Genomic DNA, 55,329 nt, shown 5'->3' with positions numbered 1-55,329 from the left:
TCATTTTGCCCGCTATGCCCGGTGTAGGCGGCAGCTCAAGGGCTGTACTTGGCGAATGCTTTACCATTTCATTGCCAAGGTCCTACTCTCCCGAACCTGCCCGAGGAGTCCCTGACCGTGACCAGCCTTGCCCTGGGCCCCTCCTGGCTCGACCCCGACCACCTGATCTCGACCTTCGGTCTGATCGGCATCCTGGTGATCGTCTTCGCCGAGTCGGGCCTGCTGATCGGCTTCTTCCTCCCGGGGGACTCGCTGCTCTTCACCGCCGGCCTCCTGGTGGCCGACGGCACCTACCTCCAGCAGCCGCTCTGGCTGGTCTGCACCCTGATCGTGGTCGCGGCGGTGGTCGGCGACCAGGTCGGCTACCTCTTCGGCCGCAAGGTCGGACCGAGCCTGTTCCGGCGACCGGACTCCAAGCTGTTCAAGCAGGAGAACGTGGAGAAGGCCGCCGCCTTCTTCGAGCGGCACGGCCCCAAGGCGATCGTGCTGGCCCGCTTCGTCCCCATCGTGCGGACCTTCACCCCGATCGTGGCCGGCGTCGGGCGGATGGACTACCGCACCTTCGTGGTCTACAACGTGCTCGGCGGCGTCCTGTGGGGCGCGGGCGTCACCGTCCTCGGCTACTTCCTCGGCCAGGTCCCGTTCGTCCGCGAGAACATCGAGGCCATGCTGGTCGGCATCGTCCTGCTCTCCGTCCTCCCCATCGCGGTCGAACTCCTCCGCGCCCGCCGCAAGCCCCGGCAGCCCGTGGCCTGACCGCCCGTCACCCCCACAGCCCGGGTACGACGCACGGTGCTCACCCGTCGTACCCGCACGGCCCCCGGCCTTCTCCTGCCGGGGGCCGTTGTGCGTCCCGCGTCGCCCCCGCGTTCATCCGGACCCCTCCCCTCCGCCCCTCCGATCAGGCACGATGGCCCTCCCACCCGCCGGAGGCGCCGTGCCCCGGTCCCGCGACCGGGCGCCACCCCCTCCGCCTCCGTTCCCCGCCGGAGGCGTTGTGCATCCGCGCAGCTCATCAGGCATGGTGGGAGCGACGATCACCATGCGGGACGGGGCGAGGAGAGGCAGTGCCGAAGCGGGGCCGGGGACGACCGGGCGGGGCCAAGAAGGTCAGGGGCGGCCGCCCGCCGCGCCCCGTGCCCAAGCAGCAGCCCACTCCGAGGGACGCCCCGCCCACCGAGGGCCTGCTCGGCCCGGCCGCCCCGCCGGTCGAGCAGCCGCACGTCATCCCGCTGGCGCCCAGGCCGCAGCAGACCGAGGGCCTGCTCTCCCCGGCCGAGTCCACCGGGGAGGTCCCGCTGCCGGGGCACGGCTCCGACGACACCCTCACGCCCGAGGTCTGGCGCACCGCGGCGATGGAACAGACCGTCGAGATCAACGTCCAGACGCTCCGTCAGGGCGCCCCCGGTCAGGCCCCCTGGCCGGACCGGATGCGCACCCTGCTCAAGACCCCGATGGCCGAGCGCCCCAAGTACGAGCGGACCCAGCCCGAGCAGAAGCCCGAGGCCGCCGCCGTCCGCAAGAACGTCCCCCGCGTCCTCGACCTCACCCTCCGGATCGGCGAGCTGCTGCTCGCCAGCGGCGAGGCCGCCGAGGACGTCGAGGCGGCCATGCTCGGCATCGCGCACGCCTTCGGCCTGGACCACTGCGAGCCGCAGGTCACCTTCACCCTGATCGGCATCTCCCACCAGCCCTCGCTGGTCGAACCGCCGGTCACCGCCGACCGGGTGGTGCGCCGCCGCACCTCCGACTACACCCGGCTGGCTGCCGTCTACCGCCTGGTCTCGGACATCACCGCCGAGCGCCTCACCGTCAACGACGCCTACCGCCGCCTCGCCGAGATCCGCCGCAACCGGCACCCGTACCCGGCCTGGCTGCTCTCGCTGGCCACCGGCCTGCTGGCCGGCGCGGCCACCTTCCTGGTCGGCGGCAAGCTGGACGCCAAGGGCTGGCTGGTCTTCGCCAACGGCTTCGTGGCCGCGATCCTGGGCGACAAGCTGGCCTCGGCGATCGCCCGGCGCGGGCTGCCGGAGTTCTACCAGTTCGTCATCGCGGCGATGCCGGCCGCGGTCTCCGGCATCATCCTCTCGCTCAACCACCTGGGCCTGCGGGGTTCGGTGGTGATCACCGGCGGCCTGTTCGCGCTGCTGCCCGGCCGGGCCCTGGTGGCCGCGGTGCAGGACGGCCTGACCGGCTTCTACATCACCGCCGCGGCCCGGCTGCTGGAAGTGCTCTACCTGGTCGCGGGCATCGTGATCGGCGTGATGCTGGTGCTCTACACCGGCTCCAAGTTCGACCCCAACCTCAACCCCAGCGAGAGCCTGATCGGGATCAGCGACCCGCCGATCCAGCTGGGCGCCGCGATGGTGCTCACCCTGGCCTTCGCGATGCTGCTCCAGACCAGCCGCGGAAACCTTCTTCCGGTGGTGTTCAACAGCGGCATCGGCTGGTCCACCTACGGCGTGCTGGCCTACAACGCCGGCGCCTCCCCGATCGTCGCCACCGGCGTGGCGGCCGGGGTGGTCGGCCTGTTCGGCCAGCTGATGGCCCGTTACAACGCGACCTCCTCGCTGCCGTTCGTCACCGCCGCGATCGGCCCGCTGATGCCCGGTTCGGCGATCTACCTCGGCATGCTCGCCTTCACCCAGAACAACCCGGTCGGCGGTGTGGTCCAGGTCGGCCGGGCCGCCACCCTGGCCCTGGCGCTCGCGGTCGGGGTGAACCTCGGTGGCGAGGTCGCGCGTCTGACCATGAAGACGCCCAGCACCCTGGGCGGACCGGGCGGTGTGCTGCGCGGCCCCGGCACGGCGGGCGAGCGCCTGGCCCCGTACCTGCTGGTGCCCCGTCGGGCCGCCAAACGCACCCGGGGCTTCTGACCTACCGTCAGGGGGACCGGGGTACGGCGAAGCAGAGGACGAAGAGGTACGGCCCGTGATCGAAGACCTGTTGGACGGCTACCGGACGCACATCGTGGCCGCCCACAAACAGCCGCTGTTCCTGCTGCTGGTGGGCTTCATCTCGTCCTTCGTCTTCATCCGCTTCAGCGTCCGGATGATCCGGGCCAAGGTGCGCTGGTGGCCGGGCAACATCACGCCCGGCGGCCTGCACATCCACCACATGGTCTTCGGCCTGGGCTTCCTGCTGCTGGGCGGCATCGGGGTCTTCGCCACCAGCGGCGGGCACCCGTGGATCGACTGGTTCGGCCTCTGCTTCGGGATCGGCTGCGGGCTGGTGCTGGACGAGTTCGCGCTGATCCTGCACCTGGACGACGTCTACTGGAGCGAGCAGGGCCGCAAGTCGGTGGACGCGGTGATCATCGGCATCCTGGTCACCGGGCTGCTGCTGATCGGCTACGTCCCGCTCGGGGTCGTTCCCGGTGAGGACACCCGGTGGGGGCTGGTCGCGGTGATCTCCCTCAACTCCCTGGCCTCGATCGTCACCCTCTTCAAGGGGAAGATGTGGACCGGCCTGCTCGGCATCATGGTGCCCGGCATCTCCTGGGTGGGCGCCGTCCGGCTGGCCCGCCCCAGCAGCCCCTGGGCACGCTGGCGCTACGAGCGCCGTCCGCGCCGCAGGGCGCGCGCCCTCCGGCGTGAACGGCGGCTGCACGCCCGGGCGGACCGCGCCCGCACCTGGCTGTTCGACCTGATCGCGGGCGCCCCCGACAAGGTCCCCGCCAACCACCCGGCCGCCCACCGCGTCGCCGAACGGATGGCGGCCTCCGCCACCGCCCACCTCGACGCGCACGCCGCCCGCTCCCTGGCCCGCCGCCACGCCCGCCTCGCCGACCGCAGCCCCACCCCCCGCGCCACCGCCCCCGACCGCCGCACCCCCGCCGCCCGCCGCCGCCGCACCGTCCACGCCGGCCGCCCCCGCCCCTACGCCCGCCGCTGACCGGCCGCGTCACCCCTCCGGGGCAAAGACCTGAGCGTCCGTCAATCGCCGCTGACGCCGCCCGGCGCCCGCCCGGCGGCTGGTGACCGCCCCTCCGCCACCCGCCCCTCCACCAGGCCCGCCGCGGGCGGCCCCGCTCTGGTCGCCCGGGCGACAATCCGACATCTCACCCGGATGGCAGTGTGGGGATGGCCCTGAGTTGTCGTCAGGTCTGAGACTATGACCGACAGTGACTGATTTGTCACCTGATGGGATAGTTGGCTGATCGTCAGACGGCGTAGGAGGGCACCCCCGTGACCCGAAGAATCCTCCCCACCCTCCTCCTCACCCTCGCCGGCCTGCTCGGCCTCCTCCCCGCCGCCGTGGCCGCCCCCGACCCCTACCCGTCCACCGAGGACATCGCCGCCGCCCAGGCCGACGAGGCCTCCGCCCAGGCGGACACCACCGCCATCGAGGCCAGCCTCACCGCCGCCCAGAAGGACCTGGACCGGGCCGGCCGCGAGGCCGAACAGGCCGTCGAGGCCTACAACGGAGCCCAGGCCCACCTCAAGCGCGCCCGCGCCGAGGCCGCCACCCGCGCCGACCAGGCCGCCGCCGCCGAAGCGGCCCGCGCCGAGGCCGCCGACACCGCCGCCGCCCTGGCCGCCGAGACCTACCGCCAGGGCGGCGCCGGCCCCCAACTCTCGGCCATCGACGCCCTGCTGGGCGCCCACGGCCCGGCCGCCGCAGGCCGCCAGGCCGCCGCCGTCGGCGTGATCGGCTCCACCACCAAGGCCATCCTGGACGCCGCCACCTCCACCGCCGCCGAGGCCTCCCGCACCGCCGAGGCCGCCCGGGCCGCCGAGGAGGACGCGGCCCGCGCCGCCGAGGCCGTCCGCCTCGCCAAGGAGGTGGCCCAGACCCGGCTGGCCGCCCAGCAGACCCAGGTAACCGAGATCACCGCCCGCCGCGAACAGCTCCTCACCGCCCTGGCCGCCGCCCGCAGCACCACCCTCGAACTCGAGCGCCAGCGCCGCGAGGCCCTGGAAGCCATCGCCGCCCAACAGGCCGCGGAGGCCGCCCGCGCAGCCGAGGAGGCCGCCGCCCGCGAAGCGGCCGCCGCCGCTGCCGCCGCGGCCGCGACCACCCACTCCTCCGACGGCTACGCGGCGGCCGAAACCCCGTGGTCCGCCGGTGGCGCGGCCGCCGCCATCGCCTTCGCCCGCTCCAAGATCGGCCTGCCCTACATCTGGGGTGGCGAGGGCCCGGCCGGCTACGACTGCTCGGGCCTGACCATGATGGCCTGGCGCCGCGGCGGCAAGTCCCTCACCCACTTCGCCGCCGACCAGTACGCCGAGTCCACCCCGGTCTCGTACGCCCAACTCCGCCCCGGCGACCTGGTCTTCTGGACCGACACCGGCCGCGCCCGCGACATCCACCACGTCGCGATCTACATCGGCGACGACCAGATGATCGAGGCCCCCCGCCCCGGCACCGCCATCAAGCAGGCCAGCCTCTGGATCATGGGCCGCCCCGACTTCTACGGCCGCCCCTGACAGCCGGCCCCGGACGCGGGCTCCTGACCGGCCGTCAGCCCGCTGCCGGGCCCTCCGCGATCCAGCCCATCCCGTACACCAGGTCCTCGAAGTCCGGGAACTCCCGCCCGGCCTGCTCGACCACGATCGCCCCGGGCCGTCGCGGCCCCGGCGCGAACCGCTCCGCCACGGCCGTCAGCCCGGCGTGCGGCCGCCCCGTCCGCCGCCGGCCCGCCGCGTGCCCGGCCGCCTCCCGCGGCCCGAACCCGTCGGCCAGCAGCCAGAGGAAGTCCCCCAGGTCCCGGGCCACCACGGCCGCGTCCCCGTCCGACCCGAGGAACACCACCGGCTGGTCCTCCACCGGCCGCCCCGGCCTGGTCACCCACACCGCCCCGTACCCACCCGCCCCGTCGGCCCCGAAGACCAGGAACTCCGCGTCGCCGCACCCCTCGTTCCCGCTCCACCGCCGGAACCACGCCGCGGCCTCCGCCTCCGGCAGGAACGACGCCAGCGCCTCGAAGTCGACCCCGTCCTCCTCCGCGAACGGAACGGACAGGGCGGCGGCCAGCCCGGCCGGAAACCCCCGGCCCTCGAAGATCGTCATGATCCCGAGGCTAGCCACCGCCTAGGACAGTCGTCCGACCGTCAGATGTCGCGGAAGGTCTCGATGTTGGCGCCGATGGAGTTGAGGCGGGCGGCCAGGTCCTCGTAGCCGCGGTTGATGACGTAGACGTTGCGCAGGACCGAGGTGCCCTCGGCCGCGAGCATCGCGAGCAGGAGGACGACGGCGGGGCGCAGGGCCGGGGGGCAGACGGTCTCGGCGGCGCGCCAGCGGGTCGGGCCCTGGACGAGGACGCGGTGCGGGTCGAGGAGGGTGACGTCGGCGTTGAGGCGGGTCAGGTCGGTGAGGTAGATGGCCCGGTTGTCGTAGACCCAGTCGTTGATGTGGGTGGTGCCGTGGGCGGCGGCCGCGATCACCGCGAAGAAGGGGACGTTGTCGATGTTGATGCCGGGGAAGGGCATCGGGTGGATCTTGTCGACGGGGGCGGTGAGCTTGGACGGACGGACCGTCAGGTCGACCAGCCGGGTGCGGCCGTTGGCGGCGGGGTACTCGGGGGTGCGGTCGTAGTCGAGGCCCATCTGCTCCAGGACGGCGAGCTCGATCTCCAGGAACTCGATCGGCACCCGACGGATGGTCAGCTCGGAGGAGGTGACCACGGCCGCGGCCAGCAGGCTCATCGCCTCGACCGGGTCCTCGGCCGGCGCGTAGTCGACGTCACAGGTGATGTCGGGCTGACCGTGCACCACCAGGGTGGTGGTCCCGATGCCCTCGATCTCCACGCCGAGCTGCTCCAGGAAGAAGCAGAGGTCCTGGACCATGTAGTTGGGGCTGGCGTTGCGGATCACCGTCACGCCGTCGTGCCGGGCGGCGGCCATCAGCGCGTTCTCGGTGACGGTGTCCCCGCGCTCGGTCAGCACGATCGCCCGCCCGGGGGAGACGCCCGGCTCGACCTGGGCGTGGTAGCTGCCGTCGGTCGCGGCGACCTCCAGGCCGAACTGCCGCAGGGCGCCGAGGTGCGGCTGCACGGTGCGGGTGCCGAGGTCGCAGCCGCCGGCGTAGGGGATGCGGAACTGCTCGGCGCGGTGCATCAGCGGGCCGAGCAGCATGAGCACGCTGCGGGTGCGCACCGCGGCGGCCTCGTCCATGGAGTCCAGGGCGAGCTCGGCGGGCGGGGTGAGCTCCAGGTCGCGGCCGTCGTTGACCCAGCGGGCCTTGACGCCGATGGAGGAGAGCACCTCGAGGATGCGGTAGACCTCCTCGATCCGGGCGACCTGGCGCAGCGTGGTGCGGCCGGTGGTGAGCAGCGAGGCGCAGAGCAGGGCGACGCTGGCGTTCTTGCTGCTGCGGACGTCGATGGCGCCGCTCAACTGCCGTCCGCCGTCGACCCGCAGGTGCATCGGGCCGGCGTAGCCGAGCGAGACGATCTCGCTGTCCAGCGCCTCGCCGATCCGCGCGACCATCTCCAGCGTCAGGTTCTGCTGGCCCTTCTCCATCCGGTTGACCGCACTCTGGCTGGTGCCGAGCGCCTCCGCGAGCTGGCCCTGGGTCTTGCCCTTGTGCTCGCGGGCGGTGCGGATGAGACCGCCGATGCGCTTGAGATAGTCGTCGCTCATTCGCCAGACGATATCTCATATGTGAGATGAGGAAAGCTGTGGAGTCCCTCGGAGCTCCCTGGGAGCCGGCCGGGTGAAATACGGATGCCGAGGCCTGACGGTGCGTCGTACGGTGACGGGATGGGCAACGACGGACCTGGCGACCAGGTCGAGATCCGCTACATCACCGAGGACGAGCTCCCTGCCTGGGAGCGCGCGCTGGCCCGGGGCTTCCTGCGGCCGCACATCGGGGAGGGCGGGGAGTTCCGCCGTCTCCAGTTCGAGCCGAACCGCTTCCAGGGCGCGTTCGACCCCTTCGACCCGGCCCGCTGCGTGGCCACCTTCCGCAGCTTCGACACCGAGCTGACCGTCCCGGGCGGCGGCACCGTCGTGGCCGACGCGGTCTCCGCCGTGACGGTCAGTTCCACGCACATCAGGCGCGGTCTGCTCAGCCGGATGATGGCCGTCGACCTGGCCGACGCCAAGGCCCGGGGCAGCGCGGTCGCCATCCTGCTGGCGGCCGAGTACACCATCTACGGCCGCTTCGGCTTCGGCCCCTCCTCCCGGGTCGAGGCGCTGAAGATCGACGCCGTCGGCAGCGGCGGCCTGCGGGGGGACCTGCCGCCGGCACCCGGCCGGGTGGACTTCGCCTCGATGGAGGAACTCCGCAAGATCGGGCCGGAGTTCTACGACCGGTGGCGGCTCACCCAGCCCGGGGCGATCGAGCGCAAGTCGTACCGGTGGAAGATGTACACCGGTGAGCTGACCGCGCCCGGCTTCGACTGGAAGGAGCCGTTCGCCGCCGTCTACCGGGATGCGGACGGCGCCGTCGCGGGCATCGCCACCTACCGGGTGGACGACGTCTGGGAGAACGGCCTGCCCAACTGCACCCTCACCGTCGACGACTTCCTCGCGATCGACACCACCGCGGCCCTGGCCCTCTGGCGCCTGGTCTTCGCGGTGGACTGGGTCCGCACCGTCGTGGTCGAGAACCTCGGCGCCGACGACCCGCTGCCGCTCTGGCTCAAGGACCCGCGGCACGCCCGGCCGGGTGAGGAGTTCGGCGACGCCACCTGGCTCCGGCTGCTGGACGTCCCGGCCGCCTTCGCCGCCCGCACCTACGCCGCCCCCGGCCGCCTGGTGCTGGAGGTCACCGACCGGCACGGGTACGCCGAGGGCCGCTGGGCGCTGACCGTGGCCGCGGACGGCACCGGCCGGGTCGAGCCGACCGACGAGCCGGCCGAACTCGCGCTCGACGCGGCCGAGTTGGGCGCCCTCTACCTGGGCTCCGAGTCCGCCTCCCGGCGAGCCCTGGCCGGCCTGGTCACCGAACTGCGCCCCGGCGCGGCGGCCACCGCCGACCTGCTGCTGCGCACCCCGCTCCGGGCGTGGAACCCGGAGCCGTTCTGACGGGTCGTCACCAGGCGGGCGTGGTTCAGGACTTCTGGGTCCGGCCGATGGTCGGCAGGATGAAGTCCTGGATCAGGCCCTTGGCGTCCCGGACGATCGGGCGGAACACCCGGTACCGGGAGAGCGTCAGCAGCTTGGCCGCGAACGGGGTCGAGCGGCGGACGAACTCCCGGGTCCGCTCGGTGTCCTCGGTGCGGTCGAAGACCCAGTACAGCACCACGACCATCAGGTGCAGCCAGAGCAGGTCCGGCAGCAGCTCGGCCAGTTCGGCGTCCAGCTTGCTGTTCAGCTCCGAGCCGTCGAGCACGTCCCGGAACAGCTGCACCGCGGTGGCCCGGGCCGGGTGCGACTCGTTGGAGAACGGGCTCAGCGAGCTGTTCGGATCGGCGGCGGTCCGGAAGAACTGCGAGGCGAACTCGTGGTACGGCGCCGCCGTGTCCAGCCAGGACTCCAGGGCGATCTGGAGCCGGTCCGCGAACTCCTTGTGCCCCTCCATCCGGGCCTTGGCGTCGGCGGCGTGGTCGTAGGTCATCAGGTCGTAGAAGCCCTGGATCAGGAACTCCTTCGACTCGAAGTAGTAGTAGGCGTTCCCGACCGAGACCCCGGCCTCCGAGGCGATCGCCCGCATGGTGGTCTTGTCGTAGCCGCGCTCCTTGAACAGCCGCATCGCGGTGTCCAGGATCAGCGCCCGGGTCTGTTCGCTCTTCCCGGTCTTGGGGAGGGCGCGACCGCCCGGAAGCTCGGGGGCCTGCTCGGCGGGGCTGTTGTCGCTCTCGTGCTGGTTCGGCTGCTCCACGCTGGTTGAGCCTACCCGGACGGGGTGGCCGACACCGGACATGAGCCGTCGTCACAGACCGGACCGCTCGGCGGCCAGCCCTCCGCCCTGGGTACGGGCCCTGGCGCGCGTGCGGGCACGGGTGGGGCCCCGGCCGGGACGCCGGCCCCGGTCGCCCGGCGGTACGCGCTGACGGCGAACACCGCGGCCCGTGCCAGCGGCAGCCCCGCCGGCGTGGAGAGCGAGACGGCCAGCGGCCGGTGCTCGGTGAGCGCCCAGAGCGCGGTGACGAAGGCCGGGGCCCCGCGCCAGACCTCCCCGCTGTCGGAGACCACGGTCAGCTCCCCGAGCGAGGCGTCGTGGTCCAGCGTCGGGAACTTCTGCCGGGCGACGTACGAGCCGACCGGCACCAGCTCCAGCGGCACCAGCTTGGGCTGGCCGCGCAGCCAGGCCGCGAGGTGGCGGCAGAGCGAGCAGTCGGGATCGTGCAGCACGGTGAGCCAGCGGACCGGTGCCGCGGCGGCCGTGGCCTTGGTCGTCGTCATGGTGGTCATGCCCCCCCGTCGCCGGTCAGGCCGGGTACGGGGCGACGAAGCCCTGCGGGGCGACCGGCGGGCGCTGCTGCTGCTCCAGCGAACCCCGGCGGCGGATCCGGTTGAGCACGTACACGTTGCCCAGGTGCATCACGCCCAGCAGCAGGAGCACGGTGCCGAGCTTGTAGGAGAGCGCCTCGAAGACCCCGGCGGCGCTCTCGACCCGGCGGTCGTTGCGCATCCAGAGGGCGACGAAGCCGAGGTTGATCAGGTAGAAGCCGACCACCAGGAGGTGGTTGACGGCGTCCGCGAGCCGTTCGTCGCCGGCGAAGACGTCGGAGAGGAAGAGGCGGCCGTTGCGGCTGAGGGTGCGGGCGACCCAGAAGGTCACACCGGCGGCGACGGGCAGGTAGACGGCGTAGCTGATGACCGTGAGGTCCATGGGACCACTCCTTTTCGAACGTGTTCAAAAGCTCTGGGCATGACTGTAGAGCGATTCTTGAACATGTTCAAGATGGGGTGGCGGTGGGCTGTGGCAGGCTCTCGGCATGGACCAGTCGCTCATCCGCCCCGGCACCCCCGCCGACGCCCCCGCGGTCGCCGCCCTGCACAGCGCGAGCTGGCGCACCGCCTACGCCGGCATCGTCCCGGCCGAGGCCCTCGGCGACGGCCTGACGGAGGAACGGCGCGAACTCTGGGACCTGCGCCTGACCGCCGACTACGGCGAACCGGCCAACACCCCGCACCTGCTGGTCGCCGAGCGCGGGGGAGAGCTCGTCGGCTTCGCCTACCTGGTGCCCCAGCCGGACGGCCGCGTCCTGCTCGACAACCTCCACGTCCGCCCCGGACTCACGGGGGGCGGCATCGGCGCCCGCCTCCTCGACGCCTGCCGCGACCACTGCCGCGACGTCACCCTCTACCTGGAGGTCCTCCAGGGCAACGCCCGCGCCGTCGCCTTCTACGAACGCGAGGGGGCCACCCGCACCGACACCCGCACCGGCTGGTTCCCCGGCGGCCACCCGCTCCCGGAGTACGAGTACACCTTCCTCGACGGCTAGGTCCGGGGGCTGGCGGCGGCTTGTCGGGGCGCGCCGGGGGCGCGAGGCTCCGCTGACCTGCGGCTCCGCCGCGTGGGCGCGAGTCGAGAGGTGGCCCAGCGCTGGCGGGAGTGGCTACGCCTCTGGGGGCGCGAGGAACTGCGCGAATTCGGAAGGCGGTCTGGTGTGAGATCGGGGCACGTCAGCCAGTTGCACGTGCTGCCGTTCCCCCGCGCGCAGGTCCCCGCGCCCCCGAAGGCATGACCAGTCCCCGGTACCCCGCAGTCGTCACGGCGAGAGCCAGCAGCGCCGCCCCGGCCGTGATCAGGTAGCCCGTCCCGGGGGCCGCGTGCTGCGCGAGGGCCCCGCCGCCCGCCGCCCCGGCGGAGATCCCGACCAGGATCCCGGCCACCGCGACGCCCATGCCCTCGTTCAACTGGCCCGCCGGCAGGACCTCCTGGACCAGCGTCATCCCCGTCACCATCGTCGGCGCCACCGCCACCCCGACCACGAAGAGCGCCGGCCCGAGCAGCGCCACCCCGCCCCCGGCCTGACCGACCGCCAGTGGGAGGAGCGTCAGCCCGGCCAGCACCCCCAACCCCGCCAGTAGCCGTCCGGCCGCCCCGATCCGGGTCCGCAGCACCCCGAAGGCCAACCCCGACAGCCCGGACCCCGCCGCCACCAGCCCCAGCAGCCACCCCGCCGAGGCCCGCTGGCCGAGCGCGTCTGCGTACGCGACGGTGGCGACCTCCATCGAGCCGAAGAGCAGTCCGGTCGCCGCGAACACCGCGACCAGCAGCCACAGCCGCCCCACCCGCAGCACCCCGCCCGCCTGACCCTCCGTCACCGTCGACGAGGGCCGTACCGGAGGCTCCGTCCGCCGCTGCGCCGCGAACAGCAGCACCCCGCCCCCGCCCAGCACCGACCCCACCAGCAGCCCAGCCTCCGGGAAGAGGCCGGTGCACAGCGCGGTGCCGAGCACCGGTCCGGCCATGAAGCAGACCTCGTCGAGCGCCTGCTCCAGCGCGTTCGCGGTGTGCCGCGCCTCGGGGTCGTCGGCGTACAGGTGCGCCCAGCGCGCCCGGGCCATGCCGCCGAGGTTGGGCAGCACCGAGGCCAGGGGGTAGCAGACGAACAGCGTCCAGGCCGGCGCGCCGTACCGGGCGCAGAGCAGCAGCCCGGCCATCGGCCCGACGCCGGCCAGTACGCACGGCACCGAGACCCGCGCCTGCCCGTACCGGTCGACCAGCCGCCCGAGCAGCGGCATTCCGACCGCCACCGCGACCACCCCGGCGGCGGAGACCGCCCCGGCCAGCGCGTACGAGTCCCGCCGGGCGGCCACCATCAGCACGGCGGAGACCCCGGTCATCGAGAAGGAGAGCCGCGCCAGCAGCCCGCTCAGCGTGAAGGCGAGCGCGCCGGGCGCGGCGAACAGACGGCGGTACGAGGCGAACACGGAGCTCCTGAGCGGACGTCAGCGGAGGGGGTGGTGACACCCACCCTGACGACCGTCCCGCCACCCGGTCCAACACCTGTTCGGCGCCATTGACACAGCCGTGTTGTCAGTGCTGTTGCGGCTGGGATCGATGCCAGCTTCCCGGAGCTGAGTGAACGATGCAGGTGTCCCACGAGAATCGGCGTAGTTTGGCGCCGGCCACGTGCTGGGCGGTCTCCTGGTACTGACCGTTGAGATGGCGGCCGATGACGATCGCTGCCACCACTACAGCCCCTGAAGCCTTCAGGGCAGCCGCAGCCGACTGCACATGGTTACCGGTTGTCCAAGTGTCATCGATCAGAAGAACCGCGCGTCCTCGGACATCAGAAGCCGTGAAGCGGTCCGGCGACGCGGCCCTGCCGAGGCTCGCAGCGACCGATGTTGGGGCAAGAACCTCTTGGAACCGGGTGTTTGTCGCACCGACCAGCTGGCCAACGATACGGCTGAGTGGGTGCTGAGCCCGGCCGCTGGTGCTTGGGACTACCGAGACCAGATCGAACGGAGTACCGCATCTTCTGGACAGGCAGGCTTCATGAAAGACGAGATAGCGCCAGAGGACAGCTGCCAGGCCTGTTTCGAACTGCTGTTGCTGGAAGCCCTGGGTGTTCTTGTAGCGCCAGAGCTCATTGGCGAACTGTTCACCCTTGAGCGCCAAGCTGATGGGGGCCACGAGATCCGCAGTCCTACCACCGAGCACCAGGCGTGCTTGGTGGCATGCCCAACAGGTGGGGTAGGTGGCCTTTGCCGGACCGTGGCAAACTCGGCACACTCCAGGGCCTGGAGGAAGTGGGTGGATCAGAAGGTTGGCGTACCTGGCCGACAGATCGGCTACGGAGGCCACGTGATACCGACTATGCCCAGGTAAGGGTGCCGGTGCTGGGCACCAGGGAGTCGAGCTCCTTGAAGATCTCGTCCGGCCCTTCGACCACCGTAGTGTTTGGACGTAGTGAATACTCGAGAGCCCAGTCGTGGGCGAGCAGGTACTTCATCAGAAAGACGCGGCGCCCGTGCTCGAGTGCCAAACGCGCCTGCATCCGGGCGCCACTGCGGAAGGCCGCTTCAACTACGACTGTTGCGAGGCTGTAACCGCTCATCACCGCGTTACGCATGGGGAAGGTGGTCTTGGATGGTGCGGCGTCCGGCCAGAACTGGGAGAGCAGAAGCCCCGTCCCGCCAATCTCCTCCTGTAGACCGGCATTTGAGGCGGGATAGGACCGGAGCAGCCCAGTCCCCAGAACGGCGACCGTATGCCCACCAGCAGCGAGAGCGCCTTGATGGGCGGCGGTGTCGATACCGGCGGCCAATCCGCTGACCACCGTCACTCCTCGTTCTGCCAAGCCATGTGCGATTTGATACGCATGGTCGGCACCCTGGGGGGTCGGATTGCGGGTCCCGACCACCGCCACTCGCAGATCGTCATCGAGTGACGTGCCTCGCATGAACACGAACGGGGGGCGCTGATGAACGAGTCGCAGATACAGCGGGTAGTCATTGTCCAGGATGGTCACGAGACGGATGCCCCGTGCTTCCCAAGCCGTGATCTCTTCTAGAACGGAGTCGAGATCCGCCGCGGGGGACAAGCTGAACAGCTCGCCTTGGCCGTGAAGATCCGCTCCGGAGGTCAGTAGCTCCAGGGCGCTTCCGGTAGCTTCCAGCTGATCTGTGAGCTGAGGCCATGGGCGGTCACCACGCCGCAGCAGGGCGACGAGTGCTGCCTGCTCAAGCCTCGGATCCACGAGGTCAGTATAGGCAGTGAGATGTGGCTGGGAAACGGCTTGCGGGGTCGCTGGGGGGCGATGGCCGGGTGGAGCTAGGGTGCCCGGATGCCCCGTGATCTCCATCCCCGGCTGCTGCGCGGCTTCGTGGCCACCGCCGACACCCTGCACTTCGGCCGGGCGGCCGAGCGGCTGCACGTGGCACAGCAGGCGCTCAGCCGGGACGTCCGCGCGCTGGAGGAGACGCTCGGGCGGCGGCTCTTCGACCGGACCACCCGGAGCGTGCGGCTCACCCCGGAGGGGGAGCGGCTGCTGCCGAAGGTGCGTGAACTCCTGCTCCTGCACGACGAGTTGCTGGCAGGTCCGGACATCCGGCGGCCGCTGCTGGTGGACCTCAACAACGATGTCGGCGGGGACGACCTGACCACCGTCCGGGTGCTGACGGAGGCCCGGGAGGCCTGCCCCGGGCAGGAGCTGCTGGCCCGCTTCCACGGTGGACTGGCCGCCGCGGCGGGGGAGTTGCTGGCGTACCGGCTGGACGCCTCGTTCGGGCGCTTCGCCGGGCTGCCGCCCGGAGTCCGGGCCGGTCTGGCCCAACTGCCGGTGCGCTTCGAGGAGATGGCGGTGATGCTGCCGCTCTCGCATCCCTTGGCGGAGCTGGAGCGGGTGCCGCTGGCGGCGCTGGCCGGGCATCCGGTGGACGTCTGCGCGGGCAATCCCACCACCACCGAGTGGACCGACCTGGGGCGCCGGCTGCTCGACGCCTTCGGCCTGGTGGCCGCCGCTCCGCACGCACCGCCGGTCGGGGTGGACGAGGTGGGGCACTACCTGACGCGGCACGGGGAGGCCATGCTCACCACGACGGGCGGCCCCGGGATACCCGGGGCCGTGACCCTGCCGTTGGTCGAGCCGGTACCGCTCGCCCTGGTCAGCCTGGTGCACCGGCCGGGGGAGCGCCATCCGGGCCTGCGGGCCCTGCGCGAGGCGGCCGGACGGCTCGCCTCCCGTGAGGGCTGGCTGCGCCGTCCGGCGGGCAGTTGGCTGCCCGCCGAGGACGCCGCACTGCTCGGGGAGCCGGCCGCGGTCAGGCCTGCTTGACGGCGGAGATGTCGAAGCTGAGCTTGACCTTCTCGCCGATCAGCACACCGCCGGTCTCCAGCGCGGCGTTGTAGCTCAGGCCCCAGGCGGTGCGGTCCACCGTGGTCGAGCCCTCGAAGCCGACCCGCTGGGCGCCGTACACGTCGGTGGCGCTGCCGGTGTACTCCAGGTCGAGCACGACCGGGCGGGTGGTGTCCTTGATGGTCAGCTCGCCGGTCATCCGGTACGAGTCGCCGTCGAGGCGCTCGGCGGAGGTGGAGCGGAAGGTGATCTCCGGGAAGCTCTCGGCGGCGAAGAAGTCGCCGGTGCGCAGGTGCTCGTCGCGCTGGCCGTTGCCGGTGTCGATGCTGGCGACCTTGATGGTCAGGGCGGCGGTGGAGTTCTCCGGGGTGGTGCCGTCGAGCTTGAGCAGGCCCTCGTGCTCGGTGAACTGGCCGCGGACGTTGGTGACCATGGCGTGGCGGACGGCGAAGCCGATCTGGCTGTGCGAGGCGTCGATCGCGTAGTCGCCGGTGAGGTGGGCGAGGTCCGGACCGGCCGGGCGCTCGGCGACGGCGGTGGTGGTGGTCGCGGCGGTCTTGTTGCGGTTGAAGATGCCCATGGCTGCTGCTCCTCGGGGTGCGAAGCCAGTTGTTGAGGCTTCAACTTTGTTGATGGCTCCACCGTAGACCCATTTCGTTCAAAGTTCAACCACAAGCCGGTGGGTCGGCTTGGAACACCCCATCCGGCCCCGCTTCCGCCCGTCCTCGGGCCGGCCGCCGAAGGCGGTCAGGGGCGCGAGGAACTGCGCGAATCGGAAGGCACCGCCCCGTGCGCCGGGTGCGGACAGGCACTTGCACGTGAAGGCCCGTACCCGGCACACGGGCCGTCCCTGCCGCCGCGCGCAGTTCCCCGCGCCCCCGGGTTGGCCACCACCATTCGCGCCGCCCGCTTCCGGGTCGCCTTCGGGTCGCCGAAGGCGGCCGGGGGCGCGAGGAACTGCGCGAATCGGAAGGCATCGCCCTTGTGTCGGGTGCGGACGGCCACTTGCACGTGAAGCCCCGTACCCGGCACGCGGGCCATCCCTCCCGCTGCGCGCAGTTGCCCCCGCCACCGTCTCCCTTGTGCTCCGCTCCGGCCTGCCCCGGCGGGAGTGTCCGGCGGTCCCTCTAGGGTGGGAGGTCGAGGAGAACGTCCGTGGCCAGGAGGGGTGTGCGCCGATGTACGCGCTGCACGCGTTCTGGCGGGCCGACGGGCAGCTCGCGCTCTGGGCGGAGGATGCCCGGGCCTTCGCCGCCCCCCGTACGCCGCCCACCCGCCGGGGCCCCTCCGCCGCGCACCCCTACGCCTGCCCCGCCGCCGAGGTGGCCCGACTGCTGGCGGCGCTCGGGCCCGGGGCGGGCTGGCTGGCCGGGCAGGCGCCCGAGCGGTGGGGCACGCTGCGGCTGCCCGGCCTCGGCGGGGCGCCCACGCCCTCTCCGCAGCTGCCCGTCGGCGCCATCGGCCAAGGGGTCACGCTCGCTGACTGGCGGGTGCCTGTCCTGCTCTTCCCGTCGACCGCCGCCGCCCAACTCCTCGGCGAGCTCTACGACCCCCACGGGGGCGCAGCCACCCTCCAACTCCCGGACTCCGAAGGCCCGGTGGAGCTCGCCTACGGTGCTTCGCTCCGCTGGCTGACCGCTGTCCACGACCTCGCCTGGCGGCTGGCCGGACGGGGTCGCGTCCTTCCCGTCCTGCGGGAACGGGACGGCCGCCCGTACGCCCACTGGCAGCCCGCACCCGACCGGACCGCCCGGGCCGAGGCGGAGGGACTGGCCCGTGGCTGCCCGCCGATCGCCCTCGCCGAGGTCCCGGCCGTGGCCCCCGAAGCCCAGTCCTTCACCCCGGCGGCGGCGGACGCGCTGGTCGCCGTACTGCTCGACGCGCTGACGGACCGCGAGGTGCGGGTGGCCCTGGAGGGTGCGCCCGCCCCGGCCGGCGAGGGCGCGGTCGCCGACTGGCTGGCCGCCCTCCACGCCCCCGACGGCACCTTCGCCGCACCCGCACCCGCACCCACACCCACTCCCGCGTCCCCGTCCGCACCCGCCGGGACCGGATCGCCGACCTCGGTCGAGCCCACGCCGTCACCCACCCCCGGTCTGCCGGCCGCACCCGACCACGCCCCCCTCGGCAGCGAACTGGCCGACCTGCAGGACAAGTTGACGCGCTGGTACGCGGGCGACCCCGCCCCCGGCCGTACGCTCCGCCTCTGCTTCCGGCTCTCCGAGCCGCTCGGCCCCGGCGACGGTGACCCCGAGGGCCGCCCCGACGAGGACGACTGGCGGCTCGACTTCCTGCTCCAGGCGATCGACCGGCCCTCTCTCCTCCTCCCCGCCGCCGAGCTCTGGGCGGACGGCCCGGCAGCCGCTGCGCTCGTCCGCCAAGTCCCGGACGTACAGGAGCAGTTCGCCATCGAGCTGCACCGTGCCGCGCTGCGCCGCCCCGAGCTGCGCCCCGCCCTGGCCGGCTCGCGTCCGACCGCGCTGCGGCTCGGCCGCGAGGAGGCCCTCGGGTTCCTCCGGGACGCAGCTCCCGCCCTGGCGGAGTCCGGGTTCGGCGTCCTGCTCCCCACCTGGTGGCAGCGCCGTCCACGCCTCGGGCTCGCCCTCACCGCCGCCCGGGTCACCCCGCCCGGCTCGGTGAAGCGCGAGGCGCAGGTGGACCGGGACTCCCTGGTGGACTTCCGCTGGCAGCTGGCCCTCGGTGGAATCACCCTCACCGAACAGGAGTTGGCCGACCTCGGGGTGGCCCAGCAGGGCCTGGTGCGGCTGCGCGGCCGCTGGGTGGAGGTGGACGCCGGGCAGATCGCCTCCGCGCTGCGCTTCCTGGAGCGGCACGGCAGCGGCACCATCGACACCGCCGACCTGCTCCGCCTGGCCCTCGACCCGTCCGCCACCGCCGGCGGGCTGCCGGTCACCGCCGTCACGGCCACCGGCCCGCTCGGTGAGCTGCTCGCCGGCCGCGCCGTGGACACCACCGCCCCGCCGCTGCCGCCCGAGTTCGGCGCGACCCTCCGGCCGTACCAGGAACGGGGGTTGGCCTGGCTGCACGCCCTGTCCCGGCTCGGCCTGGGCGGGGTGCTGGCCGACGACATGGGCCTCGGCAAGACCGTGCAGACCCTCGCCCTGCTGGCGGCCGAGCACCACGCCGGGGCCACCGGCCCGCCCGGCCCGCCCGGCCCGACCCTGCTGGTCTGTCCGATGTCCTTGGTCGGCAACTGGCAGCGCGAGGCGGCCCGGTTCGCGCCGATGCTGCGGGTGCACGTCCACCACGGCGCCGAGCGCGCCTCCGCGCTGCCCGCGGCCGACCTGGTGATCACCACCTACGGCGTGCTCCAGCGCGACGCCGGCCTGCTGCGGAGGGTCCGTTGGCGCCGGGTGGTCGCCGACGAGGCGCAGCACGTCAAGAACGCCGCCACCGCCCAGTCCAGGGCGCTCCGTTCGATCCCCGCCACCGTGCACCGGATCGCCCTCACCGGCACGCCGGTGGAGAACCGGCTGTCCGAGCTGCACACCGTGCTGGACTTCGCCAACCCCGGCCTCTTCGGCAGCGCCGAGGTCTTCCGTGAGCGCTTCGGCCTGCCGGTCGAGCAGCACGGCAGCGTCGCGGCGGGAGAGCGGCTGCGGCGGCTGACCGGGCCGTTCGTGCTGCGCCGCCGCAAGACGGACCCGGCGGTGGCTGCGGAGCTGCCGGCCAAGCAGGAGATCACCGTCCGCTGTCACCTGACGGCCGAACAGGCCGGGCTGTACCAGGCCGTGGTGGCCGAGCTGCTCCACCGCCTCCAGGGCATCCGGGGCGTGGAGCGCAAGGGTGCCGTGCTGGCGGCGATCGGGCGGCTCAAGCAGGTCTGCAACCACCCCTCCCAACTCCTGCACGACCGTTCGCCGTTGGGGGACCGCTCGGGCAAGGTGGCCCGGCTGGAGGAACTGCTCACCGAGGCGCTGGCGGAGGGTGACCGGGCGCTGGTCTTCACCCAGTACGCCGAGTTCGGGCGGCGGCTCCAGCCGCACCTGGCCCAGCGGCTCGGCACCGAGGTGCTCTACCTGCACGGTGGTGTGCCCCGCCACCGCCGCGAGGAGATGGTGGCCCGCTTCCAGGCCCAGGAGTCGGACGGACCCCGGGTCTTCCTGCTCTCGCTCCGCGCGGGTGGCACCGGGCTCAACCTCACCGCCGCCAACCAGGTGATCCATCTGGACCGTTGGTGGAACCCGGCGGTCGAGGACCAGGCCACCGACCGAGTCCACCGGATCGGTCAGCACCGGGCCGTCCAGGTCCGCCGACTGGTCTGCGTCGGCACCGTCGAGGAGCGGATCGGCGAACTCATCGAGGCGAAGCGCTCGTTGGCCGACCAGGCGGTCGCCGCCGAGGAGCGCTGGCTCACCGAGCTCGACCCGGCCGCCCTGCGCGAACTGGTCACCCTCGCCACAGAGGCCTTGGAGGAGGAGACATGACGGACGCTCAGCAGGTGCCCGAGCACTTCTGGGACGGCTCCTTCACCCTCGCCGCGGGCCCCGTCGCCGATCCCGTCGCCGCGCCCGCGCCCGCGCCCGCGGCCGCCGACCCCGAGGACGGCGGGACGGCGCTCGACGCCCTCGGCCCGTCCGGCATCCGCCTCGGCGGCCGCGACCTCGCGGCCGTGCTGGCCGCCGACTACCGCCGGATGACCGGCGCGGAGCCCGGCGTCCGATAGAGTGCAACTCCCCCGTGGTCATGGTCCACGGGCCTGCTGAGGAGGTGAGACCCATTACCGCTGTGAAGGTCCGGGTGCTCTCCTCCGTCTCCCGTCCGGTCTGACCGACCGGACCCGAGAGCGCCCTTCGAAGCTTCGAAAGGCATCTCACCGTGTCGTACGCCACCACCGTCACCACCCTCCGCGCCGCCGGCTGCGTCTTCGCCGAGGACGAGGCCGAGCTGCTGCTCGCCACCGCCGAAGGGCCCGCCCAGCTGGCCGAGATGACGGCCCGTCGGGCCGCCGGTTACCCGCTGGAGCACGTGCTCGGCTGGGCCGCGTTCTGCGGCTTGCGGATCGCGGTCGGCCCCGGCGTGTTCGTGCCGCGCCGCCGTACCGAGTACCTGGCCGAACAGGCCGCCGCGCTCCTCGCGCCCGACTCCGTCGTGCTCGACCTCTGCTGCGGCGCGGGTGCCGTGGCGGCCGTCCTGGCCCGCGGTCCGCACGCCGAACTCCACGCCGCCGACCTCGACCCGGCCGCCGTCGCCTGCGCCCGCCGCAACCTGCCCGCCTCCGCGCGCCTCCACCAGGGCGACCTGTACGCCCCGCTGTCCGACGGTCTGCGCGGCCGGATCACCGTCCTGGTCGCCAACGCCCCCTACGTCCCCACCGACGAGATCCGCTTCCTCCCGCCCGAGGCCCGCGACCACGAACCCCTCGCCACCCTCGACGGCGGCCCCGACGGCCTCGCCGTCCAACGCCGCGTCATCGCCGACGCCCCCCGCTGGCTGGCCCCCGGCGGCCACCTCCTGATCGAGACCAGCGCCCGCCAGGCCCCCGCCACCGCCGCCACCATGACCGCCGCCGGCCTCCGGCCCCGCACCACCACCTCCGCTCCCCACGACGCCACCGTGGTCGTCGGCACCCTGCCCACCTGACCGCTCCGGGCGATGAGGCCGCACGGGGTGATCCTGGGACGCCAGGAACCGCGCGGTTCGTGGGATCGGGGCACGTCAGGCCGTCGCACGTGCCGCGGTCCCGGCCTCCTCGAGCAGAACCTCGACCAGCCGCGCGGCGTACGCCCGGGGGTGGCTGGTGTTCCCGTTGTGACCACCGGGGAACTCGGCCACCTCCGTCCCCACCAGCTCGGCCAGCGCGTCGGCGCAGCGCCGGTCGAAGACCTCCCCCGGAGTCGTGACCCCGGCTGCGGGGACGATCCGGACCGGCGAGGCGGCCACGGTGTCCGGCGCCAGGTCGTCCCGGAGCAGCGCCGTGAAGTCGTGCCGCAGGAAGCGGTCGAAGTTGGCCCGGCGCTGCGCGTCCATCGGCTGCGGGGTCAGACCCTCCTCCACGTCCCGCCCCGTGGTGTCGATGCCGAGCACCCGCGCGATCTCCGGCAGCACCGCCGCCAACCCGTCCCGCAGGTACAGCTCCTGGAGCTCCGCCAACTCCGCCACGTGGTGGGCCCGTTCCTCCGCCCCGAGCAGCCACGGTGCCACCGGCTCGTGCGCGATCAGGGTGGAGAGCTGCTCGGGGTGCCGGGCCGCGAGGTGCAGGCCGATGACGGCGCCGAGGCTGCAGCCGAGCATCGGCACGGGTCGGTCCGTCAGGGCGGCCAGCAGCCGGTGCACGTCGTCCACGTGGTCCGCCACGGCTGCGGCGTCGCGCCCCTCGGCGGTCAGGCTCCGCGAGAGGCCGCGCCGGTCGTAGGTGAGGACGGTGAAGCTGTCGGCCAGGGTGTCCACCAGGTCGGTGCTGCGGTCGGCGTCGCCCTCGCCGCTCTGCGAGATCAGCAACAGCGGTCCGGTGCCACGGAGTTGGTAGTGCAGGACGGCTCCGTCGACGACGAGCTCGGGCATGGTGGTTCCCCCTCGGGCCGGCCAGGCGGTCACTCCGCCCGGCGATGTTCCCACCGTATCGCATCCAATTAGATGTATCTAGATAGATGCATCCATGGAGATGTACCGTCTTCCCCATGAACGGAGTCGAGCTCTTCCTGCTGGGCCGTGCCCTGATGAAGATCGGGGAGGAGGCCCTCACCGAACCCCCCGGCGGCGCCGAGCGCCAGTCGGGCAGCGCCCGGCTGACCCTGATCGTCGCGGGGGACGTGGCCGCCCACCCCGGCACCACCGTCGGCGAGATCGCCGGCCGCACCGGCCTGCCGCAGAGTCAGGTCTCCACCGCCGTCGCCCGCCTCCGCGAGGCCGGCTCCGTCGACGCGTCTCCCGATCCGGCCGACCGCCGCCGCACCCTCCTCCACCCGGCCGCCGCGCCGAGCCCCCGGGTGGCCGAGGTCCGTGCCACCCCGATCGGCCCCGCCCTGGCCGCCGCCCTCCCGGACGCCACCCCGGCCGAACTCCGCGAACTCACCGCCGCCCTGGACCTCCTGGCCCACCACCTCCGCCCCACCGCCCGCCCCTGACCCACCCTGGTAACGTGCGGACCTTCACCGGCCCCGCCGGTCGGAGTCCCGAACGGGCCGCCCATGACCGACTCCTGGCAGGAGCTGCACGCAGCCCTCGACGCGTTCCCCGCCGCCGTCGCCCCCTTCCGCGCGGAGGCTTGCGGCCACTGCTGCACCCCGGCGGACCTGGCCGCCCTCGCCGGGCCGCCCGAGGCGGTGCCCGACCGTCTGCTCGCCACCGCGGTCATCAGGACGCCCGGCCACTGGAACGACCACCCGGCCCTGATCCGCCGCCTGGCGCCCCGTCTGATGCGTGCGGTCGCGACCGACTCGCTGGGCGTGGGTGAGGGCACCGTCGGCACCCGCTTCCGGCAGGCGCGGTGGCAGCTCTGGCCGGAGCCCGAACGCTCCGCCCTCCTCGGCATCTGGCGGACCTGGCTCGACCTGACCCTCCGTCACCACCCCACGCGCGTGCCGGTGAGCCGCGTCCTCGACCTGCTCGCCGCCGCCGCCGGCACCCTCGCCCCGTGGCTCGACCGCTGGCCCGCCCAGGGGCTCCCGGCCGCCGACCGCCAACTCTCCGAGCTGCTCGATGACTGGCTGCTGTACGACCGGCCGGACACCCTCCGGCTCGGTCACGGCGGTGAACTCCACGTCGGCCCGGAACTGTTCACCTGGCTGAACGGTCTCGACCCCACCCGCCTCACCGCCGACCAGCGCTACGTCCTCGCTCTCCTGAGCGCCAGCCGTCCCTGATTCTCCCTCGGGGTCACCCCTCGGCTCCGACCTCCGGCCAGTTCCGCAGTAGCGCCTCCAGTGCCCGTTCCCAGGCCTCCTGCGCGTGCCATCGACGTCCTCTCGCCTGAGCCTATTAAGCATTTGCCTAAAACCTTTAGGCAAAATAACCTCACCCTTATGAAGCCGCTGACCGAACCCCAGATCCGCGCCTCCTTCGTGAACTGCACCAAGGGCGAGGCCTCCCGCCTGGCCGTCCCGCGCGACCTCGCGGACCGCGCCTGGCCCGAGCTCGACTACCTCGGCTGGCGCGACCCCCAGGCCCCCGACCGCGCCTACCTGGTCGCCGAACTCGACGGCGTCCCCACCGGCCTGGTCCTGCGCAGCCCGTCCGCCGCCTCCTGGCAGGCCCGCCGCAGCATGTGCTCGGTCTGCGTCACCACCCACGTCGGCGGCGTCTCCCTGATGGTCGCCCCCAAGGCTGGCAAGGCCGGCCGCGAGGGCAACTCCGTCGGCGTCTACCTCTGCACCGACCTCGCCTGCTCCCACCACCTCCGCAACCCCCAGCAGTCCGGCACCCGCCTCCAGGAGACCCTCACCCTCGAGGAGCGCATCACCCGCACCACCACCAACCTCGCCGCCTTCATCGCCAAGGTCACTACCTGAGCGACCGCCTGAGCCACCGTCACCTGCCGCCCTCGCCGACCGGCCGGGCCGGCAAATTCCCTGGCGGACCGGTGCGTGCCGTGCGACGCTCCCGGGCGTGCGCACCGTCCTGCGGACCCTGGCGAGCAGTCGTGCCCTGGGTCCGGAACACATCGATGCCCTGATCGACCACGGCGACCCCGACGTCCTGTCGGAGCTGTGCCGGCGGTCGGACCTGACGCCCCGACAGCTGGACGCCCTGGTGGCCGACGGCGGCCGGGCGGCCTTCCTGGCCCTGGTCCGCTCCGGGGCGATGCCGGAGGAGCGGATCCCCGCGGACGACCCGGAGGCGCAGCTGGCCGCCGTCGGCCGTCCGGACCCCGCCGGAGCCGGGGCCGCCCGGCTGGCGGACCGTCCGGTCACCGAGGAGCGGAGCGCAACGCTCCGGATCCTGGCCGGCGACCCCGACTGCGCGGTGGCCGCCGCGGCCGTCCGGCTGCTGGAGGAGGTCGGCGTACCGGACACCCGCCGGCGGCCCGAGGCCTGCGTCCGGATCGCGATCGCCGGGACCACCGCCGACGGGGAGACCCTTCGCGGCCTGCTCGCGGTCGACGGGCCGCCGCCCCTGGTCCCCTGCCCGCACCGCCCCGACCCGGACGCCGCCCTGGCGGAACTGCGCAGCGCCGCCGTCCGGAACCGCCACGCACCGGCCGACGCGGTCGAGGAGCTCCTCGACGCCACCTGGCCCGCCCTGGCAGCCCAGGCCGCGGCCTGCTGGGCGGGCCTGCGGCCGGAGACCTACGAGCGCCTGCTCGGGCTGGACGACCCCCGGGTCACCGCGGCGGTGGCGGGCGGAAGGGGCACGCCCGCGCGTCTGATCCGCCACCTCTTCGACGCCGACGGGGGACGCTGGCGCGGCGACGTCCTCGGCGGCGTCGGAGCCGTCCCGCTCGACCTCCTGGTCCGTGAGGCCTTGGCGGGCCGGGGCGGCGGAGTCGCGCACCACCGGGACGTCGACGGCCTGGCGGCCCTGGCGGAGCACTCCGACCCCCGGGTCCGCATGCTCCCGCTCGACAACGTCCACCTGCGTCCCGAGGTGCTCGCCCGGCTGGTCGACGACCCCGATCCGGCCGTGGCCCTCCGCGCCGCGCTCCGCTCCCGCGACCCCGAGCGGCTCCGTGCGGCGGCGGAACGGTTCGGGCCCGGCAGTCACACCCCGATCGCCCGCGAGCTCTGGTGCCCCGCCGACCTGCTGCTCACCGTCGCGCAGGACCGTGACACCCCGTTCGAGGAGGCCCTGGTCGTCGCGGACCACCGGAACGCGACGCCCGAGGTGCTCGACGCCTGCCTGGACCACCATCCGGGGCCGGAGATGGACGAGGCGGTGGTCGAGAACCAGGCGGCCTCGCCCGAGCAGCTCGACCGGCTGGTGCGGGGAGGTGTCCTTCCCGTCCTGCGGGCGGCGGCCCGCAACCCCGAGCTGCCGCCCCGGGTGGTGGACGCGATCCTCGCGCTCGCCCTCGGCCCTCGCACCCCCGCGTGCTGGCGCTAGCACTCTGCTTGCAATTGCAAGCACGGATGGGCAGACTGCTTCCATGGCTTCGCTGAACGTGGGCTCGCTCGGGGAGTACATCCGCGAGCAGCGGCGGAACGCGCAGTACTCGCTGCGCCAACTCGCCGACGCCGCCGGGGTGTCCAACCCGTACCTGAGTCAGATCGAGCGCGGGCTGCGGAAGCCGAGCGCGGAGATCCTGCAGCAGATCGCCAAAGCACTGCGGATCTCGGCGGAGACCCTGTACGTGCAGGCCGGGATCCTCGAGGAGCGGCCGCAGGCCGAACCGGGGGAGACGCCCGGACTGCGGGCGGCGGTCCTGGCGGACCGGCAGCTTAACGAGCGGCAGAAGCAGGCCCTGCTGGCGGTGTACGAGGCGTTCCTGAAGGAGAACCAGGAGCAGCCCGCCGCGGCAGCGGAAGCAGCAGAGGGACAGGCCGGCCGCCGGACTGTCGACGGATGAGAGGACGACGGGCCATGCCGATCGGCGACGAGATCAAGAAGACCCTCAGCGACCCGACCCCGCTGTACGCCCTCGCGGGCGCGGGCGACCTGGCGTACGAGAAGCTGCGCGAGGTGCCGGGCAAGGTCGAGGCACTGGCCGCCGACCGCAAGGGCGCGCAGGAGAAGGCCGCCACCGCGCTCCAGGAGGCCGGCGCCAAGCTGGTCGAGGCGCAGGCGAAGGTGGCCGGGACGGTCAGCGGGCTGCCCTCCGACCTGAAGGGCATTCAGGAGAAGGTGCAGGGGCTGGCGCTCCAGCAGGTGGGCCTGGCGCTGGAGTTGGCGGTCAAGGCCAAGGAGGCCTACGACGAGCTGGCCGTCCGGGGCCGCACCGTGGTGGAGAAGAACCAGCCGGGCACCGCCGCCGAGCGGGCCGCGGAGCCGGATGAGGCCGTCGAGGCCGAGCTGGTGGAGGCCGAGGCCGTGGTGCTCGACCTGGAGCCGGAGCCGGAGCCGGAGCAGGCCCCGGAGTCCGCCGCGGCCCCGAAGCGCGCTCCCCGCGCCCGCAAGCCGAAGGCCGCACCGACCGACGCCGAGTGAGCTCGCGCACCGAAAGGTGCGAAGCGGGCCGGAAGCGGGCACATCCGGGCTGTACGGCTCGTTGTTCCCGGTACGGCCGCCCGGCCGTGCCACCATGGGCGGCGGCAGTGACCGGAACACACGGAGGAGGCGGCAGCGGTGGCGTACATCCTGAGCTTGCAGTTCCTGAGCCCGGAGTGGTGGCTGTCGGTCGCGATCATCGGGTTCAAGCTGTTCGCCTTCGTGGACGCGGTGACCAGACGCGAGGACGCCTACCGCGCGGCGGACAAGAAGACCAAGCCGTTCTGGCTGGCCCTGACCGGCGCGGCGCTCGCGCTCGACCTGCTGCTGGGTGCCTCGGTGGTCAGTCCGCTGACGCTGATCGGCCTGGTGGCCTCGATCGTCTACGTGGTGGACGTCCGCCCGGCGATCAAGCAGCTGACCGACGGGCGCGGCAACAGCAGCCGGAGCAACAACGGGCCGTACGGGCCCTGGTGACGACGGGTCGGACACCGGGTCACCAGTACGGAAGGGCGGGCCGCGAGGCCCGCCCTTCCGTGCGTCCGCCCACCGGGAGCGGGCTCAGCCCATGATGAGCGGCACCGGCTGACGCTCCAGCAGCAGCACCGCCACGTCGTCCGCGAGCGCCCCGCCGTTCAGCTCCTCCACCTCGGCGATGGCGCTGTCCACCAGCCGCCCCCGGGTCAGCCCGCCCGCCTGGTGGTCCGCTATCAGGCCGATCAGCCCGTCCTGGCCGAGCCGCCGCGACCCGGCGCCGACCCGGCCCTCGATCAGCCCGTCGGTGTACAGCAGCAGGCTCCAGCCCGGACGGAGCGTCAGCTCCTGGGCCGGCCAGGTGGCGCCCGGGTCGTCGCAGTGCAGCAGCCCGAGGGCCGGCCCGGCCTGCTCGGCGGGGAGCAGGCCGGGTTCGCCGTCCCGGCTCAGCAGCAGCGGGGCGGGGTGCCCGGCGAGGTACATCCGGGCCTGCTCCTCGGCGGCCGTCGGGCCCTCGGCGGAGGGCGGGGAGAGCACCAGCAGGCAGAGCGTCGCGAAGATCTCGTCGCTGCGGCGCTCGTGCTCCAGCACGTGCTGGAGGGTGGTGAGCAGGGTCTGCCCGGTCAGCCCGGCGAAGACCAGCGACCGCCAGGCGATCCGCAGCGCGACGCCGAGCGCGGCCTCGTCCGGGCCGTGCCCGCAGACGTCGCCGATCACCACGTGCACGGTGCCGTCGTCGGTGCGGACGGCGTCGTAGAAGTCGCCGCCGAGCAGCGCCCGGCTGCGGCCGGGGCGGTAGCGGCGGGTGAAGGAGAGCCCGGCGCCGTCCAGCAGCGGGGTGGGCAGCAGGTGGCGCTGGAGGCGGGCGTTCTCCTGGCCGCGCAGCTCGGCCTCGACCAGGCGGCGCTGCGACTCGTCGGCCCGGCGGCGCTCGACCGCGTACCGCAGGGCCCGGGCCAGCAGCGGCCCGTCGGTCTGGTGGCGGATCAGGAAGTCCTGCGCCCCGGCGGCCACGGCCGCCGCGCCCAGCTCGGCCCCGGCGGCGTCGGTGAGCACCACCACGGCCGTCTGCGGGGCCCGCCGGAGCAGTTCGTGCAGGCCGTCCAGGCCCTGGAGCGGGCCGGTCTGGTCGGCCGGGTCGGCCAGGTCGAGCAGCACGCAGCTGAACTCCACCTCGCGGGGACGCCCCGCCGGCCGGCGCCCCTGGCCGGCCGCCCCGGCCAGCCGCTCGGCGGCGGAGGGCACGCCCTGGGCCCAGTGCAGTTCGATCGCGGCGCCGGAGTCGGCGACCAGCTGCTCCAGGAAGGCCGCGTCGGTGTAGTCGTTCTCGATCACCAGCAGCCGGAACGGGCCGTCGCCGCCGTTGGCCCGGGGGTGCGGTATCGGCAGCACCGCGGCGGAGGGCGTGGCCGGGGCCCGGCCGGCCGGGCGCTCCGACGCGCGTCCACCCTGCGACCGCGCCGGCGGTTTCACCTCGGCGACGGCGCCCGGCCGGTGCGGGGCCGCCGGCCCCCGCCCGTCTCCCGTTGCGGGCATTGGTCGGTCCTCCCTTTCCCCGACAGCGCAACGGCTGGGCCAGCCGTGCGGTGCCCGGATGGCACCGGGAGTCGGAGAGCTCCCGCGACCATAACGCGGCCGGAGCCCTTTCCTCCGGCTGACGGGCGGCTCTGTGGCTATCGCCACGCGACCGGGAGAATGCGCTGGCCTCGGGCGGAACGATTCTGGTATGGACCGGTGAGGAACGCACGGGAGGTCGGGAACGGTGACGCGCATCACGTCGGTGGAGGGTGACATCACGGCGCAGGAGGTGGACGCGGTGGTCAACGCCGCGAACAGCTCGCTGCTCGGCGGGGGAGGCGTGGACGGGGCGATCCACCGCCGCGGCGGGCCGGAGATCCTGGCCGAGTGCCGGGCCCTGCGCGCCTCGAAGTACGGCCGCGGGCTGCCCGTCGGACAGGCCGTGGCCACCACCGCCGGCCGCCTCCCCGCCCGCTGGGTGGTGCACACCGTCGGGCCCGTCCACCTGCCCGAGGAGTACGAGGCGCGGGCCGCGCTGCTGGCCTCCTGCCACCGCGAGTCGCTCCGCGTGGCGGCCGCGCTCGGCGCCCGGACGGTGGCCTTCCCGGCCATCTCCACCGGCGTCTACCGCTGGCCCCTGGCGGACGCCGCGCGGATCGCCATCCGGGCGGTGCGGGAGGCCGTGGCGGAGCACCCGGAGCTCGTGGAGGTGCGCTTCGTGCTGTTCGGCCCGGAGGCCTACGGAGTCTTCCGCGACGCCCTGGACGAGACCGGCTGAGACTCCGTCAGCTCGGGCGGCGCCGCGGCCCGGTCAGGGGGCCAGCGCGGACCACTCCACGGTGAGCTCGCCCTGCCGCCACCGGCCCCGGGCGTCCAGCACCGGCCAACTCCCGGACACCGAGCGGCAGGTGGCGATCCAGCGCTGCCGGGCCCCGAACGCGCCGTACGGGGCGGCGGCTGACCAGGCCCGGTCGAGGTCGGTGAGGAAGGCGTGCACCGGGCGGCCCGGCACGTTGTGGTGGATCAGCGCCTTCGGCAGCCGCTCGGCCAGCTCGGAGGGCTGGGCCAGCCCGGCCAGCCGGGCCGCGAAGGTGACCGTCCGGGGCCCCTCCGGGCCCAGCGCCACCCACACGTGCCGCCGCCCGATCTCGTCGCAGGTGCCCTCCACCAGCAGCCCGCCGGGCGCCAACCGCCCGCACAGCCGCTCCCAGACCGGGCCGACGGCGGCCTCCTCGTACTGCCGCAGCACGTTCGCCGCCCGGATCAGCAGCGCGCCCTCCCGGCCGTCCAGCGGCACCTCGAAGCCGCCCCGCCGGAAGCTCAGCAGCGGTGGCTCGGCGTACGGCAGCGCGGCCGCCACCCGCTCCGGCTCGATCTCGATGCCCACCGTCCGGACGTCCGGCCGCACCGCGCGCAGCCGCGTCGACAGCTCCACCGCCGTCCACGGTGCCGCCCCGTACCCGAGGTCCACGGCGGTCGGCGGCCGCTCGGCGGAGCGCAGCGCTGGGCCCAGCGCGTGGGCGATCCACCGGTCCATCCGCCGCAGCCGGTTGGTCCCCGTCGTCCCCCGCGTCACCGTCCCCTCGGGCCGCTCCCCCCGGCCACGGGCGGGAGAACTGTGCGGAACGGACGGCGCGACCATGCGGGCAGCCTATCGAGGGACAGAGGAGCGCCCCACAGGGGCGCGAGGAACTGCGCGAGTCCGGAAGACGGCCCAGAGCCGGATCGGGGCACGTCAGCCAGTTGCACGCGCTGCCGTTCCCCCGCGCGCAGTTCCCCGCGCCCCCAGCGGATTTCGCCGAGCGGGAATGCGACGTGACATAGACGTGGTTGTCTCCTTGGACGAATGCCCACGGGCCGGAGCGCGGTGCCCAGGGGAGCGACGAGGAGGCTCAGCCAGGTGACCAAGCACCCCGCCCGCACGGCGGCGCGACGTTCCCCCCTGCTCACGCCCGGCCGCGGGCGCCTGCAGAGCCTGGTCGGCCGTCGCCGCCCGCACCGGATCGCCATGCTGAGCGTCCACACCTCCCCCCTGCACCAGCCGGGCACCGGCGACGCGGGCGGGATGAACGTCTACATCGTCGAGCTGGCCAAGCGCCTCGCCGCCCTCGACATCGAGGTCGAGGTCTTCACCCGGGCGATCAGCTCGGACGACGCCCCCACCGTGGAGCTGGCCCCCGGCGTGCTGGTCCGGCACGTCACGGCGGGCCCGTACGAGGGGCTGGTGAAGGAGGACCTGCCGGCCCAGCTCTGCGCCTTCACCCACGCGGTGCTGCGCACCGAGGCCGGCCACCGCCCCGGCCACTACGACCTGGTCCACTCGCACTACTGGCTCTCCGGCCAGGTCGGCTGGCTGGCCGCCCAGCGCTGGGGCGTTCCGCTGGTGCACACCATGCACACCATGGCCAAGGTCAAGAACGCGGCGCTGGCCGAGGGGGACACCCCGGAGCCGGCCGCCCGGGAGATCGGCGAGAGCCAGGTGGTCGAGGCCGCCGACCGGTTGATCGCCAACACGGCGGAGGAGGCCGAGGAGCTGGCCTTCCACTACGCCGCCCGCCAGGACCAGCTCGCCGTGGTCCACCCGGGCGTCAACCTCGACGTCTTCCGCCCCGGCCACGCGGGCCCGGACGCCCGCGCCGCCACCCGGGCCCGCCTCGGCCTGCCGCAGGACGCGGCGGTGCTGCTGTTCGCCGGCCGGATACAGCCGCTCAAGGCGCCGGACGTGCTGCTGCGGGCCGTCGCGGTGCTGCTGGAGCGCGAGCCCGAGCTGCGCGGCCGGCTGATCGTGCCGGTGGTCGGCGGGCCGTCCGGCACCGGGCTCGCCAAGCCGGAGAGCCTGCAGAAGCTCGCCGCCCAGCTGGGCATCTCGGACGTGGTCCGCTTCCACCCGCCGGTCGGCCAGCAGCAGCTCGCCGAGTGGTACCGGGCCGCCACCGCCCTGGTGATGCCCTCGTACAGCGAGTCCTTCGGCCTGGTCGCCCTGGAGGCCCAGGCCTGCGGCACCCCGGTGGTCGCCGCCGCGGTCGGCGGCCTCCCGGTCGCGGTCGAGGGCGGCCGCACCGGCACCCTGGTGCCCGGCCACGACCCGCAGGACTGGGCCCGCGCGCTGCGCCCGTACGTGACGGACCGCGAGCTGGTGCACCGTCAGGGCCTGGCCGCCGCCGCCCACGCCGCCGCCTTCGGCTGGGACCGCGCCGCTGCCCGCACCGCCGAGGTCTACGCGGCGGCCATGCAGCACTCCACCTCCCTGCTGGCGGGCCTGCGCCTGGCCTGATGACGGCTCCGGCATTTCGGCGTGACGGGGAGTCAGGCGCCGCCGGCGCCGTACCCCCGAGTAACGTCTGCTGCATGGCAACCCCCACCAAGGACGACGCCCTGGCCCTGCTCCGCACCGCCCTGGACGAGGCGGGCGTGGCCTGGGAGCCCGCCGCGACCGACCCGTACACGCTGGTCGCGACGCTGCCCGGGACGCGCAAGCTGGCCACCCCCTGCGCCCTGCGGGTCGGCGACCACACCCTGTCGGTGAACGCCTTCGTGATCCGCCGCCCGGACGAGAACCACGAGGCGGTCTTCCGCTGGCTGTTGGAGCGCAACACCAAGCTGTTCGGCGTCGCCTACGCGGTCGACGGGCTCGGCGACGTCTACCTGGCCGGCCGCCTGCCGCTGGAGGCGCTCACCGCGGACGTGGTGGACCGCCTGCTCGGCACCGTTCTCGGCGCCGCCGACGAGCCCTTCAACACGCTGCTCGAACTCGGCTTCGCCACCGCGATCCGGCGCGAGTGGGAGTGGCGCACCAAGCGCGGCGAGTCCACCCGGAACCTGGAGGCCTTCACCCACCTCGCCGCCCCGGCCCCCGCCCCGGCCGCCCCGGACTCCGAGGCCCCCGAGAACGGCTAGACCAGCGCCCGGGCCGGCTCCTCCACCGGCACCGGCGCGGCCGTGCGGCGGCCGAGCACCAGGAAGCCCGCGGCCGCCGCGCTGCCCAGCAGCGCGCAGACGCCCCAGGCCGCGACCCCGCCGCCGTACTGGAGCAGCAGCGCCCCGCCCGCCGGGCCGAGGAACATCGCCAGCGACCAGGAGAGCGAGTACACGCCCTGGTAGCGGCCGCGCGCCTCGGCCGGGGCCAGCTCGGCGACCAGCGCCATCATGGTCGGCGCGTTGACGATCTCGCCGATGGTCCAGATCACCACGGTGAGGGCGAAGAACCAGGCCGAGGAGCCGGCGAACATGGTGAGCCCGAAGCCCCAGCCGATCAGCAGCGCGCTGGCGACCAGCAGGCCGGTGCGGCTGCGGCCCTCCATCAGCCGGGTGATCGGGAGCTGGAGCAGCACGATCAGGACGCCGTTGAGGCTGATCACCAGGCCGTACTGGGAAGCCGGGACACCGGCCTGCCCCATGTCCACGGCCAGCGTGGTGGAGCCCTGCTGGGCGACCAGCGCGAGCAGCAGGTTGACCGCGAAGACCGCCATGAAGCGGCCGTCCCGGAAGACCCGGCCGAGACCCACCTCCGGCGCGGCCGGCCCGGCGGCCGGCGTCGACGGCCTGCTTTCCGGCACCTTCACGAAGACCACCACCGCGCAGAGCAGCGTGCTCAGCGCGTCCAGCAGGAAGAGCGCCAGGTAGCCGTGGGCGGCGATCAGCCCGGCCACCGCCGCGGAGGCGCCGAAGCCGATGTTGATCGCCCAGTAGTTCAGCGCGTACGCGCGGCCCCGGTCCGCGGCGGGCACCACGTCGGCGATGATCGCGGAGATGGCGGGGCGGGAGGCGTTGCTGGTGAGGCCGACCACGAAGACCACCGCCGCGATGGCCACCGGCCCGTCGGTGAAGCCGAGCACGGCCACCGAGACGGCGGTGCCGAGCTGGGCGGCGAGCAGGGTGGGGCGCCGTCCGACCCGGTCGGTGAGCACGCCGCCGCCGAGGGAGGCGATGGCCGAGCCCAGGCCGAACAGCGAGGCGACCAGACCCGCGTAGGCGGCCGACCAGCCTCGCTCGACGGTCAGGTAGAGCGACAGGAACGGGACCACGAACCCGCCGAGCTTGTTCACCAGGGTGGCGGTCCAGAGCCACCAGAACTGACGGGGTAGTCCACGACCCGTCTCGGAGAGCGAGACGTAGAGGCGGTGCAGGGCGGGCATGTGGGGGCTCCCGGGCGCGGTGGGGCACCGCTCAGCGGTGCCCCGGCGGGCGGGGATGACCGCTGGGCGGTGGTGTAAGTGGCTCTTCTGCATCGCGCACATTACCGGTGGACCTTGGTCCCGGCTACCCGTTATCCGGCTCGATTAAGCTGAGCCCCATGGCTGACACGACCTACCGACTGATCCTGCTCCGTCACGGCGAGAGCCAGTGGAACCAGAAGAACCTCTTCACCGGGTGGGTCGACGTCGACCTCAACGAGAAGGGCGAGAAGGAGGCCGCGCGCGGTGGCGAACTGCTCGCCGCCGAGGGCTACTTCCCCGACGTGGTGCACACCTCCCTGCTGCGCCGCGCGATCCGCACCTCGCAGATCGCCCTCGACAAGGCCGACCGCCACTGGATCCCGGTCAGCCGCAGCTGGCGGCTGAACGAGCGCCACTACGGCGCCCTCCAGGGCAAGGACAAGGCCCAGACCCTGGCCGAGTTCGGCGAGGAGCAGTTCCAGCTGTGGCGCCGCTCGTACGACACCCCGCCGCCGGTGCTGGCCGACGACGCCGAGTACTCGCAGGCCGGTGACGCCCGCTACGCCGACATCCCGAGCGAGCTGCGCCCGGCCACCGAGTGCCTCAAGGACGTCGTCGAGCGGATGCTCCCGTACTGGTACGACGCCATCGTCCCCGACCTCGCGGCCGGCAAGACCGTCCTGGTCACCGCGCACGGCAACAGCCTGCGCGCCCTGGTGAAGCACCTCGACGGCATCTCCGACGAGGACATCGCGGGCCTCAACATCCCGACCGGCATCCCGCTCGTCTACGAGCTCGACGCCGACTTCAAGCCGGTCGCCAAGGGCGGCCGCTACCTGGACGCCGACGCCGCGGCGGCCGCCATCGAGGCGGTCAAGAACCAGGGCAAGAAGTAAGCATGACGTAAAGGTCCTGCCCGGACCGCGCACGGCCCCCTCCCGCCCGGGAGGGGGCCGTTATCCTTCTGCCTTCCGGAACGACTACGGGGGGACCGATGGTCAAGAAGTCCATGGCGGGCGCGCTCGTCGTGCTGCTGGTGCTGTCGCTGGCGGCGTGCGGCTCGGGCAAGAAGAAGAACAAGGGCAAGAGCAAGGACAGGACCCACAGCACCCAGCCGGCGAGCAGCCTGAGCGTCTCGCCGTTGCTGCTCACCAACGGCGGCGCCCTGACCGTCACCTACAACGGCTGCTCCGTCGGTGACCAGCTGGAGTTCGCCTGGGCCAAGGGCGGCCAGCGCGGCTCGCTGGGCACGGCCGCCTGCTCGGGCGGCTCGGCGGTACTGCGGCTGCCGAAGTACACCGCGAGCGCGACCGGCGACCTCCAGGTGACCGGCAAGGTGGTCTCCTCCGGCCGGACCGAGAGTGCCACGCTCACCGTGAAGTAGTCCCGGGTCACCGGTGTCACAGCGGCCCCATCCGTCCCACGGGTGGGGCCGTCGGTGCGTCAACTTGCTTCTGTATCACGGTGGTTCAGACCATTGACGGCCATCTGACGCGCTCCTATGGTATGGACCAGTGGCACGAGCACGCCAAGATCCCCCCACGGATCCGGCGTGCGTCCGGCCCCGTACTCCATCCACCCCCACAGCTCGCTCCGGCCTGCCCGGAGCCGAGTCGGAAGGAGCACCATGCGCAAGCGTCATCTGGTCGGCGCCCTGGTGGCGGCCGTCGCGGTACCGGTCGCGACCGCCCTGCCGGCCTACTCGCACGGCTACGTCACCGGCCCGCCCAGCCGGGCCGCACTCTGTGCCGCGGGCACCGTCACCAACTGCGGCGACATCCAGTGGGAGCCGCAGAGCGTCGAGGGCCCGAAGGGCTTCCCGGGCTCCGGCCCGGCCGACGGCAAGCTCTGCGCGGGCGGCAACAGCCGCTTCGCCCAGCTGGACAACCCGCGCAACGGCGCCTGGCCGACCACCAAGGTCACCGCGGGCTCCCGGCAGAACTTCACCTGGAAGTTCACCGCCCGGCACGCCACCGCCTCGTACCGGTACTTCCTCACCAAGCCCGGCTACAGCGCGGCCACCGCGCTCAGCAGGAGCAACCTCAACCTCACCCCGCTGCTCACCGTGCCCGGCAACAACCAGCAGCCGCCGAGCACCCTCACCCACAGCGTCCCGCTGCCGGCCGGCCTGACCGGCCACCACGTGCTGCTCGCGGTCTGGGACATCTCCGACACGGCCAACGCCTTCTACTCCTGCGTCGACCTGCAGTTCTGACGCACGGTCAGGCCGGAACGTACGTCGGCCGGGCGCCCCGGCAGGTCAGGGGCGCCCGGCCGACGGGCCCGGTGCGACGTGCGGACGGCGCGGGTGGGTGGTCAGTGGCCGCCGCAGCAGCCGCCGCTGGCGCCGCCGCACTGGCAGGGCGCTCCGGACTGGCAGCCGCAGCCGCAGCCGGGGCTGCAACCACAGGTGGCGGAGAGCACCGGCAGCAGCTTCACGGCCGTCGGGGTGACGGAACTCGGCGGCTGGGTCTCGGGGGCAGTGGTCGCCTTCATCGCGCTGGGCCTCCTCGGCAGGGCACCGCGGGTGCACACGGCGGTGTGCCCCTCCACGAGTGAAGCCCCCCCGGTGACGAGGCGTCAACGGGCGCGCGGGGGCGGGGAGATCGGCCTCCCGTGCGCCCCCGCACCGCCCCATCGGGGTTTAGGCCTCGACGTCCGTGGCGGGCACGAACTCGCCCGCGTGCTCGCCGGTCACCAGGAAGACCACGCGCTTGGCCACCGAGACGGCGTGGTCGGCGAAGCGCTCGTAGTAGCGGCCGACCAGGGTGACGTCCACCGCGGTCTCGATGCCGTGCTGCCAGCGGTCGTCCAGCAGGTGCGAGAAGAGCTCGCGGTGCAGCGCGTCGATCGCGTCGTCGTCCTGCTCCAGCTCCAGCGCCTTGTCCACGTCCTTGGTGGCGATCACCAGGCCGGCCTTGGCCACCAGCCGCTGGGCGAGCTGCCCCATCTCCAGCACGATCGAGTGCAGGTCGTTCGGGACGGCGGACTCGGGGTAGCGCAGCCGGGCCACCTTGGCCACGTGCCGGGCCAGGTCGCCGCAGCGCTCCAGGTCGGAGCTCATCCGCAGCGAGGTGACCACGATCCGCAGGTCGGTGGCGACCGGCTGCTGCCGGGCCAGCAGGTCGATCGCCCGGTTCTCCAGGTCGTGGTGGAGGGCGTTGACCTTGTCGTCGGCCGCGATCACGCTCTCCGCCAGTGCCAGGTCGGCGTCGAGCAGCGCGGTGGTGGCCCGGCCCATGGCCGAGCCGACCAGCCGTGCCATCTCGACCAGCTGGTCGCTGATCGAGTCGAGTTCCTCGTGGTACGCGTCGCGCATTGCTGCTCTCCTCAGTAGCTCTGTCGGTGGCGGTGCCGACCGGCCGTGCCGACCGTAGGAGGATCGGACCGGCCGCTGCTGGTGGCCGCATCGTAGTGCCGCCACCGCCCGCACGGGCTGTGCGACCCACCCTGGGCCGTTCGGGCGACCACGCACGGCCGGTGTGGTGAACCGCCGGGAGCTTCGAGGTGAATTCTCGGTGACGTGCGGCCGATCCCTTGATCGCACCCGTGGGGAGCGCCGCCGGGATGCGCTTACGCTGGCCACATGGACGTGAATGTGGCCGCCGCCGCAGCCTGCGCCATAGCCGGGCTCGGGGTCGGTCTCACGGCCGCCATCGCCTTCCGCTGGAGCGAGCGGGAGCAGGCCCGCGCGGGCAACGGCGGCGGGAAGAACGGATCGGGCGGGCTCCCCGCCCAGGAAGCCCCGCTGCCCCCGGGCGTGGACACCGTGCTCTCGGTGCTCCGCTCCTGCGCGATCGTGCTCGGCGAGGGCGACGAGGTGGTCAAGGCCAGCTCCGCCGCCTACGCGATGGGCCTGGTGCGCGGTGGAGCGGTGGCGGTCGAGCAGATGCTCTCGCTGGCCCGCGCCACCCGCCGGGACGGCGAGATCCGCCAGGTCGAGCTGGAGGTGCCCAAGCCGGGCGTGGCCCGGCCGACCGAGCCGCTCGCGGTCTCGGTCCGGGTCGCCCCGCTCGGCTCCCGGCTGGTGCTGGTGCTGGTCGAGGACCGCACCGAGCGCCGCCGGATCGAGGCGGTCCGCCGCGACTTCGTCGCCAACGTCTCGCACGAGCTGAAGACCCCGGTCGGCGCGCTCTCCCTGCTCTCCGAAGCGGTCGCGGACGCCTCCGACGACCCGGAGGCGGTGCAGCGCTTCGCCGGCCGGATGCAGATCGAGGCCACCCGTCTGGCCAGCCTGGTGCAGGAGATCATCGACCTCTCCCGGGTCCAGGACGACCAGCTGCTGGTCGACCCGGAGCCGGTCGCGGTGGACACCCTGATCGCCGAGGCGATCGACCGCTGCCGCCAGCCCGCCGCCGCCAAGCAGATCCACATCGCGGCTGGCGGCATCGGCGGCCTCTACCTGCACGGCAACCGCGGCCAGCTGGCCGCCGCCCTCGGCAACCTGGTCGAGAACGCGGTGAACTACAGCCCGCCGCGCACCCGGGTGGCCATCGCCACCCGGCGCATCTCCAGCGCCGCCGCCCTCGGTGAGGCGGACGGCGAACTGATCGAGATCTCGGTGACCGACCAGGGCATCGGCATCTCCGAGACGGACCGCGAGCGGATCTTCGAGCGGTTCTACCGAGTCGACCCGGCCCGCTCCCGCGCCACCGGCGGAACCGGTCTCGGCCTCTCCATCGTCAAGCACGTGGCGGCCTCGCACGGCGGCACCGTCTCCGTGTGGAGCGTCGAGGGCCAGGGTTCCACCTTCACCGTTCGGCTCCCCGCCGGGAAACCCCCGGTCGAGGAACAGCAGCACCCCATGCCCAGCACCAACCCCCTTCCTGCCCCGGAGGCCCGCTCGTGACCCGTGTACTGGTGGTCGAGGACGAGGAGTCGTTCAGCGACGCCCTGTCGTACATGCTCCGCAAGGAGGGCTTCGAGGTGGCCATCGCCGCCACCGGCCCCGACGCGCTGGAGCAGTTCGAACGCAACGGCGCCGACCTGGTGCTGCTCGACCTGATGCTCCCCGGGCTCCCCGGCACCGAGGTCTGCCGCCAGCTGCGGGTCCGCTCCAACGTGCCGGTGATCATGGTCACCGCCAAGGACAGCGAGATCGACAAGGTCGTCGGCCTGGAGATAGGGGCCGACGACTACGTCACCAAGCCCTACTCCACCCGCGAGCTGGTGGCCCGCATCCGCGCGGTCCTGCGCCGCCGCGGCGAGGCCGACGGCACCGTCGAGAACGGCCCCGGCGCCCTGGAGGCCGGCCCGGTCCGGATGGACGTCGACCGCCACGTGGTGACGGTGGACGGCGCCAAGGTCGACCTGCCGCTCAAGGAGTTCGACCTGCTGGAGATGCTGCTGCGCAACGCGGGCCGGGTCCTCACCCGCATGCAGCTGATCGACCGGGTCTGGGGCGCCGACTACGTCGGCGACACCAAGACCCTGGACGTCCACGTGAAGCGCCTCCGGGCCAAGATCGAGCCGGACCCGGGCGCCCCGCGCTACCTGGTCACCGTCCGCGGCCTGGGCTACAAGTTCGAGCCGTAAACCGGACCGGCACCGGCCCGTACGCGCCCGAAGGCCCCCGCTCGAACCGAGCGGGGGCCTTCGGGCGTCCCCGACGGGACGTCAGTGCGAGGCGGCGGCGGTGGAGCTGCCCGAGGCGGACGGCGAGGCCGAACCGCTCGCGGAGGCACCGGCCGAAGCCGAAGCCGAGGCCGACGCGCTGGCCGACGCCGAAGCGCTGGGCGAGGCGGACGCGGAGGGCGAGGCGGAGGGCGCGGTGGCGGGCTTCGACGGGGCGGCGGCGGCCGGGCCGAAGCCGCGGTACATGCCCTCGCCCGTGTGCACCTGGGCCTCGGTCTCGACCTTCCCGGCGGTGCCGAAGCCGAAGGCGACCTTGGCGTTGCCGCCGATCTCCACCTTGGCGGAGGCGACCTTGGCGACCGGCTGGTCCTCGCCGCCGAGCAGCACGGAGCCGCCCGCCGGGATGACGATCTCGGTCAGCGGGGCACCCTTGGAGTCGGCGAAGGTCGCGGCGCCGCCCTCGGCCAGCTCCACCGACCTCAGGACCTCCGGGCCGGAGCCGGTGTTGCTGATGTTCACCGAGACGTTGGCCGGGCCGGCGTGGTCGGACTTGGCTCCCGCCGCGGTCACCACCACGATGTTGTTGAGCCTGAGGGTGGTCCCGATCGAGGTCGAGGCGTTGTCCGGCTTGACCTGCAGGGTCGCGGGGCTGGTCCCGGCGGCACAGGCGGACAGCGGGAGGATCGCGGCGAGGGCGACGGCGGCGACTGCGCCGCGACGAAGGCTGCGGCTCACGGCGGCGGCATCTCCTTGGGTATCTGATCGGTGGTCAGGACTCAGATTACCGACCGCGCATATCCGCTCATCACGGGGTGGCCCCGTGTCGCGCTCGGACCGCCCCGTCGGGTGCCGCGAGCACGTCCCGTACGCGTATACGGCAAAAACTCATGATCCAATCATGGTTTCGGGAGTGTTGCCAGAGGTTTCGTCAGGTGTGCAGACCACCTCCGACCTGCGGGAAGGCCCCGTCGAACACGGGTCGCAGCATGCCGGAGGGGTCCTTGTCAAGCCCCGAGACCCGCCCTGACCTGCGAAAACGCCCTTCGGGTGGACGGCGAACCGTGTTATTCTGGTAAGCCACGGAAGGGGTCCTGTCACATGACGTTCAAGGTTGGCGACACGGTGGTCTACCCCCATCACGGGGCCGCGCTCATCGAGGCCATCGAGATTCGCCAGATCAAAGGTGTGGACAAGACCTACCTGGTGCTGAAGGTGCAGCAGGGAGACTTGACGCTGCGCGTCCCCGCGGAGAACGCGGAGTTCGTCGGCGTGCGTGACGTCGTCGGCCAGGAGGGTCTGGACCGGGTGTTCGAGGTGCTCCGCGCCCCGTACACGGAGGAGCCCACCAACTGGTCCCGCCGGTACAAGGCGAACCTCGAGAAGCTCGCCTCCGGCGATGTGATCAAGGTTGCCGAGGTCGTCCGCGACCTGTGGCGTCGCGAGCGCGAGCGCGGTCTGTCGGCCGGCGAGAAGCGGATGCTCGCCAAGGCGCGCCAGATCCTGGTCAGCGAGCTCGCTCTCGCGGAGAACACCAACGAGGACAAGGCGGAGACGCTGCTCGACGAGGTCCTGGCCTCGTAAGCGGTCCACCGCAGTTCGAAGCGCCCGATGTCGGTGCACTCACCGCGGTCACGTAACGTGGCCCCGGTGCGGCCCGGCAGCCCGGGCGCTTCGGCGTACCCGGGGACGAGCCGCCCCGGTCACTCGGTGTGAGGCCTGGCGGGGGCGGGCCGGCTTCGGAAGGGGACCGGCGCGCCTCGTTCGGCTTCGCCAGGGCCATACCCACCGGGCCGCGGGCGTAAAACATGAATGCAGTACGGCATGGATGCAGCACAGCGCCGAAGGAGCGAACCCTGAACGGTACGGCAGCAGTCGCAGCGGCCGTGGTCCCCGCCGCAGGGCGGGGCGAGCGGCTGGGGCCCGGTGCCCCGAAGGCCCTGCGGGAACTCGGAGGGGTGCCCCTGCTGGTGCACGCCGTCCGGGCGCTGGCCCGGAGCCGGGCGGTCGGGCTGGTGGTGGTGGCCGCGCCGCCGGACGGCGTGGCCGAGGTGGTCGGACTGCTGGACAGCCACGGGCTGGACGGCAAGGACGTCCGGGTGGTGGCCGGCGGGGCGACCAGGCAGGAGTCGGTCCGGCTCGGTCTGGCCGCGATCCCGGCCGACGTGCCGGTGGTGCTGGTGCACGACGCGGCCCGGCCGCTGGTGCCGGTCGAGGTGGTGGACGCGGTGGCGGCCGCCGTGAAGGGCGGTGCCGGGGCGGTGGTGCCGGCGGTGCCGCTGGCGGACACCGTCAAGCGGGTCGAGCCGCAGCCGGGCGGGCGGCCCGAGCCGGTGCTGGAGACCCCGGACCGGTCCTCGCTGCGCGCGGTGCAGACGCCGCAGGGCTTCCGCCGGGAGCTGCTGGCCGAGGTGCACGAGCGGGCGCTGGTCGAGCCGGGGCTCACCGTCACCGACGACGCCGGGATGGTCGAGCACTTCGGCGGCACCGTGGTGGTCGTCCCGGGCCACGAAGAGGCCTTCAAGGTCACCCGTCCGCTGGACCTCGTGCTCGCCGAGGCCGTGCTCGCCCGCAGGAGGGCCTCCGATGGCTTCTGACACCCCCGTGATCCCGCTGGTCGGGATCGGCACCGACGTGCACGCCTTCGAGGCCGGGCGCCCGCTCCGGGTGGCCGGCCTGGAGTGGCCGGGCGCCGGGGACGGGCTGGCCGGTCACTCGGACGCGGACGTGGCCGCGCACGCCGCCTGCGACGCGCTGTTCTCGGCCGCCGGGGTCGGTGACCTGGGCGCGCACTTCGGCACCGACCGCCCCGAGTGGTCCGGCGCCTCGGGCGTCGCGCTGCTGACCGAGGCGGCCCGGATCGTCCGGGCCGAGGGCTTCGAGATCGGGAACGTGGCGATCCAGGTGATCGGCGTCCGCCCGAAGATCGGCAAGCGGCGCGCGGAGGCCCAGGCGGCGCTCTCGGCGGCCGTGGGCGCCCCAGTCTCGGTCTCCGGCACCACCACCGACGGGCTGGGGCTCACCGGCCGGGCCGAGGGCCTGGCCGCGATCGCCACCGCCCTGGTGTACCGGGCGGGTTGACGCCGTTGGTCCGTTCGGATGGCTGACGGGTGTTCAACTCCCGTGTGCCGCCCGCCGGTCAGTACCGTTCCCCGGGGACGCCGAGGGAAAGGGACCACGATGGCGGTAGAGCTCTCCGAGCGGGCCAGGGCGCTGTTCGACGGGAAGACCTTCGCGGTGGTGAGCACCGTGCAGCCGGACGGCAGCCCCCAGTCCTCGGTGGTCTGGGTCAGGCGGGACGGGGACGAGGTGCTGTTCTCCACCGTCGAGGGGCGCCGCAAGCACCTCAACATGCTCCGCGACCCGCGGATCACCCTGCTGGTCAACCCGCCGGACCACCCGTACACCTACCTGGAGCTGCGGGGCGAGGTGGTGATGGTCCGTGAGGGCGGGCGGGAGCTGATCGACGAGCTGTCGCGCAAGTACCGGGGCGAGGACTACGGCTACGACGGGCCGGACGACGTCCGGGTGGTGTGCCGCCTGGCGGCCCGCAAGGCGGTCGGGAACCTCTGAACCGGCCCGATCCGACGGGGCCATGACGGAAAGGTGGCGGGGCACCCCCCGGTGCCCACTACGCTTGACGCTGTGAGCCTTCGCCTGTACGACACCAGCACCCGCCAGGTACGCGACTTCGTCCCGCTTGTACCGGGCTGTGTCTCGATGTACCTGTGTGGCGCGACCGTCCAGGCGCCCCCGCACATCGGGCACATCCGGTCCGGCCTGAACTTCGACGTGATGCGCCGTTGGTTCGGCTACCGCGGCTACCAGGTCACCTTCGTCCGGAACGTCACCGACATCGACGACAAGGTGATCGCCAAGGGGCACGCCCTCGGCGTCCCGTGGTGGCAGGTCGCCTCCGTCAACGAGCGCGCGTTCAGCGAGGGTTACACCGCCCTCGGCTGCCTGCCGCCCTCGATCGAGCCGCGGGCCACCGGGCACGTGCCCGAGATGATCGAGATGATGCAGGGCCTGATCGAGCGCGGCCACGCCTACGAGGCGGACGGCAACGTCTACTTCGCCGTGACCACCTACCCGGACTACCTGGAGCTCTCCAACCAGGAGTTGGACAACCTGCTGCAGCCCGAGTCGGCGGGCGAGACCGGCAAGCGCGACCCGCGCGACTTCGCGATGTGGAAGCGGGCCAAGGAGGGCGAGCCCAGCTGGGACACCCCCTGGGGCCGCGGCCGCCCGGGCTGGCACCTGGAGTGCTCGGCCATGGCGCACAAGTACCTGGGCACCGCCTTCGACATCCACGGCGGCGGGCTGGACCTGATCTTCCCTCACCACGAGAACGAGATCGCCCAGTCCAAGGCCTTCGGCGACGGGTTCGCCAACTTCTGGGTGCACAACGCCTGGGTCACCATGAGCGGCGAGAAGATGTCCAAGTCGCTCGGGAACTCGGTGCTGGTCTCCGAGATGGTCCGGGCCTGGCGTCCGATCGTGCTCCGCTACTACCTGGCCGCCCCGCACTACCGGTCGATGATCGAGTACAGCGAGGAGGCCCTGCGCGAGGCGGAGACCGCCTTCGCCCGGATCGAGAACTTCATCGAGCGCGCGGTGGAGACCTGCGGCCCGGTGGACGCGGCGCCCGAGGTGCCGCTGGCCTTCGCCGAGGCGATGGACGACGACCTGGGCGTCCCGCAGGCGCTGGCCGTGGTGCACACCGCCGTCCGTCAGGGCAACAGCGCCCTCGCCGCGGACGACAAGGAGAACGCGGTGGCGCGGCTCGCCGAGGTCCGTGCGATGCTCGGTGTGCTGGGTCTCGACCCGTTGGACGAGATGTGGGCCGGAGCCGAGCGCGGCGACGACCTCCGCCCGGTGGTCGACTCGCTGGTCCGCCTGGTGCTGGACCAGCGCCAGGCCGCCCGGGCCCGCAAGGACTTCGCGACCGCGGACGCGATCCGCGACCAGCTGGCGCAGGCCGGACTGTCCGTCGAGGACGGCCCGACCGGCTCGCGCTGGACGCTCAACAACCAGTAGCCCCGGTTCGGGGCGCGGGTGGGCCGTACCTTCACCGGTGCGGCCCACCCGCACGACGCAGAGCCCGCCGCCGACGGTCGTCGCCGGGGCGGGCGAGACAGACAAGGGAAGTACAGCCATGGCCGGCAACAGCCAGCGCAGGAACCGACGCAACCCCGGATCGAAGAAGGGCGCGTCCGTCGGTACCGGCGGCCACAGCCGGAAGGCGCTCCAGGGCAAGGGCCCGACCCCGCCCGCCTCGGCGCGCAAGGGCCACGTCAAGCAGCGGCAGGCCAACGCCGCCACCAAGCGCGAGATGGACGCCAAGTCGCGGGCCGGCATGCGCCGCTCCGGCGGCGGCGGCCGCGGCGGCCGCGGTGGCGCCGGCTCGGCCGAGCTGGTGTTCGGCCGGAACTCGGTGGTCGAGGCGCTGCAGGGCGGCGTGCCGGCCAACGCGCTGTACGTGCAGCAGTTCATCGACATGGACGACCGGGTGCGCGAGGCCGTCCAGGCCGCCAACGAGCGGGGTGTCCCGCTGATGGAAGCGCCGCGCCCGCAGCTGGACCAGATGACCGGCGGGATGAACCACCAGGGCCTGGTGCTCCAGGTCCCGCCGTACGAGTACGCGCACCCGGACGACCTGCTGGCCGACGCCGCCGAGAACGGCGAGGACGCGCTGGTGATCGCCCTGGACGGCGTGACCGACTCGCGCAACCTCGGCGCCGTGGTCCGCTCCGCCGCCGCCTTCGGGGCGCACGGCGTGGTGATCCCCGAGCGGCGCGCCGCCGGGATGACCGCCGGTGCCTGGAAGACCTCCTCGGGCGCCGCCGCGCGCCTGCCCGTCGCGCGCGCCACCAACCTGACCCGCGCGCTGGAGGCGTACCAGAAGGCCGGTCTGATGGTGGTCGGCCTGGCGGCCGACGGCGAGGCCGAGGTGGCCGACCTGGAGGCGCTCACCGGCCCGGTCGTGATCGTCGCGGGCAGCGAGGGCAAGGGCCTGTCGCGCCTGGTCTCGGAGACCTGCGACATCCGGGTCCGGATCCCGATGTCCGGTCTGACCGAGTCGCTGAACGCCGGTGTCGCGGCGGGCATCGTGCTCTACGAGGCCGCCCGGATGCGCGCCAAGCAGTAGCCCTGAGGGGTAGTCGTACGTTTGGAACGGGAAACCGATCGGGCCTGACCAGGCCCGATCGGTTTACTCATGATCACTTCAATCGCCGTCAGGAATCCACCCGGGAGAGTGTCCTAACCGGCCGTCACCCGGTTAGACGGGTGTGGACACCAGAACACCTCGGCGCACTGCCCCGGGCGGCATGGCGGGAATAGATGCCGGCCCCGGCCTCAACACGGTCAAGGTGCCGTCGGACCCGGCCAGGCTCAGCAGTACCCAGGCCAGCTTCCGGGTCAGGCTCGCCGCCCCGGTGGCCCCGCTGATCGACGGCCCGCCCGGCGCCGCCTTCGGCGACCCGTACGGGACGTCCAACAACGGGCTGCCCCCGGGCTTCGCCCCCCGGCCGATGGTCACCCCGCAGGTCGTGGTGGCGGGCTCCCAGGTGCCGGCGCTGGCCGGCTCCGTCGCGGCCACCCGGCGCAAGGGCCGGGTCACCGCCGTCACCTGGACCGGCCAGGCGGCCCCCGGCGACCAGGCGGCCACCCAGCTGCTGGAGGCCGTCCGCCTCAACACCGTGCCGGCCCCGGCCCGCCCGGTCGGGGAGGACGACACCGAGCAGCTGGAGACCTACCGCGGCGCCCCGGCCCCGGCCCCGGTCGCCGCACCGGCGGCCGTCCGGCCCCGGCAGGACTGGGCCCCGGCGGGCGAGCTGCCCGAGGTCTCGGCGGTCGGCGCGGACTCCAAGCACGCCTGGTACCCCGGCCGGAAGGTCGACCTGGGGCTGGTGCTGCTGCCGCTGCGGATCGTGCTCGGCTCGCTCTCGGTCTACGCCGGCTTCAGCAAGCTCTGCGACCCGGTGTACTTCGACGGCGGTGACCGCGGCTCGATGATGCGCTGGCTCTCCTCCCTGCACCCGTGGGGAGTGGCCCAGCCGCTGCTGGACTTCGCCATGGCCCACCCGGTCGGGGCGGGCCTGGCGGTCGCGTTCACCCAGGTCGTGGTCGGCGTGCTCTCGCTGCTCGGCCTCTGGCAGCGGATCGCGGCCGGTGCCGCGATGCTGCTCTCCGCCGCGCTGCTGTTCACCGTCAGCTGGCGGGCGGTGCCGGTCTACGACACCCCGGACCTGATCTTCCTGGTGGCGTGGAGCCCGCTGCTGATCGCCGGCGCGCCGTTCGGCTCGCTGGACGGGCGGATCGCGCTGGACGCCTGGCGCCGCTACGGCGCCGCCGCCCCGGCCGCGCTCCGGCGCCGGATCTGGCGGCGCGGCGGCGTGGTGACGGCCGTGGTGGTCGGGCTGACCCTGCTGATCGGTTCCATGCTCGGCGCGGCGGTCCGCACCAGCGGACGGACCGGCCCGGTGCCGGCCAAGCCGCCGACGGACTTCGGTTCGCCGATGTGGCCGGGCAGCGGCGCCTCCAACGCCCCGATGCCGGTGGCCCCGCCGCCGTCCTCCAAGCCCACCCCGTCCCCGGCCGCCCCCTCGGCCAACAAGAGCGGCAGCCCCAAGGCCAAGCCCTCGGCCGGCAAGTCCGAGAGCCCCCACACGCCGCCCCCCGCACCCTCGCCGACCAAGGCCGGCACCGGCGGCGGCACTCCGGCCGGCACCACCCGGGGTGCCACCGGCGGCTCCTCCACCGCGCCGAAGCCCTCCTCCACGGGCGGCGGCGGCATCCTCGGCGGTGTCCTCGGCGCCCCCCTCCTCGGCATGGGCCCCGGCCCGGCCGGGCAGCGAGTGGATGCCTGACGACTGACGAGGAGTGCAGCCAGGGGCGCGAGGAACTGCGCGACCAACCCACCACAGCCGGTGAGTTCGGGTCAGCGCAGCACCTCGCGCCCCGCTTCCGTTCCCTGACGCAGCCTCAGTTGGACGCTGCGGCAAGCTCCTTGGCGGCCTCCGTCAGGTCCTTCGCGGTGTCGATCGCCCGCCAGTAGCACCCCTGCGGCAGCTGGTACCCCGCCAGCCGCTTGCCGCGCGCCAACTGCGGGAACGTGGTGCGCTCGTGGTCGCCGACGTCCGGCAGCAGGTCCTGGAAGCCGGGCGCGAAGACGTACAGGCCGGCGTTGATGAGGAAGGGCGAGGGCGGCGCCTCGATGAAGTCCAGCACGTTGCCGAACTGGTCGGTCTCCACCGCGCCCCAGGGGATCCGCGGCCGGGCCAGCGCGAGCGTCGCAACGGCGTCCCGCTCGTGGTGGAAGGCGGCCATCTCGCGCAGGCTGAACCTGGTCCAGATGTCGCCGTTGGTGGCGTACCAGGGCTCGTCCGGCCGGGGCAGGGCCTTCGCGGCGTACTTGAGGCCGCCGCCACGGCCGAGCGGCTCGCTCTCCACCACCGTGCTGACGCTGACCGGGAGTTCGGTCCGGTCGAGCCAGTCCTGGAGGACCTCGGCCAGGTGGCCGCAGGAGATCACCACGTCGGTGACCCCCTCGGCGGCGAGCCAGGCCAGCTGGTGGCCGACGATGGGGGTGCCCGTGCCCGGGATCTCGACCAGCGGCTTCGGCCGGTCGTCGGTGTAGGGGCGCAGCCGGGAGCCCTGGCCGCCCGCCAGGATGACGGCCTGCGTCACGAGCGGGGAGTGCGGGGCGGGAGAGGTGGAATCAGCGGTCATGCCTGAACGATAGGCCCAGGCACGGCCGATGACGCCCTCCTGGCCGCGCGCGGCAGCTCACGCGGCATGCGTACGCGGCGGCCGGTGCCGCGGCCCGTGCCGCGGCACCGAGGGCCCCGGGGGTGTCAGCCCACCACGCCGGTGGCGAAGGAGCCGTCGCAGACCGGCCGGGCGAAGGTGCGGGCCCGCTGCACGTCGCCCTGGTACTTGCGCACGGCGGCCCGGCCGAGGTCGGCGGCCAGCTCGGTGCAGTACGGGGTGAGTGCGGGCTTCTCCCGCATGGAGCGCTCCAGCAGGTCGAGCGCGGTGCCCGGGTTGTGGTTGCGCAGCTCCGTCATCAGGTCGGTGCGGAGGGCTTCCTTGGGGGACATCCCGTCGGTGTTCGCGGCGGTCGCGCTGCGCCCGATGGTGCCGTCGCCGCTGGAGGCCGCGACCACCTGCTGGTCGAGGCCGGTGGGCGGTGCCCACGGGACGCGGGTGACGGCGAGCGTGCCGGTGGTCACCAGGATCACGGGCAGGGTCAGGGCAACGGTCTGGCCGATGCGGCGCACGAGTTGCTTCACGCACGAGAGCGTAGCGGCGTGTCGGGCTCCGGTGGCTCTCCGTTACCCCAATGAGTGACGCGTGTCCGGTTTCGTCCCCCGCCCGGGTTGACGCCGAAGGCCCCCGTCCGCTCGGACGGGGGCCTTCGTATGACGATCCGTCAGGATCAGGCGCTCAGGCGGGCACCGGTGGTGGTGTTGAAGACGTGGGTCTCGCCGCCGGTCGGGACGACGTGGACGGTCTCGCCCTTCTGCGGGATCTGACGGCCGTGCACGCGCACGACGATGTCCTTGTCCTCGCCACCGATCTTGGTGGTGCCGTAGACGAAGCCGTCCGCGCCGAGCTCCTCGACCACGTTGACGGTGACCGCGACGCCCTCGATGCCGCCCGCCGGGACGATCTCGAAGTGCTCCGGGCGGATGCCGACGGTGACGCTCTTGTCGGTGCCGGCGCCGGCCAGGTCCTCGCGGGAGATGTTGACGATCGAGCCGCCGAACTTCACGCCGCCGTCGACCAGCGGGACGTCGATCAGGTTCATCGCGGGCGAGCCGATGAAGCCGGCCACGAAGAGGTTCGCCGGGCGGTCGTACATGTTGCGCGGGCTGTCGACCTGCTGGAGCAGACCGTCCTTGAGCACCGCGACGCGGTCGCCCATGGTCATGGCCTCGACCTGGTCGTGCGTCACGTAGACGGTGGTGATGCCCAGGCGGCGCTGGAGCGAGGCGATCTGGGTGCGGGTCGAGACGCGGAGCTTGGCGTCGAGGTTCGACAGCGGCTCGTCCATCAGGAAGACCTGCGGCTCGCGGACGATCGCGCGGCCCATCGCGACGCGCTGGCGCTGACCGCCGGAGAGCGCCTTCGGCTTGCGGTCCAGGTAGTCGGTCAGGTCGAGGATCTTCGCGGCCTCTTCGACCTTGGTGCGGATCTCGCTCTTGTTGACGCCGGCGATCTTGAGCGCGAAGCCCATGTTGTCCGCGACGGTCATGTGCGGGTAGAGCGCGTAGTTCTGGAACACCATCGCGATGTCCCGGTCCTTCGGCGGCAGGTGGGTGACGTCGCGGTCGCCGATGCGGATCGCACCGCCGTTGACGTCCTCCAGGCCGGCGAGCATCCGGAGGCTGGTGGACTTGCCACAGCCGGAGGGGCCGACCAGGACGAGGAACTCGCCGTCCTCGATGTGCAGGTCCAGACCGTCGACCGACGGCTTGGTGGCACCCGGGTAGACACGGGTGGCCTTGTCGTACGTGACCGAAGCCATGCTTCTGCGCTCCTTCACCGGCAGGAACGTGCCGGACGATCCGAGTAAAGGGGTGGAGTTGTCGTCCGCCGTCCCTCGGTCAGGTGGTCTGGACCACCCGCCCCCGGACGACTTCCTGGCGACGCTACCTGCCCGATCGTCCGATTGTCAGCCCCTTCCGGCCCCCGAATCCGGCATCAATCCGATCACAGTCCCCACACCCGACCGGTACACTGCCCACTGGTGCCGCCGTGGCCTCGCCGCGGACGGTCACCGTGCCTCCTTAGCTCAGCTGGCCAGAGCACCGCTCTTGTAAAGCGGGGGTCGTCGGTTCGAACCCGACAGGGGGCTCAGCGATCCCGGTGGGGCGCAGCGGCTGTCGGCCGCTGCGCCCCACCGTCGTTCCCGGGGGCACTCCCAGGGGGGGTGGCCGCCGTCCCGCGGCAGGTGGCGGGCCCCTCGGCGGACGCGTCGGTGTGCGAGGGCGGGTGCAGGTGGCCCTCGAAGGAGACCGGCGTGACGCCGGAGGCTTCCCGGCCCGTGACCAGCCGGATGAGCAACTCGACGACGTGGGTGTCTGGTTGGTCGCATCCGCAGGACGTGCCCGCCCAGTCGTGCTGGTCCGCTGTGAAGGCCGTCGTCGGCGGCCCGAAATCTCGGGGCGGGAGATGACCTACGCAACTCTGTCGTGTTTTTGCGAAACTCTGTCGACATCTTGTGGTCATCTGTCGGGCGGTGGTTACATGTGCGTGCCGCCGGTGAGTGCCGCGGCACCCCACCCACCCGTGCCCGCAGAAGGGTTCCTCCGTCATGAGCAGAGCTGGGATCGTCCACAGATCCGTCGTCGTCGCGTTGGCCGCAGGGATGGCCATGTCGCTTGCCGCGTGCGGGAGTTCAGGGGGAGGGAGCGAGGACGGCAAGGCGAGTGGGGGCGCCACGCTGGATGCGTCGGCGAAGGTGACGATCAGCGTGGACTGCCAGCCGCCGGTGACCAAGGCGGCGGAGCGCAAGCAGTGGGACGAGGACGTCGCGGCGTTCGGGAAGCTGTACCCGAACGTGACGATCAAGAGCAAGGACGCCTCGCCCTGCGAGGAGCCGGCGCCGTTCACGGCCCAGCTGAAGGGCAAGACGCAGACCGACGTCTTCTACACCTACTTCACCGACCTGCAGCAGGTGCTGGACGAGGGTGCGGCGGAGGACATCTCCGCGTACGTCAACGAGCAGACCGTCCCGGCGCTCAAGGACATCGACCCCTCGGTGCTGGCCACCCTGAAGGACGGCGGCAAGCTCTACGGCCTGCCGACCTCCAACTACAAGATGGGCCTGCTGTACAACCGGAAGCTGTTCAAGCAGGCCGGTCTGGACCCGGAGAAGCCCCCGACCACCTGGGCGGAGGTCCGGGAGGCGGCGAAGAAGATCGCCGCGCTGGGCAACGGGGTGAACGGGTACGGCGAGTACAGCGCGACCAACCAGGGCGGCTGGCACTACACCGCCGAGCTGTACGGCCTCGGCGGCTCGATGGTGAGCGAGGACGGCAAGAAGGCCGCCTTCAACACCCCCGAGGGCAAGCAGGTCCTGCAGAACCTGTACGACATGCGCTGGACCGACAACAGCATGGGTGCCGCGCAGAGCCTCAAGTGGCCCGACCTGATGACCCAGATGTCGACCGACAAGCTCGGCATGTACATCGGCGCGCCGGACGACATCACCTACATGGTGCAGACGCTCAAGGGCAACTACGACGACTACGGCATGGGCCCGATGATCGGCGGCAAGGCCGCGCTGCTCGGCGGCAACGACTACATGTTCAAGAAGGGCTCCACCCCGGAGCAGATCAAGGCCGGCATCGCCTGGATCAACTTCAAGTACCTGACCCTCGGCAAGGGCCAGTTCGACTACGCCCGGACCAAGGCCGACGGCCTGCCGGTCGGCCTGCCGCAGCCGTTCTTCTTCACCGGTGCGTCGCTGGAGGGCGACAACAAGGCCAAGGCCGCCAGCGCCACCGTGCCGGTCGCCAACTACGCGCCGTACCTGGCCGTCCAGGTGCCCGGCAAGACCGAGCCGGCCAACGCCCAGCAGATCTACAAGGTGCTGGACAACCCGGTCTCCGCCGTCCTGACCGACAAGAACGCCGACGTCGCCAAGCTGCTGGGCGAGGCCGAGGCGCAGGTCAACCAGGTCCTGGCGAGCCTGCAGTGACGCTACGTCGGGTCCGGGAGCAGCTGACGGCGCACGGCTTCCTGATCGGTGCGCTGCTCTGCTTCGGCTTCTTCACCTGGTACCCGATGGTGCGGGAAGTCGTGATGAGCTTCCAGCGCACCAAGCGGGGGCGGACCACCTGGGTCGGGTGGGCCAACGTCGAACAGCTGCTCCAGGACCCGGCGTTCTGGCAAGCCTGGGGCAACACCCTGCTCTTCACCCTGCTGGCCCTGGTACTGGGCTTCGCGATGCCGTTCTTCGTGGCCGTGCTGCTCAACGAACTGCGGCACGCCAAGGCGTACTTGAGGATCCTGGTGTACCTGCCGGTGATGATGCCGCCGGTCGCCTCGGTGCTGCTCTTCAAGTACTTCTACGATCCGGACTTCGGGCTCTTCAACAGCATCCTGCGGGCCCTGCACCTGCCCACCTCGGCCTGGCTCAACTCGCCGGACACCGCGATGGTCTCGGTGGTGATCGCGGCCACCTGGATGAACATGGGCGGCGCCACGCTGATCTACCTGGCGGCCCTCCAGGGCATCCCCGGGGAGCTGTACGAGGCGGCCGAGCTGGACGGGGCCGGCATCTGGCGGCGGATCTGGCACGTGACGATCCCGCAGACCCGGCTGATCCTCTCGCTCCTGCTGCTGCTCCAGATCGTGGCCACCATGCAGGTGTTCGTGGAGCCCTTCCTGCTGACCGGGGGCAACGGACCGCAGGGCTCCACCACCACCGTGGTCTTCCTGGTCTACCAGTACGCCTTCAACTTCAACAACTACGGTGCCGCCTCCGCACTCGGGCTGATCATGCTGCTGGTGCTGGCGGGCTTCTCCGTGCTCTACGCGCGGCTGTCCCGCAAGGCGGCCGACTAGAAAGGACGCCCGGTGGCAGAGCCGCAGACCCGGACGCTGATCTCCCAGACCCAACTCGACCGTCCGCTCGGCAGGTGGCTCTACCGGGTGGTCCTGGCCGTCACCGTCATCGGCTTCACGCTGGTCTTCCTGGGCCCGCTGTACTGGCTGGTGACCGGCGGTCTGAAGTCCACTGCCGAAGTGGTGCAGAACCCGCCGACGCTCTTCCCGAGCGAGCTGCATCCGGAGACGTACGCCACGGCCTGGAGCCAGCTGAGGCTCGGCAGGCTGCTGTTCAACACGCTGTACTACGCGCTGGGGGCGCTCGCCTTCCAGCTGGTGTTCGACGTGGCGGCGGCGTACGCGCTCTCCAAGCTCCGGCCGGTGCTGGGGAACGTGATCCTCGGCATGATGCTGGCCACCCTGATGATCCCGGCGGCGGTCCTCATCGTGCCGCAGTACCTGACGGTGCTTGACCTGCCGGTGCTCCACCTCAACCTGGTGAACACCCCGTGGGCGATCTGGCTGCCCACGGTGGCCAACGCCTTCAACATCTTCCTGCTGAAGCGCTTCTTCGACTCCATCCCGGCCGACCTGCTCGCGGCCGCCGCGATCGACGGGGCCGGCCCGATGCGGACCCTGGCCTCGATCGTGCTGCCGATGTCGCGGCCGATCCTCGGAGTGGTCTCCATCTTCGCCGTGGTGAACGTCTGGAAGGACTTCCTCTGGCCGATGCTGGTCCAGCCGGACCCGGCCAACCAGACGCTGAACATCGGCATCAAGTCCCTGGCCATGGGCGTGCCGCAGAACGTCATCATCGCCGCGCTGGCGATCGCCTCGCTGCCGACCATCGCCTTCTTCCTGCTCTTCCAACGCAACATCATGTCCGGGCTCACCTCGGGTGGGCTCAAAGGCTGAGGCCGGGGCCCGGGCGCCGATCCGAAAGGACCTCGATCGTGGGACAGCAATCCCCGCCCGACCGCTCCGACTGGTGGCGCGACGCGGCCATCTACCAGGTGTACCCGCGCAGTTTCGCCGACGGGAACGGCGACGGCACGGGAGACCTGGCCGGAGTCCGCGCCCGGCTGCCCTACCTGGCCGAACTCGGAGTGGACGCCGTCTGGTTCAACCCCTGGTACCCCTCGCCGATGGCGGACGGCGGCTACGACGTGGCCGACTACCGGGGCGTGGACCCGCTGTTCGGCACCCTGGAGGAGGCCGAGCTGCTGATCACCGAGGCGCTGGAGCTCGGCATCAGGACGGTGGTGGACGTGGTGCCCAACCACGTCTCCGACCAACACCCCTGGTTCAAGGCCGCGTTGGCGGCGGGACCGGGCAGCCCGGAGCGGGAGCTGTTCCACTTCAAGCAGGGCCGGGGTGAGCACGGGGAGATCCCGCCGAACGACTGGGTCTCCGAGTTCGGCGGCTGCCCGTGGACCAGGATCGAGGACGGCAGCTGGTACCTGCACCTGTTCGCCACCCAGCAGCCGGACCTCAACTGGGCTCATCCGCTGGTGCGTTCCGAGCACGAGGAGATCCTCCGGTTCTGGTTCGACCGCGGCGCGGCGGGCGTGCGGATCGACTCCGCCGCGCTGCTCGCCAAGGACCCGGAGCTGCCCGACTTCGTGAAGGGCACCGACCCGCACCCCTACACCGACCGGGAGGAGCTGCACGCGATCTACCGCTCCTGGCGGGCGATCGCCGACGAGTACCCCGGCACCCGGATCCTGGTCGGCGAGGTCTGGCTGCCGGACGCCGAACGGTTCGCCCGCTACCTGCGCCCGGACGAACTGCACACGGCCTTCAACTTCGACTTCCTGGCCCGCCCCTGGGACGCCGCCGCGCTGCGCGAGTCGATCGACTCCACCCTGGCCCTGCACGCGCCCGTCGGCGCGCCGGCCACCTGGGTGCTCTGCAACCACGACGTCACCCGCACCGTCACCCGCTACGGCCGCCGGGACACCCGCTTCGACTTCGCCGCCAAGCGCTGGGGCACCCCGACCGACCCGGCGCTCGGCCTGCGCCGGGCCCGGGCCGCCGCGCTGCTCTCGCTGGCCCTGCCCGGTGCGGTCTACCTGTACCAGGGCGAGGAGCTGGGCCTGCCCGAGGTGGAGAACCTGCCGCTGGACCGGCTCCAGGACCCGATGCACTTCCGCTCCGGCGGCACCGACCCCGGCCGCGACGGCTGCCGGGTGCCGCTCCCCTGGTCGGGCGACCGACCCCCGTACGGGTTCAGCCAGGATTCGACGGCCGAGCCCTGGCTCCCGCAGCCGGCCGACTGGGCCCCGCTAGATGTTCCAGGGCTCCGCCAACGTCTCCAACAACGGCCACTTCGAACTGGTCCAGGGCGCCGGCGGC

The 55,329-nt window shown here is 72.8% G+C and carries 55 protein-coding genes and 1 tRNA gene; 37 read left to right on the top strand and 19 right to left on the bottom strand.

Annotation, left to right across the window (positions count from 1 at the left end; translation table 11 throughout):
• The first annotated feature begins 117 nt into the window (after positions 1-117).
• The 4 genes from ACWCYY_RS30705 to ACWCYY_RS30690 all read left to right on the top strand — a co-directional run bounded on the left by ACWCYY_RS30705 (position 118) and on the right by ACWCYY_RS30690 (position 5,429).
• Complete coding sequence (locus ACWCYY_RS30705) at positions 118-756, top strand: DedA family protein (RefSeq protein ID WP_449797873.1); 639 nt, start codon at positions 118-120, stop codon at positions 754-756.
• Positions 757-1,067: 311 nt separating this feature from the next.
• A complete protein-coding gene (locus ACWCYY_RS30700; protein ID WP_449797872.1) occupies positions 1,068-2,876 on the top strand; it encodes a threonine/serine exporter family protein in 1,809 nt (602 codons plus the stop codon).
• Positions 2,877-2,931: 55 nt separating this feature from the next.
• Positions 2,932-3,894 (top strand): hypothetical protein, encoded by a 963-nt coding sequence (locus ACWCYY_RS30695; RefSeq protein WP_345290970.1) that lies wholly within the window; start codon positions 2,932-2,934, stop codon positions 3,892-3,894.
• Positions 3,895-4,187: 293 nt separating this feature from the next.
• The gene (locus ACWCYY_RS30690) at positions 4,188-5,429 is read left to right on the top strand and encodes a C40 family peptidase (protein WP_449797871.1); all 1,242 of its coding nucleotides are present in this window, start codon (positions 4,188-4,190) and stop codon (positions 5,427-5,429) included.
• Positions 5,430-5,463: 34 nt separating this feature from the next.
• Here the strand turns inward: ACWCYY_RS30690 and ACWCYY_RS30685 are convergent, their stop codons facing one another.
• Complete coding sequence (locus tag ACWCYY_RS30685) at positions 5,464-6,012, bottom strand: SMI1/KNR4 family protein (protein ID WP_345290968.1); 549 nt, start codon at positions 6,010-6,012, stop codon at positions 5,464-5,466.
• A gap of 41 nt (positions 6,013-6,053) precedes the next feature.
• A complete protein-coding gene (locus ACWCYY_RS30680; protein WP_345290966.1) occupies positions 6,054-7,583 on the bottom strand; it encodes a helix-turn-helix domain-containing protein in 1,530 nt (509 codons plus the stop codon).
• Positions 7,584-7,703: 120 nt separating this feature from the next.
• On the opposite strand from ACWCYY_RS30680, the gene ACWCYY_RS30675 reads away from it, so the two are divergent.
• Positions 7,704-8,972 carry a GNAT family N-acetyltransferase gene (locus ACWCYY_RS30675; RefSeq protein ID WP_449797870.1) on the top strand — a complete coding sequence of 423 codons (1,269 nt, stop codon included), beginning with the start codon at positions 7,704-7,706 and terminating at the stop codon, positions 8,970-8,972.
• A gap of 25 nt (positions 8,973-8,997) precedes the next feature.
• Here the strand turns inward: ACWCYY_RS30675 and ACWCYY_RS30670 are convergent, their stop codons facing one another.
• Genes ACWCYY_RS30670 through ACWCYY_RS30660 form a run of 3 tightly spaced genes read right to left on the bottom strand, consistent with a single transcriptional unit; the run spans position 8,998 to position 10,722 of the window.
• Positions 8,998-9,768 carry a TetR/AcrR family transcriptional regulator gene (locus tag ACWCYY_RS30670; RefSeq protein ID WP_345290964.1) on the bottom strand — a complete coding sequence of 257 codons (771 nt, stop codon included), beginning with the start codon at positions 9,766-9,768 and terminating at the stop codon, positions 8,998-9,000.
• A gap of 11 nt (positions 9,769-9,779) precedes the next feature.
• Positions 9,780-10,292: a thiol-disulfide oxidoreductase DCC family protein gene (locus tag ACWCYY_RS30665; RefSeq protein ID WP_449797869.1), complete on the bottom strand. Its 513-nt coding sequence runs from the start codon at positions 10,290-10,292 to the stop codon at positions 9,780-9,782.
• 25 nt (positions 10,293-10,317) lie between these two features.
• Positions 10,318-10,722: a hypothetical protein gene (locus tag ACWCYY_RS30660; protein ID WP_345290962.1), complete on the bottom strand. Its 405-nt coding sequence runs from the start codon at positions 10,720-10,722 to the stop codon at positions 10,318-10,320.
• 106 nt (positions 10,723-10,828) lie between these two features.
• On the opposite strand from ACWCYY_RS30660, the gene ACWCYY_RS30655 reads away from it, so the two are divergent.
• On the top strand, positions 10,829-11,338 hold the full coding sequence (locus ACWCYY_RS30655; RefSeq protein WP_449797868.1) for an N-acetyltransferase family protein: 510 nt from the start codon (positions 10,829-10,831) through the stop codon (positions 11,336-11,338).
• 181 nt (positions 11,339-11,519) lie between these two features.
• Here ACWCYY_RS30655 and ACWCYY_RS30650 read toward each other — a convergent pair whose 3' ends face one another.
• From ACWCYY_RS30650 to ACWCYY_RS30640, 3 genes are all read right to left on the bottom strand, one after another.
• Positions 11,520-12,773 carry an MFS transporter gene (locus ACWCYY_RS30650; protein WP_449797867.1) on the bottom strand — a complete coding sequence of 418 codons (1,254 nt, stop codon included), beginning with the start codon at positions 12,771-12,773 and terminating at the stop codon, positions 11,520-11,522.
• Positions 12,774-12,879: 106 nt separating this feature from the next.
• Positions 12,880-13,482: a hypothetical protein gene (locus ACWCYY_RS30645; RefSeq protein ID WP_449797866.1), complete on the bottom strand. Its 603-nt coding sequence runs from the start codon at positions 13,480-13,482 to the stop codon at positions 12,880-12,882.
• Between the two features lie 181 nt (positions 13,483-13,663).
• Complete coding sequence (locus ACWCYY_RS30640) at positions 13,664-14,548, bottom strand: DNA-processing protein DprA (RefSeq protein WP_449797865.1); 885 nt, start codon at positions 14,546-14,548, stop codon at positions 13,664-13,666.
• A gap of 87 nt (positions 14,549-14,635) precedes the next feature.
• On the opposite strand from ACWCYY_RS30640, the gene ACWCYY_RS30635 reads away from it, so the two are divergent.
• Entirely contained in the window at positions 14,636-15,625 is a 990-nt protein-coding gene (locus ACWCYY_RS30635) for a LysR family transcriptional regulator (protein ID WP_449797864.1), read from the top strand.
• Here the strand turns inward: ACWCYY_RS30635 and ACWCYY_RS30630 are convergent.
• Entirely contained in the window at positions 15,612-16,226 is a 615-nt protein-coding gene (locus ACWCYY_RS30630) for a YceI family protein (protein WP_345290958.1), read from the bottom strand. The two genes, ACWCYY_RS30635 and ACWCYY_RS30630, sit on opposite strands and share 14 nt — an antisense overlap.
• 598 nt (positions 16,227-16,824) lie before the next feature.
• Here ACWCYY_RS30630 and ACWCYY_RS30625 point away from each other — a divergent pair.
• The 3 genes from ACWCYY_RS30625 (at position 16,825) to ACWCYY_RS30615 (ending at position 21,250) form a co-directional block, all read left to right on the top strand.
• Positions 16,825-20,094: an SNF2-related protein gene (locus tag ACWCYY_RS30625; protein WP_449797863.1), complete on the top strand. Its 3,270-nt coding sequence runs from the start codon at positions 16,825-16,827 to the stop codon at positions 20,092-20,094.
• On the top strand, positions 20,091-20,333 hold the full coding sequence (locus ACWCYY_RS30620) for a hypothetical protein (protein ID WP_345290956.1): 243 nt from the start codon (positions 20,091-20,093) through the stop codon (positions 20,331-20,333). The genes ACWCYY_RS30625 and ACWCYY_RS30620 overlap by 4 nt, the downstream gene beginning before the upstream one ends.
• Before the next feature lie 152 nt (positions 20,334-20,485).
• Positions 20,486-21,250, top strand: a complete 765-nt coding sequence (locus tag ACWCYY_RS30615; RefSeq protein ID WP_345290955.1) for a putative protein N(5)-glutamine methyltransferase — start codon at positions 20,486-20,488, stop codon at positions 21,248-21,250.
• A 75-nt stretch (positions 21,251-21,325) separates the two neighbouring features.
• On the opposite strand, the gene ACWCYY_RS30610 is transcribed toward ACWCYY_RS30615, so the two are convergent.
• The gene (locus ACWCYY_RS30610; protein ID WP_449797862.1) at positions 21,326-22,171 is read right to left on the bottom strand and encodes an alpha/beta fold hydrolase; all 846 of its coding nucleotides are present in this window, start codon (positions 22,169-22,171) and stop codon (positions 21,326-21,328) included.
• A gap of 116 nt (positions 22,172-22,287) precedes the next feature.
• On the opposite strand from ACWCYY_RS30610, the gene ACWCYY_RS30605 reads away from it, so the two are divergent.
• From ACWCYY_RS30605 to ACWCYY_RS30575, 7 genes are all read left to right on the top strand, one after another.
• Complete coding sequence (locus tag ACWCYY_RS30605) at positions 22,288-22,734, top strand: MarR family transcriptional regulator (RefSeq protein WP_449797861.1); 447 nt, start codon at positions 22,288-22,290, stop codon at positions 22,732-22,734.
• Between the two features lie 63 nt (positions 22,735-22,797).
• Positions 22,798-23,472, top strand: coding sequence for a hypothetical protein (locus ACWCYY_RS30600; RefSeq protein ID WP_449797860.1), 675 nt, complete (start codon positions 22,798-22,800; stop codon positions 23,470-23,472).
• A 159-nt stretch (positions 23,473-23,631) separates the two neighbouring features.
• Positions 23,632-24,117 (top strand): FBP domain-containing protein, encoded by a 486-nt coding sequence (locus tag ACWCYY_RS30595; protein ID WP_345290951.1) that lies wholly within the window; start codon positions 23,632-23,634, stop codon positions 24,115-24,117.
• 97 nt (positions 24,118-24,214) lie between these two features.
• On the top strand, positions 24,215-25,648 hold the full coding sequence (locus tag ACWCYY_RS30590) for a hypothetical protein (protein ID WP_449797859.1): 1,434 nt from the start codon (positions 24,215-24,217) through the stop codon (positions 25,646-25,648).
• Between the two features lie 43 nt (positions 25,649-25,691).
• The gene (locus ACWCYY_RS30585) at positions 25,692-26,111 is read left to right on the top strand and encodes a helix-turn-helix domain-containing protein (RefSeq protein ID WP_345290949.1); all 420 of its coding nucleotides are present in this window, start codon (positions 25,692-25,694) and stop codon (positions 26,109-26,111) included.
• A gap of 14 nt (positions 26,112-26,125) precedes the next feature.
• On the top strand, positions 26,126-26,689 hold the full coding sequence (locus ACWCYY_RS30580; RefSeq protein WP_449797858.1) for a hypothetical protein: 564 nt from the start codon (positions 26,126-26,128) through the stop codon (positions 26,687-26,689).
• Between the two features lie 147 nt (positions 26,690-26,836).
• Positions 26,837-27,166 carry a DUF2516 family protein gene (locus ACWCYY_RS30575; RefSeq protein ID WP_380149585.1) on the top strand — a complete coding sequence of 110 codons (330 nt, stop codon included), beginning with the start codon at positions 26,837-26,839 and terminating at the stop codon, positions 27,164-27,166.
• Between the two features lie 84 nt (positions 27,167-27,250).
• On the opposite strand, the gene ACWCYY_RS30570 is transcribed toward ACWCYY_RS30575, so the two are convergent.
• Positions 27,251-28,699, bottom strand: a complete 1,449-nt coding sequence (locus ACWCYY_RS30570; RefSeq protein WP_449797857.1) for a PP2C family protein-serine/threonine phosphatase — start codon at positions 28,697-28,699, stop codon at positions 27,251-27,253.
• A gap of 226 nt (positions 28,700-28,925) precedes the next feature.
• Between ACWCYY_RS30570 and ACWCYY_RS30565 the strand changes: the two genes are divergently transcribed.
• Entirely contained in the window at positions 28,926-29,459 is a 534-nt protein-coding gene (locus ACWCYY_RS30565) for an O-acetyl-ADP-ribose deacetylase (protein ID WP_449797856.1), read from the top strand.
• Positions 29,460-29,492: 33 nt separating this feature from the next.
• Here ACWCYY_RS30565 and ACWCYY_RS30560 read toward each other — a convergent pair whose 3' ends face one another.
• The gene (locus ACWCYY_RS30560; RefSeq protein WP_345290944.1) at positions 29,493-30,323 is read right to left on the bottom strand and encodes a class I SAM-dependent methyltransferase; all 831 of its coding nucleotides are present in this window, start codon (positions 30,321-30,323) and stop codon (positions 29,493-29,495) included.
• A 204-nt stretch (positions 30,324-30,527) separates the two neighbouring features.
• Between ACWCYY_RS30560 and mshA the strand changes: the two genes are divergently transcribed.
• Both mshA and ACWCYY_RS30550 read left to right on the top strand, forming a co-directional pair.
• Positions 30,528-31,955, top strand: coding sequence for a D-inositol-3-phosphate glycosyltransferase (gene mshA / locus ACWCYY_RS30555; protein ID WP_449797855.1), 1,428 nt, complete (start codon positions 30,528-30,530; stop codon positions 31,953-31,955).
• A gap of 74 nt (positions 31,956-32,029) precedes the next feature.
• Positions 32,030-32,578, top strand: coding sequence for a type III secretion system chaperone family protein (locus tag ACWCYY_RS30550; RefSeq protein ID WP_345290943.1), 549 nt, complete (start codon positions 32,030-32,032; stop codon positions 32,576-32,578).
• Here the strand turns inward: ACWCYY_RS30550 and ACWCYY_RS30545 are convergent.
• The gene (locus ACWCYY_RS30545; RefSeq protein WP_345290942.1) at positions 32,575-33,816 is read right to left on the bottom strand and encodes an MDR family MFS transporter; all 1,242 of its coding nucleotides are present in this window, start codon (positions 33,814-33,816) and stop codon (positions 32,575-32,577) included. The two genes, ACWCYY_RS30550 and ACWCYY_RS30545, sit on opposite strands and share 4 nt — an antisense overlap.
• 158 nt (positions 33,817-33,974) lie before the next feature.
• Here ACWCYY_RS30545 and ACWCYY_RS30540 point away from each other — a divergent pair, with 158 nt between their 5' ends.
• The 3 genes from ACWCYY_RS30540 (at position 33,975) to ACWCYY_RS30530 (ending at position 36,052) form a co-directional block, all read left to right on the top strand.
• Positions 33,975-34,733, top strand: coding sequence for a phosphoglyceromutase (locus ACWCYY_RS30540; RefSeq protein WP_345290941.1), 759 nt, complete (start codon positions 33,975-33,977; stop codon positions 34,731-34,733).
• 98 nt (positions 34,734-34,831) lie between these two features.
• Complete coding sequence (locus tag ACWCYY_RS30535; protein ID WP_345290940.1) at positions 34,832-35,221, top strand: hypothetical protein; 390 nt, start codon at positions 34,832-34,834, stop codon at positions 35,219-35,221.
• 243 nt (positions 35,222-35,464) lie between these two features.
• Positions 35,465-36,052: a lytic polysaccharide monooxygenase auxiliary activity family 9 protein gene (locus ACWCYY_RS30530; protein ID WP_345290939.1), complete on the top strand. Its 588-nt coding sequence runs from the start codon at positions 35,465-35,467 to the stop codon at positions 36,050-36,052.
• Positions 36,053-36,153: 101 nt separating this feature from the next.
• Here ACWCYY_RS30530 and ACWCYY_RS30525 read toward each other — a convergent pair whose 3' ends face one another.
• Both ACWCYY_RS30525 and phoU read right to left on the bottom strand, forming a co-directional pair.
• Complete coding sequence (locus ACWCYY_RS30525; protein ID WP_345290938.1) at positions 36,154-36,333, bottom strand: hypothetical protein; 180 nt, start codon at positions 36,331-36,333, stop codon at positions 36,154-36,156.
• 148 nt (positions 36,334-36,481) lie between these two features.
• Complete coding sequence (gene phoU, locus ACWCYY_RS30520) at positions 36,482-37,156, bottom strand: phosphate signaling complex protein PhoU (RefSeq protein WP_345290937.1); 675 nt, start codon at positions 37,154-37,156, stop codon at positions 36,482-36,484.
• A gap of 267 nt (positions 37,157-37,423) precedes the next feature.
• Here phoU and ACWCYY_RS30515 point away from each other — a divergent pair, with 267 nt between their 5' ends.
• Together ACWCYY_RS30515 and ACWCYY_RS30510 are read left to right on the top strand one after the other, a co-directional pair.
• Positions 37,424-38,686 (top strand): sensor histidine kinase, encoded by a 1,263-nt coding sequence (locus tag ACWCYY_RS30515; protein ID WP_345290936.1) that lies wholly within the window; start codon positions 37,424-37,426, stop codon positions 38,684-38,686.
• On the top strand, positions 38,683-39,372 hold the full coding sequence (locus ACWCYY_RS30510; protein WP_345290935.1) for a response regulator transcription factor: 690 nt from the start codon (positions 38,683-38,685) through the stop codon (positions 39,370-39,372). The genes ACWCYY_RS30515 and ACWCYY_RS30510 overlap by 4 nt, the downstream gene beginning before the upstream one ends.
• Before the next feature lie 81 nt (positions 39,373-39,453).
• Here ACWCYY_RS30510 and ACWCYY_RS30505 read toward each other — a convergent pair whose 3' ends face one another.
• Positions 39,454-40,146, bottom strand: coding sequence for a DUF461 domain-containing protein (locus ACWCYY_RS30505; protein WP_449797854.1), 693 nt, complete (start codon positions 40,144-40,146; stop codon positions 39,454-39,456).
• Positions 40,147-40,509: 363 nt separating this feature from the next.
• Here ACWCYY_RS30505 and ACWCYY_RS30500 point away from each other — a divergent pair, with 363 nt between their 5' ends.
• From ACWCYY_RS30500 to ACWCYY_RS30470, 7 genes are all read left to right on the top strand, one after another.
• Positions 40,510-40,992 carry a CarD family transcriptional regulator gene (locus ACWCYY_RS30500; protein WP_030244332.1) on the top strand — a complete coding sequence of 161 codons (483 nt, stop codon included), beginning with the start codon at positions 40,510-40,512 and terminating at the stop codon, positions 40,990-40,992.
• A gap of 224 nt (positions 40,993-41,216) precedes the next feature.
• Entirely contained in the window at positions 41,217-42,005 is a 789-nt protein-coding gene (gene ispD, locus ACWCYY_RS30495) for a 2-C-methyl-D-erythritol 4-phosphate cytidylyltransferase (protein WP_380149559.1), read from the top strand.
• Positions 41,995-42,489: a 2-C-methyl-D-erythritol 2,4-cyclodiphosphate synthase gene (gene ispF / locus ACWCYY_RS30490; RefSeq protein WP_345290933.1), complete on the top strand. Its 495-nt coding sequence runs from the start codon at positions 41,995-41,997 to the stop codon at positions 42,487-42,489. The genes ispD and ispF overlap by 11 nt, the downstream gene beginning before the upstream one ends.
• 99 nt (positions 42,490-42,588) lie before the next feature.
• A complete protein-coding gene (locus ACWCYY_RS30485; RefSeq protein WP_345290932.1) occupies positions 42,589-42,981 on the top strand; it encodes a PPOX class F420-dependent oxidoreductase in 393 nt (130 codons plus the stop codon).
• 72 nt (positions 42,982-43,053) lie between these two features.
• A complete protein-coding gene (gene cysS / locus ACWCYY_RS30480; protein WP_345290931.1) occupies positions 43,054-44,448 on the top strand; it encodes a cysteine--tRNA ligase in 1,395 nt (464 codons plus the stop codon).
• A 118-nt stretch (positions 44,449-44,566) separates the two neighbouring features.
• The gene (rlmB, locus tag ACWCYY_RS30475; protein ID WP_345290930.1) at positions 44,567-45,559 is read left to right on the top strand and encodes a 23S rRNA (guanosine(2251)-2'-O)-methyltransferase RlmB; all 993 of its coding nucleotides are present in this window, start codon (positions 44,567-44,569) and stop codon (positions 45,557-45,559) included.
• A gap of 181 nt (positions 45,560-45,740) precedes the next feature.
• The gene (locus ACWCYY_RS30470) at positions 45,741-47,282 is read left to right on the top strand and encodes a DoxX family protein (protein WP_345290929.1); all 1,542 of its coding nucleotides are present in this window, start codon (positions 45,741-45,743) and stop codon (positions 47,280-47,282) included.
• A gap of 115 nt (positions 47,283-47,397) precedes the next feature.
• Here ACWCYY_RS30470 and ACWCYY_RS30465 read toward each other — a convergent pair whose 3' ends face one another.
• From ACWCYY_RS30465 to ACWCYY_RS30455, 3 genes are all read right to left on the bottom strand, one after another.
• Entirely contained in the window at positions 47,398-48,144 is a 747-nt protein-coding gene (locus ACWCYY_RS30465; RefSeq protein WP_345290928.1) for a nucleotidyltransferase family protein, read from the bottom strand.
• Positions 48,145-48,269: 125 nt separating this feature from the next.
• Positions 48,270-48,707, bottom strand: a complete 438-nt coding sequence (locus ACWCYY_RS30460; protein ID WP_345290927.1) for a hypothetical protein — start codon at positions 48,705-48,707, stop codon at positions 48,270-48,272.
• Positions 48,708-48,853: 146 nt separating this feature from the next.
• Complete coding sequence (locus ACWCYY_RS30455; RefSeq protein WP_449797853.1) at positions 48,854-49,945, bottom strand: ABC transporter ATP-binding protein; 1,092 nt, start codon at positions 49,943-49,945, stop codon at positions 48,854-48,856.
• Between the two features lie 256 nt (positions 49,946-50,201).
• Here ACWCYY_RS30455 and ACWCYY_RS30450 point away from each other — a divergent pair.
• The 5 genes from ACWCYY_RS30450 to ACWCYY_RS30430 all read left to right on the top strand — a co-directional run.
• Positions 50,202-50,275 (top strand) — tRNA-Thr (locus ACWCYY_RS30450).
• Positions 50,276-50,734: 459 nt separating this feature from the next.
• Positions 50,735-52,123 carry an ABC transporter substrate-binding protein gene (locus ACWCYY_RS30445; RefSeq protein WP_449797852.1) on the top strand — a complete coding sequence of 463 codons (1,389 nt, stop codon included), beginning with the start codon at positions 50,735-50,737 and terminating at the stop codon, positions 52,121-52,123.
• Complete coding sequence (locus ACWCYY_RS30440; protein ID WP_449797851.1) at positions 52,120-52,992, top strand: carbohydrate ABC transporter permease; 873 nt, start codon at positions 52,120-52,122, stop codon at positions 52,990-52,992. Before ACWCYY_RS30445 ends, ACWCYY_RS30440 begins: the two co-directional genes overlap by 4 nt.
• Before the next feature lie 12 nt (positions 52,993-53,004).
• Positions 53,005-53,889, top strand: a complete 885-nt coding sequence (locus ACWCYY_RS30435; protein WP_345290923.1) for a carbohydrate ABC transporter permease — start codon at positions 53,005-53,007, stop codon at positions 53,887-53,889.
• Positions 53,890-53,924: 35 nt separating this feature from the next.
• On the top strand, positions 53,925-55,329 hold a 1,405-nt coding region (locus ACWCYY_RS30430; protein ID WP_449797911.1), incomplete at its 3' end, for a glycoside hydrolase family 13 protein.

Source organism: Kitasatospora sp. NPDC001664 (assembly GCF_053596675.1).
The sequence above is the reverse complement of the archived record's forward strand: the minus strand, read 5'-3'. Positions and strand labels throughout refer to the sequence as shown.

Bases quoted from the DNA above. Each gene is read 5' to 3' on its own strand.
- ACWCYY_RS30685 (WP_345290968.1), bottom strand. From the start codon at position 6,012: ATGACGATCTTCGAGGGCCGGGGGTTTCCGGCCGGGCTGGCCGCCGCC.
- ACWCYY_RS30680 (WP_345290966.1), bottom strand. From the start codon at position 7,583: ATGAGCGACGACTATCTCAAGCGCATCGGCGGTCTCATCCGCACCGCC.
- ACWCYY_RS30675 (WP_449797870.1), top strand. From the start codon at position 7,704: ATGGGCAACGACGGACCTGGCGACCAGGTCGAGATCCGCTACATCACC.
- ACWCYY_RS30665 (WP_449797869.1), bottom strand. From the start codon at position 10,292: ATGACGACGACCAAGGCCACGGCCGCCGCGGCACCGGTCCGCTGGCTC.
- ACWCYY_RS30660 (WP_345290962.1), bottom strand. From the start codon at position 10,722: ATGGACCTCACGGTCATCAGCTACGCCGTCTACCTGCCCGTCGCCGCC.
- ACWCYY_RS30655 (WP_449797868.1), top strand. From the start codon at position 10,829: ATGGACCAGTCGCTCATCCGCCCCGGCACCCCCGCCGACGCCCCCGCG.
- ACWCYY_RS30635 (WP_449797864.1), top strand. From the start codon at position 14,636: ATGCCCCGTGATCTCCATCCCCGGCTGCTGCGCGGCTTCGTGGCCACC.
- ACWCYY_RS30630 (WP_345290958.1), bottom strand. From the start codon at position 16,226: ATGGGCATCTTCAACCGCAACAAGACCGCCGCGACCACCACCACCGCC.
- ACWCYY_RS30625 (WP_449797863.1), top strand. From the start codon at position 16,825: ATGTACGCGCTGCACGCGTTCTGGCGGGCCGACGGGCAGCTCGCGCTC.
- ACWCYY_RS30620 (WP_345290956.1), top strand. From the start codon at position 20,091: ATGACGGACGCTCAGCAGGTGCCCGAGCACTTCTGGGACGGCTCCTTC.
- ACWCYY_RS30610 (WP_449797862.1), bottom strand. From the start codon at position 22,171: ATGCCCGAGCTCGTCGTCGACGGAGCCGTCCTGCACTACCAACTCCGT.
- ACWCYY_RS30605 (WP_449797861.1), top strand. From the start codon at position 22,288: ATGAACGGAGTCGAGCTCTTCCTGCTGGGCCGTGCCCTGATGAAGATC.
- ACWCYY_RS30600 (WP_449797860.1), top strand. From the start codon at position 22,798: ATGACCGACTCCTGGCAGGAGCTGCACGCAGCCCTCGACGCGTTCCCC.
- ACWCYY_RS30595 (WP_345290951.1), top strand. From the start codon at position 23,632: ATGAAGCCGCTGACCGAACCCCAGATCCGCGCCTCCTTCGTGAACTGC.
- ACWCYY_RS30585 (WP_345290949.1), top strand. From the start codon at position 25,692: ATGGCTTCGCTGAACGTGGGCTCGCTCGGGGAGTACATCCGCGAGCAG.
- ACWCYY_RS30580 (WP_449797858.1), top strand. From the start codon at position 26,126: ATGCCGATCGGCGACGAGATCAAGAAGACCCTCAGCGACCCGACCCCG.
- ACWCYY_RS30570 (WP_449797857.1), bottom strand. From the start codon at position 28,699: ATGCCCGCAACGGGAGACGGGCGGGGGCCGGCGGCCCCGCACCGGCCG.
- ACWCYY_RS30560 (WP_345290944.1), bottom strand. From the start codon at position 30,323: ATGGTCGCGCCGTCCGTTCCGCACAGTTCTCCCGCCCGTGGCCGGGGG.
- mshA (WP_449797855.1), top strand. From the start codon at position 30,528: ATGCCCACGGGCCGGAGCGCGGTGCCCAGGGGAGCGACGAGGAGGCTC.
- ACWCYY_RS30550 (WP_345290943.1), top strand. From the start codon at position 32,030: ATGGCAACCCCCACCAAGGACGACGCCCTGGCCCTGCTCCGCACCGCC.
- ACWCYY_RS30545 (WP_345290942.1), bottom strand. From the start codon at position 33,816: ATGCCCGCCCTGCACCGCCTCTACGTCTCGCTCTCCGAGACGGGTCGT.
- ACWCYY_RS30540 (WP_345290941.1), top strand. From the start codon at position 33,975: ATGGCTGACACGACCTACCGACTGATCCTGCTCCGTCACGGCGAGAGC.
- ACWCYY_RS30535 (WP_345290940.1), top strand. From the start codon at position 34,832: ATGGTCAAGAAGTCCATGGCGGGCGCGCTCGTCGTGCTGCTGGTGCTG.
- ACWCYY_RS30530 (WP_345290939.1), top strand. From the start codon at position 35,465: ATGCGCAAGCGTCATCTGGTCGGCGCCCTGGTGGCGGCCGTCGCGGTA.
- ACWCYY_RS30525 (WP_345290938.1), bottom strand. From the start codon at position 36,333: ATGAAGGCGACCACTGCCCCCGAGACCCAGCCGCCGAGTTCCGTCACC.
- phoU (WP_345290937.1), bottom strand. From the start codon at position 37,156: ATGCGCGACGCGTACCACGAGGAACTCGACTCGATCAGCGACCAGCTG.
- ACWCYY_RS30515 (WP_345290936.1), top strand. From the start codon at position 37,424: ATGGACGTGAATGTGGCCGCCGCCGCAGCCTGCGCCATAGCCGGGCTC.
- ACWCYY_RS30500 (WP_030244332.1), top strand. From the start codon at position 40,510: ATGACGTTCAAGGTTGGCGACACGGTGGTCTACCCCCATCACGGGGCC.
- ispD (WP_380149559.1), top strand. From the start codon at position 41,217: ATGAATGCAGTACGGCATGGATGCAGCACAGCGCCGAAGGAGCGAACC.
- ispF (WP_345290933.1), top strand. From the start codon at position 41,995: ATGGCTTCTGACACCCCCGTGATCCCGCTGGTCGGGATCGGCACCGAC.
- ACWCYY_RS30485 (WP_345290932.1), top strand. From the start codon at position 42,589: ATGGCGGTAGAGCTCTCCGAGCGGGCCAGGGCGCTGTTCGACGGGAAG.
- rlmB (WP_345290930.1), top strand. From the start codon at position 44,567: ATGGCCGGCAACAGCCAGCGCAGGAACCGACGCAACCCCGGATCGAAG.
- ACWCYY_RS30470 (WP_345290929.1), top strand. From the start codon at position 45,741: ATGGCGGGAATAGATGCCGGCCCCGGCCTCAACACGGTCAAGGTGCCG.
- ACWCYY_RS30465 (WP_345290928.1), bottom strand. From the start codon at position 48,144: ATGACCGCTGATTCCACCTCTCCCGCCCCGCACTCCCCGCTCGTGACG.
- ACWCYY_RS30455 (WP_449797853.1), bottom strand. From the start codon at position 49,945: ATGGCTTCGGTCACGTACGACAAGGCCACCCGTGTCTACCCGGGTGCC.
- ACWCYY_RS30445 (WP_449797852.1), top strand. From the start codon at position 50,735: ATGAGCAGAGCTGGGATCGTCCACAGATCCGTCGTCGTCGCGTTGGCC.